General features: G+C 69.1%; 56 protein-coding genes (2 of these 56 cut by a window edge). 26 read left to right on the forward strand and 30 right to left on the reverse strand.

Going from position 1 to position 55,846, the window contains the following annotated elements:
• Positions 1–785, reverse strand: partial view of a phosphoribosylformylglycinamidine synthase gene (gene purL, locus AC1RAA_RS04730; protein ID WP_492726822.1) — the start only. Its footprint begins 3,184 nt before the window's first position; only the first 785 of its 3,969 coding nucleotides appear in the window; its start codon is at positions 783–785; its stop codon lies off the left edge, out of view.
• Positions 786–942: 157 nt separating this feature from the next.
• Between purL and map the strand changes: the two genes are divergently transcribed.
• Both map and AC1RAA_RS04740 read left to right on the forward strand, forming a co-directional pair.
• On the forward strand, positions 943–1,767 hold the full coding sequence (gene map / locus AC1RAA_RS04735) for a type I methionyl aminopeptidase (RefSeq protein WP_062471267.1): 825 nt from the start codon (positions 943–945) through the stop codon (positions 1,765–1,767).
• Positions 1,768–1,789: 22 nt separating this feature from the next.
• Positions 1,790–4,399: a [protein-PII] uridylyltransferase gene (locus AC1RAA_RS04740; RefSeq protein ID WP_159276945.1), complete on the forward strand. Its 2,610-nt coding sequence runs from the start codon at positions 1,790–1,792 to the stop codon at positions 4,397–4,399.
• 24 nt (positions 4,400–4,423) lie between these two features.
• Here AC1RAA_RS04740 and AC1RAA_RS04745 read toward each other — a convergent pair whose 3' ends face one another.
• Both AC1RAA_RS04745 and AC1RAA_RS04750 read right to left on the reverse strand, forming a co-directional pair.
• Complete coding sequence (locus AC1RAA_RS04745; protein ID WP_492726826.1) at positions 4,424–4,768, reverse strand: hypothetical protein; 345 nt, start codon at positions 4,766–4,768, stop codon at positions 4,424–4,426.
• A gap of 53 nt (positions 4,769–4,821) precedes the next feature.
• Positions 4,822–5,454: a response regulator gene (locus AC1RAA_RS04750; RefSeq protein WP_492726828.1), complete on the reverse strand. Its 633-nt coding sequence runs from the start codon at positions 5,452–5,454 to the stop codon at positions 4,822–4,824.
• Positions 5,455–5,652: 198 nt separating this feature from the next.
• Between AC1RAA_RS04750 and AC1RAA_RS04755 the strand changes: the two genes are divergently transcribed.
• The 3 genes from AC1RAA_RS04755 (at position 5,653) to AC1RAA_RS04765 (ending at position 8,105) form a co-directional block, all read left to right on the forward strand.
• On the forward strand, positions 5,653–5,895 hold the full coding sequence (locus tag AC1RAA_RS04755; protein WP_062471259.1) for a helix-turn-helix domain-containing protein: 243 nt from the start codon (positions 5,653–5,655) through the stop codon (positions 5,893–5,895).
• 124 nt (positions 5,896–6,019) lie between these two features.
• Positions 6,020–7,675 (forward strand): phosphoglucomutase (alpha-D-glucose-1,6-bisphosphate-dependent), encoded by a 1,656-nt coding sequence (pgm, locus tag AC1RAA_RS04760; RefSeq protein ID WP_492726830.1) that lies wholly within the window; start codon positions 6,020–6,022, stop codon positions 7,673–7,675.
• Between the two features lie 16 nt (positions 7,676–7,691).
• The gene (locus AC1RAA_RS04765; protein WP_492726837.1) at positions 7,692–8,105 is read left to right on the forward strand and encodes a PPC domain-containing DNA-binding protein; all 414 of its coding nucleotides are present in this window, start codon (positions 7,692–7,694) and stop codon (positions 8,103–8,105) included.
• Here AC1RAA_RS04765 and AC1RAA_RS04770 read toward each other — a convergent pair.
• From AC1RAA_RS04770 to AC1RAA_RS04780, 3 genes are read right to left on the reverse strand one after another with little or no spacing between them, the layout of a single operon-like run.
• On the reverse strand, positions 8,060–9,118 hold the full coding sequence (locus AC1RAA_RS04770) for an amino acid ABC transporter permease (protein ID WP_070060692.1): 1,059 nt from the start codon (positions 9,116–9,118) through the stop codon (positions 8,060–8,062). The two genes, AC1RAA_RS04765 and AC1RAA_RS04770, sit on opposite strands and share 46 nt — an antisense overlap.
• Positions 9,115–10,116 (reverse strand): amino acid ABC transporter permease, encoded by a 1,002-nt coding sequence (locus AC1RAA_RS04775; protein WP_070060693.1) that lies wholly within the window; start codon positions 10,114–10,116, stop codon positions 9,115–9,117. Before AC1RAA_RS04775 ends, AC1RAA_RS04770 begins: the two co-directional genes overlap by 4 nt.
• Positions 10,113–11,156, reverse strand: coding sequence for an amino acid ABC transporter substrate-binding protein (locus AC1RAA_RS04780; protein ID WP_492728329.1), 1,044 nt, complete (start codon positions 11,154–11,156; stop codon positions 10,113–10,115). The genes AC1RAA_RS04775 and AC1RAA_RS04780 overlap by 4 nt, the downstream gene beginning before the upstream one ends.
• A gap of 179 nt (positions 11,157–11,335) precedes the next feature.
• Here AC1RAA_RS04780 and AC1RAA_RS04785 point away from each other — a divergent pair, with 179 nt between their 5' ends.
• Positions 11,336–11,725, forward strand: a complete 390-nt coding sequence (locus tag AC1RAA_RS04785) for a DoxX family protein (RefSeq protein ID WP_062471245.1) — start codon at positions 11,336–11,338, stop codon at positions 11,723–11,725.
• Between the two features lie 20 nt (positions 11,726–11,745).
• On the opposite strand, the gene def is transcribed toward AC1RAA_RS04785, so the two are convergent.
• From def to smc, 5 genes are all read right to left on the reverse strand, one after another.
• Entirely contained in the window at positions 11,746–12,285 is a 540-nt protein-coding gene (def, locus tag AC1RAA_RS04790; protein ID WP_070060694.1) for a peptide deformylase, read from the reverse strand.
• Between the two features lie 32 nt (positions 12,286–12,317).
• Complete coding sequence (locus tag AC1RAA_RS04795; RefSeq protein WP_492726842.1) at positions 12,318–12,740, reverse strand: hypothetical protein; 423 nt, start codon at positions 12,738–12,740, stop codon at positions 12,318–12,320.
• Between the two features lie 119 nt (positions 12,741–12,859).
• Positions 12,860–14,956, reverse strand: a complete 2,097-nt coding sequence (gene ligA / locus AC1RAA_RS04800) for an NAD-dependent DNA ligase LigA (protein WP_447744237.1) — start codon at positions 14,954–14,956, stop codon at positions 12,860–12,862.
• 26 nt (positions 14,957–14,982) lie between these two features.
• A complete protein-coding gene (locus tag AC1RAA_RS04805; RefSeq protein ID WP_492726845.1) occupies positions 14,983–16,089 on the reverse strand; it encodes a cell division protein ZipA C-terminal FtsZ-binding domain-containing protein in 1,107 nt (368 codons plus the stop codon).
• Positions 16,090–16,102: 13 nt separating this feature from the next.
• Positions 16,103–19,618, reverse strand: coding sequence for a chromosome segregation protein SMC (gene smc, locus AC1RAA_RS04810; protein ID WP_492726847.1), 3,516 nt, complete (start codon positions 19,616–19,618; stop codon positions 16,103–16,105).
• A 113-nt stretch (positions 19,619–19,731) separates the two neighbouring features.
• Between smc and AC1RAA_RS04815 the strand changes: the two genes are divergently transcribed.
• The 4 genes from AC1RAA_RS04815 to AC1RAA_RS04830 all read left to right on the forward strand — a co-directional run bounded on the left by AC1RAA_RS04815 (position 19,732) and on the right by AC1RAA_RS04830 (position 22,945).
• Positions 19,732–20,502, forward strand: a complete 771-nt coding sequence (locus AC1RAA_RS04815) for a hypothetical protein (protein WP_369628924.1) — start codon at positions 19,732–19,734, stop codon at positions 20,500–20,502.
• Between the two features lie 55 nt (positions 20,503–20,557).
• Positions 20,558–20,878 (forward strand): helix-turn-helix domain-containing protein, encoded by a 321-nt coding sequence (locus AC1RAA_RS04820; protein ID WP_070060699.1) that lies wholly within the window; start codon positions 20,558–20,560, stop codon positions 20,876–20,878.
• Positions 20,875–22,173: a type II toxin-antitoxin system HipA family toxin gene (locus AC1RAA_RS04825; protein ID WP_492726850.1), complete on the forward strand. Its 1,299-nt coding sequence runs from the start codon at positions 20,875–20,877 to the stop codon at positions 22,171–22,173. Before AC1RAA_RS04820 ends, AC1RAA_RS04825 begins: the two co-directional genes overlap by 4 nt.
• 79 nt (positions 22,174–22,252) lie before the next feature.
• Positions 22,253–22,945, forward strand: a complete 693-nt coding sequence (locus AC1RAA_RS04830) for a P-loop NTPase family protein (protein WP_062471226.1) — start codon at positions 22,253–22,255, stop codon at positions 22,943–22,945.
• Between the two features lie 256 nt (positions 22,946–23,201).
• On the opposite strand, the gene fabG is transcribed toward AC1RAA_RS04830, so the two are convergent.
• Genes fabG through AC1RAA_RS04880 form a run of 10 tightly spaced genes read right to left on the reverse strand, consistent with a single transcriptional unit; the run spans position 23,202 to position 32,737 of the window.
• Complete coding sequence (gene fabG, locus AC1RAA_RS04835; protein ID WP_159271769.1) at positions 23,202–23,933, reverse strand: 3-oxoacyl-ACP reductase FabG; 732 nt, start codon at positions 23,931–23,933, stop codon at positions 23,202–23,204.
• A complete protein-coding gene (locus tag AC1RAA_RS04840; RefSeq protein ID WP_492726852.1) occupies positions 23,930–24,403 on the reverse strand; it encodes a hotdog family protein in 474 nt (157 codons plus the stop codon). Before AC1RAA_RS04840 ends, fabG begins: the two co-directional genes overlap by 4 nt.
• Positions 24,400–25,170 carry a class I SAM-dependent methyltransferase gene (locus AC1RAA_RS04845; protein WP_492726855.1) on the reverse strand — a complete coding sequence of 257 codons (771 nt, stop codon included), beginning with the start codon at positions 25,168–25,170 and terminating at the stop codon, positions 24,400–24,402. The genes AC1RAA_RS04840 and AC1RAA_RS04845 overlap by 4 nt, the downstream gene beginning before the upstream one ends.
• Positions 25,167–26,009, reverse strand: coding sequence for a polysaccharide deacetylase family protein (locus tag AC1RAA_RS04850; RefSeq protein ID WP_492726857.1), 843 nt, complete (start codon positions 26,007–26,009; stop codon positions 25,167–25,169). Before AC1RAA_RS04850 ends, AC1RAA_RS04845 begins: the two co-directional genes overlap by 4 nt.
• Before the next feature lie 20 nt (positions 26,010–26,029).
• Positions 26,030–28,435: an MMPL family transporter gene (locus AC1RAA_RS04855; RefSeq protein ID WP_492726859.1), complete on the reverse strand. Its 2,406-nt coding sequence runs from the start codon at positions 28,433–28,435 to the stop codon at positions 26,030–26,032.
• Positions 28,432–29,010, reverse strand: a complete 579-nt coding sequence (locus AC1RAA_RS04860; protein WP_492726861.1) for a LolA-related protein — start codon at positions 29,008–29,010, stop codon at positions 28,432–28,434. The genes AC1RAA_RS04855 and AC1RAA_RS04860 overlap by 4 nt, the downstream gene beginning before the upstream one ends.
• A gap of 28 nt (positions 29,011–29,038) precedes the next feature.
• Positions 29,039–30,049 (reverse strand): lysophospholipid acyltransferase family protein, encoded by a 1,011-nt coding sequence (locus AC1RAA_RS04865; protein WP_492726863.1) that lies wholly within the window; start codon positions 30,047–30,049, stop codon positions 29,039–29,041.
• Positions 30,046–31,761, reverse strand: a complete 1,716-nt coding sequence (locus AC1RAA_RS04870; protein ID WP_492726865.1) for an AMP-binding protein — start codon at positions 31,759–31,761, stop codon at positions 30,046–30,048. Before AC1RAA_RS04870 ends, AC1RAA_RS04865 begins: the two co-directional genes overlap by 4 nt.
• Before the next feature lie 16 nt (positions 31,762–31,777).
• Entirely contained in the window at positions 31,778–32,422 is a 645-nt protein-coding gene (locus AC1RAA_RS04875) for a COG4648 family protein (RefSeq protein WP_492677032.1), read from the reverse strand.
• A gap of 3 nt (positions 32,423–32,425) precedes the next feature.
• The gene (locus AC1RAA_RS04880; protein ID WP_062482694.1) at positions 32,426–32,737 is read right to left on the reverse strand and encodes a phosphopantetheine-binding protein; all 312 of its coding nucleotides are present in this window, start codon (positions 32,735–32,737) and stop codon (positions 32,426–32,428) included.
• 102 nt (positions 32,738–32,839) lie between these two features.
• Here AC1RAA_RS04880 and AC1RAA_RS04885 point away from each other — a divergent pair, with 102 nt between their 5' ends.
• Positions 32,840–34,351 (forward strand): helicase HerA-like C-terminal domain-containing protein, encoded by a 1,512-nt coding sequence (locus AC1RAA_RS04885; RefSeq protein ID WP_492726867.1) that lies wholly within the window; start codon positions 32,840–32,842, stop codon positions 34,349–34,351.
• A 15-nt stretch (positions 34,352–34,366) separates the two neighbouring features.
• On the opposite strand, the gene AC1RAA_RS04890 is transcribed toward AC1RAA_RS04885, so the two are convergent.
• Entirely contained in the window at positions 34,367–35,008 is a 642-nt protein-coding gene (locus AC1RAA_RS04890; RefSeq protein ID WP_492726869.1) for a DUF1109 domain-containing protein, read from the reverse strand.
• Entirely contained in the window at positions 35,005–35,589 is a 585-nt protein-coding gene (locus AC1RAA_RS04895; RefSeq protein ID WP_062477750.1) for a sigma-70 family RNA polymerase sigma factor, read from the reverse strand. Before AC1RAA_RS04895 ends, AC1RAA_RS04890 begins: the two co-directional genes overlap by 4 nt.
• 86 nt (positions 35,590–35,675) lie before the next feature.
• Between AC1RAA_RS04895 and AC1RAA_RS04900 the strand changes: the two genes are divergently transcribed.
• From AC1RAA_RS04900 to AC1RAA_RS04970, 15 genes are all read left to right on the forward strand, one after another.
• Entirely contained in the window at positions 35,676–36,095 is a 420-nt protein-coding gene (locus AC1RAA_RS04900; protein ID WP_159271760.1) for a hypothetical protein, read from the forward strand.
• Between the two features lie 14 nt (positions 36,096–36,109).
• Positions 36,110–36,577, forward strand: a complete 468-nt coding sequence (locus AC1RAA_RS04905; RefSeq protein ID WP_062477756.1) for a DUF6152 family protein — start codon at positions 36,110–36,112, stop codon at positions 36,575–36,577.
• Positions 36,578–36,659: 82 nt separating this feature from the next.
• Positions 36,660–37,985 (forward strand): GTP cyclohydrolase II, encoded by a 1,326-nt coding sequence (locus AC1RAA_RS04910; protein WP_159271758.1) that lies wholly within the window; start codon positions 36,660–36,662, stop codon positions 37,983–37,985.
• On the forward strand, positions 37,982–39,379 hold the full coding sequence (locus AC1RAA_RS04915; protein ID WP_492726872.1) for a URC4/urg3 family protein: 1,398 nt from the start codon (positions 37,982–37,984) through the stop codon (positions 39,377–39,379). The genes AC1RAA_RS04910 and AC1RAA_RS04915 overlap by 4 nt, the downstream gene beginning before the upstream one ends.
• Positions 39,380–39,429: 50 nt before the next feature.
• Positions 39,430–40,059, forward strand: coding sequence for a uracil phosphoribosyltransferase (upp, locus tag AC1RAA_RS04920; RefSeq protein WP_062477764.1), 630 nt, complete (start codon positions 39,430–39,432; stop codon positions 40,057–40,059).
• A 189-nt stretch (positions 40,060–40,248) separates the two neighbouring features.
• Entirely contained in the window at positions 40,249–41,250 is a 1,002-nt protein-coding gene (locus AC1RAA_RS04925; RefSeq protein WP_056582550.1) for a BMP family protein, read from the forward strand.
• 33 nt (positions 41,251–41,283) lie between these two features.
• Complete coding sequence (locus AC1RAA_RS04930; RefSeq protein ID WP_492726874.1) at positions 41,284–44,103, forward strand: polysaccharide deacetylase family protein; 2,820 nt, start codon at positions 41,284–41,286, stop codon at positions 44,101–44,103.
• Positions 44,103–45,074 carry a 5'-methylthioadenosine/S-adenosylhomocysteine nucleosidase gene (locus AC1RAA_RS04935; protein ID WP_492726876.1) on the forward strand — a complete coding sequence of 324 codons (972 nt, stop codon included), beginning with the start codon at positions 44,103–44,105 and terminating at the stop codon, positions 45,072–45,074. Before AC1RAA_RS04930 ends, AC1RAA_RS04935 begins: the two co-directional genes overlap by 1 nt.
• The gene (locus tag AC1RAA_RS04940; RefSeq protein WP_492726878.1) at positions 45,065–45,811 is read left to right on the forward strand and encodes an alpha/beta fold hydrolase; all 747 of its coding nucleotides are present in this window, start codon (positions 45,065–45,067) and stop codon (positions 45,809–45,811) included. The genes AC1RAA_RS04935 and AC1RAA_RS04940 overlap by 10 nt, the downstream gene beginning before the upstream one ends.
• Positions 45,808–47,397 carry an ABC transporter ATP-binding protein gene (locus AC1RAA_RS04945; protein WP_492726880.1) on the forward strand — a complete coding sequence of 530 codons (1,590 nt, stop codon included), beginning with the start codon at positions 45,808–45,810 and terminating at the stop codon, positions 47,395–47,397. Before AC1RAA_RS04940 ends, AC1RAA_RS04945 begins: the two co-directional genes overlap by 4 nt.
• Positions 47,397–48,461, forward strand: coding sequence for an ABC transporter permease (locus AC1RAA_RS04950; protein ID WP_492728331.1), 1,065 nt, complete (start codon positions 47,397–47,399; stop codon positions 48,459–48,461). The genes AC1RAA_RS04945 and AC1RAA_RS04950 overlap by 1 nt, the downstream gene beginning before the upstream one ends.
• Positions 48,458–49,381 (forward strand): ABC transporter permease, encoded by a 924-nt coding sequence (locus AC1RAA_RS04955; protein ID WP_492726882.1) that lies wholly within the window; start codon positions 48,458–48,460, stop codon positions 49,379–49,381. The genes AC1RAA_RS04950 and AC1RAA_RS04955 overlap by 4 nt, the downstream gene beginning before the upstream one ends.
• Position 49,382: 1 nt before the next feature.
• On the forward strand, positions 49,383–49,853 hold the full coding sequence (locus AC1RAA_RS04960; protein ID WP_492726884.1) for a hypothetical protein: 471 nt from the start codon (positions 49,383–49,385) through the stop codon (positions 49,851–49,853).
• A gap of 26 nt (positions 49,854–49,879) precedes the next feature.
• Complete coding sequence (locus AC1RAA_RS04965; protein WP_492726886.1) at positions 49,880–51,160, forward strand: amidohydrolase family protein; 1,281 nt, start codon at positions 49,880–49,882, stop codon at positions 51,158–51,160.
• A gap of 73 nt (positions 51,161–51,233) precedes the next feature.
• Entirely contained in the window at positions 51,234–51,743 is a 510-nt protein-coding gene (locus tag AC1RAA_RS04970; protein ID WP_492726888.1) for a DinB family protein, read from the forward strand.
• 1 nt (position 51,744) lies between these two features.
• On the opposite strand, the gene AC1RAA_RS04975 is transcribed toward AC1RAA_RS04970, so the two are convergent.
• The 7 genes from AC1RAA_RS04975 to AC1RAA_RS05005 all read right to left on the reverse strand — a co-directional run.
• Positions 51,745–52,236, reverse strand: a complete 492-nt coding sequence (locus AC1RAA_RS04975) for a RidA family protein (protein WP_062477794.1) — start codon at positions 52,234–52,236, stop codon at positions 51,745–51,747.
• 86 nt (positions 52,237–52,322) lie between these two features.
• Positions 52,323–52,643 (reverse strand): non-heme iron oxygenase ferredoxin subunit, encoded by a 321-nt coding sequence (locus tag AC1RAA_RS04980; protein WP_056580656.1) that lies wholly within the window; start codon positions 52,641–52,643, stop codon positions 52,323–52,325.
• Between the two features lie 16 nt (positions 52,644–52,659).
• Entirely contained in the window at positions 52,660–53,625 is a 966-nt protein-coding gene (locus AC1RAA_RS04985) for a Bug family tripartite tricarboxylate transporter substrate binding protein (RefSeq protein WP_492726890.1), read from the reverse strand.
• Positions 53,622–53,990, reverse strand: a complete 369-nt coding sequence (locus AC1RAA_RS04990) for a chorismate mutase (protein ID WP_062477800.1) — start codon at positions 53,988–53,990, stop codon at positions 53,622–53,624. The genes AC1RAA_RS04985 and AC1RAA_RS04990 overlap by 4 nt, the downstream gene beginning before the upstream one ends.
• A gap of 9 nt (positions 53,991–53,999) precedes the next feature.
• Positions 54,000–54,482 carry an aromatic-ring-hydroxylating dioxygenase subunit beta gene (locus AC1RAA_RS04995; protein ID WP_070060755.1) on the reverse strand — a complete coding sequence of 161 codons (483 nt, stop codon included), beginning with the start codon at positions 54,480–54,482 and terminating at the stop codon, positions 54,000–54,002.
• Positions 54,479–55,738, reverse strand: coding sequence for an aromatic ring-hydroxylating dioxygenase subunit alpha (locus AC1RAA_RS05000; RefSeq protein ID WP_487846898.1), 1,260 nt, complete (start codon positions 55,736–55,738; stop codon positions 54,479–54,481). Before AC1RAA_RS05000 ends, AC1RAA_RS04995 begins: the two co-directional genes overlap by 4 nt.
• A gap of 28 nt (positions 55,739–55,766) precedes the next feature.
• Positions 55,767–55,846, reverse strand: partial view of a 2Fe-2S iron-sulfur cluster-binding protein gene (locus AC1RAA_RS05005; RefSeq protein ID WP_492696345.1) — the end only. Its footprint extends 910 nt past the window's final position; 80 of the gene's 990 nt are visible here — the last part of the coding sequence; the start codon falls outside the window, past its right edge — the gene reads right to left on this strand; its stop codon occupies positions 55,767–55,769.

Consider the following 55,846-nt stretch of genomic DNA (forward strand, 5'->3'; position numbering starts at 1 on the left):
GCATAGGCGATCACCGTGTGCTGCGGGTTCTGCTTCTCGGTGTGGCGGATCATCGAGAACAGGCTCAGCGGCTGGGCCACGCCGTCGATGGTGAAGTTGGCGTTGAAGATCTTGTGGCGGCAGTGCTCGCTGTTGGCCTGCGCGAACATCATCAGCTCGACGTCGCTGGGGTTGCGGCCCAGGCGGGTGAAGGCTTCGACGAGGTAATCGATTTCGTCTTCCGCCAACGCCAGGCCGAAGCCGGTATTGGCTGCCACCAGGGCGTCGCGCCCGCCCGTTTGCACGTCGACCTGCGCCATCGGCTGGGCCGGCAGTTCGCTGAACAGGCTGGCCGCCTGCTCGACCGCGGCGAGCACCGATTCGGTCATGCGGTCATGCAGCGGGCCGGCCACGGCGGCCAGGGCGTCGCCCTCGAGCACGGGGGCCTTGCCGATCAGCGGCGTCTTCAGCTTCAGGTGGTACTGGGTGACGCGCTCCACGCGGCGCAGCGCCAGGCCGCAGTTGTGGGCGATGTCGGTGGCCTTGGAGGCCCAGGGCGACACGGTGCCCAGGCGGGGCGTGACGACCACCGAGGCGCTCGCCTTGGCCGCCGGGGCCTCGAAGGGCTCGCCGTAGGTCAGGAGCGCGGCAAAGCGCTCGCGGTCGGCGTCGCCCAGCGACGCATCGGTGACCACCAGGTGCACGAAACGGGCCGAAATGCCCTCGATGCGTGGCTCGATGGCCTGCAGCTTCGGCAGCAATTGCCGTGCACGGAAGTCGCTGAGTGCGCTGCCGCCCTCGAACATGGTTACGACAGGAAGGGCTTGAGGTGCGGGCTGCGTCACGGTCGATGGGGGGCCTCGGGGGCCGCGTTGGGAATCAAGGAATCTGGGCGGAGGCCGCTGACTGGGGTCATCCGCGTTAACCCGGAATTTTAGCTTGCCGAATGGGATAATTCGGGGCATGAGCATTACCTACAAAGACGCCGCAGGCATCGAAGCCATGCGGGTCGCCTGCCGCCTCGGGTCCGAGGTGCTGGACTACCTCACGCCCTTCATCAAGCCCGGCATCACGACCAACGACGTGGATCGGCTGGCCGCCGAGTACATGGTCAAGCAGGGCACCACCTCAGCCACGGTGGGCTACATGGGCGCCAGCAGCGTGCCGTTCCCGAAGTCGCTGTGCACCTCGGTGAACCACGTGGTGTGCCACGGCATCCCCAATGACAAGCCCCTGAAGAAGGGCGACATCATGAATGTCGACGTCACCGTCATCAAGGACGGCTGGTTCGGCGACAACAGCCGCATGTTCGTGATCGGCGACGCCTCCATCGCGGCCAAGCGCCTGTGCAACGTCACCTTCGAGGCCATGTGGCACGGCATCCTGCAGGTGCGCCCCGGCGCCCACCTGGGCGATGTGGGCCATGCGATCCAGAAATTCGCCGAGGGCCAGGGCTTCTCGATCGTGCGCGAGTTCTGCGGCCACGGCGTGGGCCAACGCTTCCACGAAGAGCCCCAGGTGCTGCATTACGGCCGCCCGGGCACCATGGAAGAGCTCAAGCCCGGCATGATCTTCACCATCGAGCCGATGATCAACGCCGGCAAGCGCGACGTGAAGGAAGACTTCAAGGGCGGCCAGTACGACGGCTGGACCATCGTCACGCGCGACCATTCGCTGTCGGCCCAGTGGGAGCACACGGTGCTGGTCACCGAGACCGGCTACGAGGTGCTGACGCTCTCCGAAGGCAGCCCGCCGCTGCCGGCCTTCGTCACCTCCACCAAAACCTGACGCGCCCCAGCGCGCCCCCGCCGTGATCGAAGCAGCCAAGATCGACGTGGCGACGCTGCGCGAAGCCTATCGCGCGAAAAAGCTCGCCCTTTTCGACACCCTGCGCTTCGCACGCGCGCCCACCCGCAGCGTCCACACGGTGCTGCGCCAGCTCTCGGCGCTGGCCGACCAGACGCTCACTGCGCTGTGGAACGAAGCCGGCTTCGGCGACGCCTTCGCGCTGGCCGCGGTGGGCGGCTACGGGCGCGGCGAGCTGTTTCCGTACTCCGACGTCGACGTGCTGCTGCTGCTGCCGCCCGAGGGCCAGGACAGCGGCGTCGAGCCGGCCCGCATCGAGGCCTTCATCGGCCAGTGCTGGGACGCCGGCCTCGAGATCGGCTCCAGCGTGCGCACGCTCGAGGAGTGCCTGGACGAGGCCGCCAAGGACATCACGGTCCAGACCTCGCTGCTCGAATCGCGCCTGATCACGGGCGACAAGAAGCTCTTTGCGGCCTTTCGCCGCCGCTTCACCCAGGCCATCGATCCGCAGGCCTTCTTCGTGGCCAAGTCGCAGGAAATGCGGCACCGCCACCAGAAGTTCGACAACACGCCCTACGCGCTCGAACCCAATTGCAAGGAATCGCCCGGCGGCCTGCGCGACCTGCAGACCATCCTGTGGATGAGCAAGGCCGCCGGCTTCGGCAGCCGCTGGGACGACCTGGCCAAGAACGGCCTGGCCACGCCCTTCGAGGCGCAGCAGATCAAACGCAACGAGGCCCTGCTCTCGCTCATTCGCGCCCGCCTGCACGTCATCGCCAACCGCCGCGAAGACCGGCTGGTGTTCGACCTGCAGACCGCCGTGGCCGCGAGCTTCGGCTACGAGAGCGAGTCGCAGCGCAAGTCGAGCGAGGCGCTGATGCGCCGCTACTACTGGGCGGCCAAGGCGGTGTCGCAGCTCAACCAGATCCTGCTGCTCAATATTTCCGAGCGGCTGCAGCCCATCGACGAGCAGCCCACGACGATCAACGAGCGTTTCTACGAACGCGCCGGCCTGATCGAGATTGCCAGCGACGACCTGTACGAGCGCGAGCCGCATGCGGTGCTCGAGACCTTCCTGCTGTACCAGAAGACGATCGGCGTGAAGGGCCTGTCGGCGCGCACGCTGCGTGCGCTGTACAACGCTCGCCATGTCATGGACAGCAAGTTCCGCAACGACCCGGTCAACCACGTGACCTTCATGCGGATCCTGCAACAGCCCTACGGCATCACGCATGCCTTCCGGCTCATGAACCAGACCTCGGTGCTGGGACGCTACCTGCGCGTCTTCCGCAGCATCGTGGGACAGATGCAGCACGACCTGTTCCACGTGTACACGGTGGACCAGCACATCCTGATGGTGCTGCGCAACGTGCGCCGCTTCTTCATCGCCGAGCATGCGCACGAGTACCCGGGCTGCTCGCAGCTTGCGGCCGGCTGGGACAAGCCCTGGATTCTCTACGTCGCCGCCCTCTTCCACGACATCGCCAAAGGCCGTGGCGGCGACCACTCCACGCTCGGCGCGCGCGACGTGCAGCGCTTCTGCAAGCAGCACGGCATCGCCCGCGAAGACGCCAAGCTCATCGAATTCCTCGTGGCCGAGCACCTGGTGATGAGCCAGGTCGCGCAGAAGCAGGACCTGGGCGACCCCGAGGTCATCGGGGCTTTTGCCAAGCGCGTGGGCAACGAGCGCTACCTCACGGCGCTGTACCTGCTGACGGTGGCCGACATCCGCGGCACCTCTCCGCGCGTGTGGAATGCCTGGAAGGGCAAGCTGCTCGAAGACCTGTACCGCTTCACCCTGCGCGCCCTGGGCGGACGCATGCCCGACCCGGACGCCGAGGTCGAGGCCCGCAAGCGCGAGGCCCTGGTGCTGCTGGCCCTGCACGCCCAGCGCTTCGAGGCGCACAAGGCGCTGTGGGACACGCTCGACGTCGGCTACTTCATGCGCCACGACGCCACCGAGATCGCCTGGCACGCCAAGCAGCTGTCGCGCTTCGTGCCGCCCAAGAACGTGCCCATCGACCCGAAGGCGCTGCCCATCGTGCGCGCGCACCTGTCGCCGGTGGGCGAAGGGCTGCAGGTCGTGGTCTACACGCCCGACCAGTCCGACCTGTTCGCGCGCATCTGCGGCTATTTCGACCAGGCCTCGTTCAGCATCCTGGACGCCAAGGTCCACACCACGAGCAACGGCTACGCGCTCGACACCTTCCAGGTGGTGACGACCTTCCAGCCCGACCATTACCGCGACCTGATCAGCATGGTCGAGACCGGCCTGGCGCAAACGCTCACCGAGGCCGGCGCGCTGCCCGCGCCGAGCATGGGGCGCGTGTCACGCCGGGTGCGCAGCTTTCCGATCAAGCCGCGCATCAGCCTCGTGCCCGACGACAAGGCGCAGCGCTGGCTGCTCAGCATCTCGGCCAGCGACCGCGCGGGCCTGTTGTATTCGGTGGCGCGCGTGCTCGCGCGGCATCACCTGAACCTGCAACTGGCCAAAGTGACGACCCTGGGCGAACGGGTGGAAGACACCTTCCTGATCAGTGGGCCGGAACTGCAAGGCCAGAAGACGCAGCTGGCCATCGAGACCGACCTGATGGAGGCGCTGGCCTCGCAGTGAGGCCGCTGAATCGGCGTGTGCGGCTCAGCCGCAGTACGCGCCGAGGATGCGACCCGTGGGATCGACCTGCGCATTGAGGCGCGTCGCGTCCTGGGCCGGATCGGCCGGTGCCGTGGCCGGCACGGTGCGGGCGGTTTTCGCGCCGGCGCGCTGGCGCATTTCTTCGAGCAACGGACGCGTCGCCTGCATGCCCAAAGCAAAGCGCACTTCCGGGGCCTGGCAACTTTCGGGCGGCGGCGCGAAGCTCGGCGGCGCCGGCACTTCGGAGGTGAGCGGCCGGTCCTTGGGCGGGGCCTCGCAGCCCGCGAGCACCGTAGCCAGGGCCGCAGCCGTCAGAAGAAACCCGTGCCGGCCAAACATCATGCGCATCTTGTCTTGCTCCTTGAAACCAGCCTGAAGCTTAGCCGCCCGCGGAGGCCCGCTCATGACCCCTTGCGCTGCAGCGGCGACAACAGCCCCAGGCGGATGCCCATGATCACGGCCTCGGTGCGATTGTGCACACCCAGCGCCTGGAACAAGGTGCCGATGTACTCCTTCACCGTGTGCTCGGACAGGCCGAGCTCGCGCGCGATCGACTTGGTCGGCAGCCCGCGCGCCAGGCCGTGCAGCGTGTCGGTCTGGCGCGGGCTGAGCGTCGGCCTGGCGGTGCTCTTCGGCCCCACGTGCAGGATTTCCTGCGGCAGGTAGACCTCCCCCGCCAGCACGGTCTCGAGGGCCTGCTTGAGGAAGTCGGCCGGCATGGTCTTGGGCACGAAGCTCATGGCGCCCGCCTCCAGGCAGCCGCGGATGATGTCGACGTCGGTCGAGGCCGACACCACCACGACCGCGATGTCGTGCGCCATGGCCCTCAGACGCACCAGCGCGTCCAGGCCGTACTCACCCTTGAGCTCGAGGTCCAGCAAGCAGAGGTCCAGGTCGGGATGGCGCAGCGCCAGAGCGCAGGCTTCGTCGACCGTGGCGGCCTCGAAGATCTCGATACTGCAACCCGTGTTCTCCAGCAGCATGCGCAGACCGGCGCGAAACAATGCGTGATCGTCCAGCAACATCACTTTCATGGCACACCCCCTTCGGCCTTTCTGGCCGATATGCACCCTCATTCTGACGCTGGCGCCCACGGGTGCAGCCGCCGCGCGTCGGAACTAGATCACCCTCCATGCAAAAAACTACCAGCCCCTGCGAAGGAGGGGTTGGGTGCCTGGCGCGTTTCGAGGAAATTCAGAGCCGACCGCTGTTGTCGCCAAAGGGGGCCGACCATGAACGCCAGTTTTCAAGACCGCCTGATCTCGCTCGTCGCCGGATCGCAGCCCCAATGGAAATCCGAACTCGCCCGACAGTGCGGCGTCAGCGCCCCCACCGTGATCCGCTGGCTCACCGATCGCCACAGCTGCGCCGGCACCCTGCACCTGCATGCGATCGCCGCGTACTTCGAGGTGCCCGCCCGGTGGCTCGCCACGGGCGACGGCCCGGAGCGGGTCCGCACGCGGCGCTCACATTGAAAGGGTTGTAAGCGGACTTCTGTGAACGGGCGCGCAGGCGGCAAGCCGCCCCCGCCCATGGCGTATGCTGAAAGGGCGCGCACGGCACCGCCGGCACGCTCCTCTTTCATCACCCGCTTTCGACATGAGCACCACTTCCCATCCCCTCGCGGGCCAGCCGGCCCCGTCTGATCTGCTGGTGGACGTGCCGCGCCTCGTCTCGGCCTACTACACCGGTCGCCCCGACCCAGCCGTGCCCAGCCAACGCGTGGCCTTCGGCACCTCGGGACATCGCGGCTCTTCGTTCGACGACGCCTTCAACGAATGGCACGTGCTGGCGATCAGCCAGGCCATCTGCGACTACCGCAAGCAGCAAGGCATCGACGGCCCGCTGTTCCTGGGTATCGACACGCACGCGCTGTCCACGCCCGCCTTCGCCAGCGCGGTCGAGGTGCTGGCGGCCAACGGCGTCGAGCTGATGCTGTCGAAGGACGACGAGTACACGCCCACGCCGGCCGTGTCCCACGCCATCCTGGTCTACAACCGCGGACGCACGAGCGGCCTGGCCGACGGCATCGTGATCACGCCTTCGCACAACCCGCCCGAAAGCGGCGGCTTCAAGTACAACCCGCCCAACGGCGGCCCCGCGGGCACCGACATCACCTCCGCCGTCGAAGCCGCCGCCAACAAGATGCTGGCGAACAAGCTCGAAGGCGTGAAGCGCATGCCGCTGGCGCAGGCGCTGAAGGCGTCCACCACGCACCGCCACGACTACCTGAACACCTATGTCGAAGACCTGGCCCAGGTGCTCGACATGGACGCGATCCGCGGCGGCACCATCGACCTGGGCGTCGACCCGCTGGGCGGTGCCGGCGTGCACTACTGGCCCGCCATTGCCGCGCGCTACAAGCTCCAGCGCCTGAACGTGCTGAGCCAGGCGGTCGACCCGACCTTCCGCTTCATGTCGCTCGACTGGGACGGCCGCATCCGCATGGACCCGTCGTCGCCCGACGCGATGCACGGGCTGGTCGCGCTGAAAGACCGCTTCGGCATCGCCTTCGCCTGCGACACCGACCACGACCGCCACGGCGTGGTCACGCGCAGCGCGGGCCTGATGCAGCCGAACAACTACCTCGCGGTGATGGTCGACTACCTCTTCACGCACCGCCCGCACTGGCCGGCGCAGGCGGCCGTCGGCAAGACGGTGGTCAGCAGCCGCATGATCGATCGCGTGGCGGCGCGGCTGGGCCGCCCGCTGTACGAAGTGCCGGTGGGCTTCAAGTGGTTCGTCGACGGGCTGGTCGACGGCTCGCTGGGCTTCGGCGGCGAGGAAAGCGCGGGCGCCACCTTCCTGCGCCACGACGGCAGCGCCTGGACCACCGACAAGGACGGCATCGTGCCCGCCCTGCTCTCGGCCGAGATCGCCGCACGCACGGGCCGCGACCCCGGCGAGCGCTTCAACGAGCTGACGCAGGCGCTGGGGCGCCCCGTGTCCGACCGGGTGGACGCGCCCGCCACGCCCGAGCAGAAAAAACGCCTGTCGGCCCTGTCGCCGCAGCAGATCACCTCGACCACGCTGGCCGGCGAGAAGATCGAGAACGTGCTGAGCCACGCCCCGGGCAACGGCGCGGCCATCGGCGGCGTGAAGGTCGTCACCGAGAACGGCTGGTTCGCCGCACGGCCTTCGGGCACGGAGAACATCTACAAGATCTACGGCGAGAGCTTCCTCGGCGACGACCACCTCGCCCGCATCCTCGGCGAGGCGCAGCAGGTGGTCGACAAGGCGCTGTCGGCGAGCTGACGCGAGGCGCACGCGCATGGACACGCTGGTGCTGCGGCTGCAACCGGGCGACGACCTGCGCGCGGCGCTCGACGCCGTGCTGAAGCAAGCCGGCATCGGCGACGCGGCCTTCGTGGTCTCGGGCATCGGCAGCCTGCGCGGCGCGAGCATCCGTTTCGCGGGTGCTGAGTCGGCGACGCGGATCGAAGGCGACCTTGAAATCCTCACGCTCGCCGGCACGCTGTCGCCCGACGGCTCGCACCTGCATCTCAGCGTGTCGGACGGCACCGGCCACGTGTCGGGCGGCCATGCCGCGCCGGGCTGCGTGGTGCGCACCACGGCCGAGATCCTCGTCGCGGTGCTGCCCGAATGGCGCTTCTCGCGCGAGCCCGATGCGCAGACCGGCTACGCCGAGCTGGTGCCCAGGCGCCGCTCCAGCCAGACGCTGTAGCGCGACAGCCCGAAGCACAGCAGCCAGTAGACGGCGGCCACGAACAGGTAGCCCTCGAGGTAGAACGGCCGCCAGACCGGATCGCCACCCAGCGCCAGCCCGAGCGCGCCGGTCAGCTCGAACAGGCCGACCACGGTGACCAGCGAGGTGTCCTTCAGCGTGCCGACCACGCTGTTGGTCAACGCCGGCACCACGAGCCGCAGCGCCTGCGGCAGCACGATGTCGCGCTGCACCGGCCAGCGACCGAAGCCCAGCGCCATCGCCACCTCGGTCTGCCCGCGCGGCACGGCCTGCAGGCCGCCGCGGATGATCTCCGCCAGATACGCCGCGACGAACAGCGTGAGGCCCATCAGCACGCGCACCAGCACGTCGGGCTGCCAGCCCGCGGGCCACAACAGCGGCAGCAGGAACGAGGCCATGAACAGCACCGAGATCAGCGGCACGCCGCGCACCAGCTCGATGTAGCTCGCGCTCAGCGTGCGCACCACGGGCCATTCGGAACGCCGCCCCATCGCGAGCAGCAGCGCCAGCGGAAAGGCCAGCGCCAGCCCCACCACCGCCAGCCCGATGGTGAGCGGCAGGCCGCCCCAGCGGCTGGTCGGCACCGGGCTCAGCCCCGCCACGCCGCCGTGCATCAACCCGACGAACAGCAGCAAGGCCACGCCCCACAACGGCGCCAGCCACCAGCGCCAGCTGCGCGGCCAGGCGCTGAGCACCGTCACCGCGGACAGCACAACGACGGCAACAGCCGGGCGCCATTGCTCTTCGTACGGGAAGCGCCCGAAGAGCATGGGCCGCCACTTCTCGGCCACCACGCCCCAGCAGGCGCCATGCTGCACCGCGCGGCACGCGTCGGCGTCGGGGCGGAACACGGCGTGCACCACACCCCACTCGAACGCGTGGAAGCCGGCCCAGGCCAGCAGGCCCAGCAGCAGCACCGTGGCCAGTGCGCGCAGCGGCGAACCCCACAGCTCGCTGCGCCACGCGATGGGGCCTTGCGCGACGTTTCTCATCGCCAGCCTCGCAGCGCAACGCGCGCGTTGTAGCGGTTCATGCCGAAGGAGATCACGAGCGACAACAGCAGGTACACCGCCATGATGATCGCGATGCACTCGAAGGCGCGGCCGTTGGAGCCGATGGTCGTGTTGGCCACCGACACCAGTTCCGGATAGCCCACGGCCACGGCGAGCGACGAGTTCTTGGTGAGGCTCAGCAGCTGGTTGGTGAGCGAGGGCACGATCACCCGCAGCGCCTGCGGCAGGATCACGATGCGCAACTGCTGCACCGACGACAGGCCCAGCGCCTGCCCCGCCAGCACCTGCCCCTGCGAGACCGAGAGGATGCCGGCGCGCACGATCTCGGCGACGAAGGCCGCCGAGTACAGCGACAGCCCGGCGACGATGGTCACGTACTCCGGGCTCAGCGCGGCGCCACCGCTCACGCCGAAGTCACCGCGCTCGGGCCATTCGAAATGCGTGGGCCACCCACCGCCCTCGCCCGCCACGGGCCAGGGCACGCTGAGCCCGCCCTTGCTGAGCCACACGCCCGGCAGCAAGTGCACGGGCTCGGTCGGATCGGGCAGCAGGTTGGCCATCGCGAACGCCAGCATCAGCAGCTGCACCAGCAGCGGCACGTTGCGCAGCAGTTCCACGTACGCGGTGCAGATGCCGCGCAGCAGCACGTGCGGCGCGAGCCGGCCGATGCCGATCAGCGTGCCGAGCACGACCGCGAAGATGGCCGCCGGCACGGCCGCGCGCACGGTGTTGATCAGGCCCGCGAGGAACGCGCGCCATGACGGCTGGCTGGCGTCGAAGTCGAGCCAGCCCTCGCTGATCGAAAAGCCCGCGGGCTCGGTGAGAAAGTCGAAGCCCGAACGCACGCCGCGTGCGCGCAGCACCTCAAGCGCATGGTTCACCACCCAGAAGGCGCCGGCCACGACGGCCAGCACCAACAGGGCCTGAACGAGCCAGGCCAGCCAGGCGCCGCGGCGCGAGGCGCCCTCCTGCCTCATCGCACCGGTGGTGCGTAGATCAGGCCGCCCTTGCTCCAGAGGTTGTTGGAGCCGCGCGGCAGCTTGAGCACCGACTTCGGTCCGACGTTGCGCTCGAACATCTCGCCGTAGTTGCCCACGGCCTTGATGGCGCGGTACGACCAGTCTTTGTCCAGGCCCAACAGCTTGCCGAGGTCTTCACCCGCGCCGAGCAAGCGCTGCTGCGCCGGGTCCTTGCTGCCGGCCTTGAGTTGGTCGGCATTGGCCTGCGTGACGCCGAACTCCTCCGCCTCGATGAGCGCGTTGGGCACCCACTTGGCGATGGCGAACCACTCGTCGTCGCCGCGGCGCACCAGCGGCGCCAGAGGCTCCTTGGAGATCAGCTCGGGCAGGATGAGGTAGTCGTCAGGGTTGGTCGCTTCCTTGTTGCGTAGGCCGGCCAGCGCCGAGGCGTCGGTGGTGAAGGCTTGGCAGCGGCCCGAGAAGAAGGCCTTGAACGAAGCTTCGAAGCTCTCGAACACAACAGTCTTCACCGGGATGTTCTGCGCGCGGAAGTAGTCCGACACGTTCTTCTCGTTGGTGGTGCCCGACTGCGTGCAGATGGTGGCGTTCTTCAGCTGCTTGGCGCTCGTCACCTTGAGCTTCTTGGGCACCAGGAAGCCCTGGCCGTCGTAGTAGGTGATGGTGGTGAAGTTGAAGCCCAGCGAGGCGTCGCGCGTGAGCGTCCAGGTGGTGTTGCGCGCGAGGATGTCGATCTCGCCGGCCTGCAGGGCCGAGAAACGCTGCTGCGAGTTCAGCGGCACGAAGTCGACCTTCTTGGGATCGCCCAGCACGGCCGCGGCGATGGCGCGGCAGGTGTCGACGTCCAGGCCCGACCAGTTGCCCTGCGTGTCGGGGGCCGAGAAACCGGCCACGCCGTTGGTCACGCCGCACTTGACGCTGCCGCGCTGCTTGACCGCGTCGAGCGTCTTGCCGGCGAAGGCCGGGGCCGCGGTGGCCAGCGCAAGAACGGAGGCAGCGGCGAGCAGTGCCGGGCGGAATCGGGTGCTTGTCTTCTTCATCATCATTGGTGTGTGCTCCTCAACAGTAGGCAAAAGGCAGTGTACGGGGCGATGCAGGCCGCCGACAAAGAACCCTGCGTTGGATACATATGTCGAACGGCTTCCCGGCGGCAGGCCGGTCTGCCTCGCAGTTTCACTACCATACGGCCCTTTCATCACTCCCGAACAGGAATCACACCATGGTCAAGTCCGACGACACCGGCAAGCTCATCCTGCGCGTTGCGCTGGGCATCCTCATCCTGCTGCATGGCATTGCCAAAGTCGGCAAGGGCGTCGACGGCATCGGCGGCATGCTCGCGTCGCACGGCGTGCCCGCGGTGCTGGCCTACCTGGTCTACGTGGGCGAGATCCTGGCCCCGGTGCTGCTGATCGTCGGCCTGTTCACGCGGCCCGCGGCGCTGGTCGTGGCCATCAACATGGTGGTGGCAATCTGGCTGGCCCACCGCAAGGACCTCGGCGCGCTGAACGGGCAAGGCGGTTGGGCGCTGGAACTGCAGGGCATGTTCCTGTTCGCGGCGATCTCGCTCGCGCTCACGGGTGGCGGGCGCTTCGGGCTCAACAACAAGTAAGCGAAGAGGCGACTGGCGAATCAGTCGTCGTCGGCCGCATCGAGGCCCGGGAACAGGACCTCGGTGTAGCCGAAGCGCGAGAAATCGCGCACCCGCATCGGGTACAGCTTGCCGAACAGGTGATCGACTTCGTGCTGCACCACGCGCGCATGGAAGCCGTCGGCGGTGCGGTCAATCGGGTCGCCGTACAGGTCGAAGCCCGTGTAGCGGATGTGGGCGAAGCGCGGCACCACGCCGCGCAGGCCGGGCACCGACAGGCAGCCTTCCCAGCCCTCTTCCTCTTCATCGCCCAGCGGCGTGATGACGGGGTTGAGCAGCACGGTGCGTGGCACTGGCGGTGCGTCGGGGTAGCGTGGATTGACGGTGTCGGTGCCGAAGATCACCAGCTGCAGGTCGACGCCGATCTGCGGCGCCGCGAGGCCGGCGCCATTGACCGCCTGCATGGTCTCGAACATGTCGCGCACCAGCAGGTGCAGTTCGTCGGTGTCGAAAGCGGCGACCGGCTGCGCGGTGCGCAGCAGCCGGGGGTCGCCCATCTTGAGGATTTCGCGGAAGGCCATCGCGCGATTATCGCGAGAGCCTCAGGCCACGATCACGGGATACCCCCCGGATTGTTCTTCGAGTCCGGCGACGTCCACAGCCGCGCAGGGCCGCGGGGCACCTGCTGGGGCTGCGCAGGCGTGATACCTGCGCCGGGCGGCACCACGGCAACGGGCGGGCGGCCACCGCCCCAACCCGGGCGGGTCGTCGGGTACGAGGGTCGCACGCCGGGGTACGGGTAAGCCGGCCGACGGCCGTCGTAATAAGGACGGCGGTCGTAGTACGGACGCCGCTCGTAGTAGCCGCCACCCTGGATGTAGACCGGCGCCGGCACCACCACGGGACCCGGGTCGGAGTAGTACGGTTCGGAATAGCCGCCGGAGTAGTACGGATCGCCAGGAACGGCCACGCAGCCGCTCAGCAGCGCGATGCCGCCGAGTGCGAGGCTGGTAGCGAGAACACGAATTTTTTGCATGAGGGACTCCTTGTCGGCCTTCTGTGATCGTTCAACGCCCGCTTGTAGACCCTGTTGACTGCGCTGGTGTGAAGTCGCGTAACGGCCGGTAAAGGCCTGGATCCCGGGCGCCGGGCGACTCAGGCGTCGGGTGCCGGCGGAACACCGCTGGCGAGGATCTCCAGCATACGCGCCTCGTCAATCACCGTGACGCCGAGGTCGCGCGCCTTGTCCAGCTTGCTGCCGGCCTCTTCCCCGGCCACGAGGTAGTGGGTCTTCTTGCTGACGGAGCCGGCCACCTTGGCGCCGGCTGCCTCCAATTTATCCTTCGCTTCGTCGCGGCCCAGCGTAGGAAGGGTGCCGGTGATCACGAAGGTCAGTCCCGCCAAAGGCTTGGGCGCGCGGGCCTCGGGCTCGAACTCTTCCCAGGTCAGGCCACAGGCGCGCAGCTGCTCGACCACCTCGCGGTTGTGCGGCTGGTCGAAGAAGGTGCGCAGGCTCTGCGCCACCACCGGGCCGACGTCGTTGACCTCGAGCAGCTGCTCCTCGGTCGCCTCCATGATGGCGTCGAGCTTGCCGAAATGCTTGGAGAGGTCCTTCGCCGTGCTCTCGCCGACATGGCGGATGCCCAGGCCGAACAAAAAGCGCGGCAGCGTGGTCTTCTTCGAGGCTTCTAGCGCATCGACAAGGTTCTTCGCCGACTTCTCCGCCATGCGGTCCAGGCCCGCCAGCGTGACGAAACCGAGCTTGTAGAGGTCGGGCAAGGTGCGGATCAGGTTGGCATCGACCAGCTGTTCGACCAGCTTGTCGCCCAGCCCGTCGACGTCGACCGCGCGACGTGCCGCGAAATGCAGGATGGCCTCCTTGCGCTGCGCCGCGCAGAACAGGCCGCCGGTGCAGCGGTAGTCGACCTCGCCCTCCTCCCGCACCGCCTCGGAATCGCACACGGGGCACTTGTGCGGCATGGTGAAGACCGCGCCGCGCTGGTCGTCCGGCTTGGCCAGGCTGTCGGGCGCCACGCCCACCACTTCGGGAATCACGTCGCCGGCGCGCCGCACGATCACCGTATCGCCCACGCGCACATCCTTGCGGCGGGCTTCGTCTTCGTTGTGCAACGTGGCGTTGGTCACGGTCACGCCGCCGACGAACACCGGCGCCAGCTTGGCGACCGGCGTGAGCTTGCCGGTGCGGCCCACCTGGATCTCGATGCCGACCACCTCGGTCAGCTGCTCCTGCGCCGGGTACTTGTGGGCCACGGCCCAGCGCGGTTCGCGCGAGACAAAGCCCAGCTGGCGCTGCAGCTCCAGGCTGTCGACCTTGTAGACCACGCCGTCGATGTCGTACGGCAGCGCATCGCGCTGGCGGCCGATGGTTTCGTGGAACGCTATCAGTTCAATAGCACCGGTCGCCCGCGCGGTCTGCGTGGCCACCGGAAAGCCCCAGGCGTGGAACTGCTGCAGCCAGTCGAACTGGGTCGCGATGTCGGGGCCGCCGTCGGTCGCGGGCGAAACCTCGCCCAGGCCGTAGGCAAAGAAGCTCAGCGGGCGCTCTGCCGCGATCGCCGGGTCGTGCTGGCGCACCGCGCCGGCCGCCGCGTTGCGCGGGTTGACGAACACCTTCTCGTTCTTCTGCCCGGCGGCGATCTTCTGGCGCTGGCGCTCGTTAAGAGCGTCGAAATCGGCACGCTTCATGTAGACCTCGCCACGCACCTCGACCACGGGCGGGGCCGCGCCCTTGAGCTTGAGCGGAATCTCGCGCACGGTGCGGATGTTCTGCGTGACGTCTTCGCCCACCTCGCCGTCGCCGCGCGTGGCGGCCTGCACCAGCACGCCGTGTTCGTAGCGCAGGCTCATGGCCAGCCCGTCGAACTTGAGTTCGCAGACGTAGCTGATCTGCGGCGCGTCTTCGGCCAGGCCCAACTCGCGGCGCACGCGTGCGTCGAAGGCGCTGGCGCCGGCGGGCGTGATGTCGGTCTCGGTGCGGATCGACAGCATCGGCACCCGGTGGCGCACCTTGGCCAGGCTGTCGAGCACCGTGCCGCCCACGCGCTGCGTCGGCGAATCGGGCGTGCGCAGTTCGGGAAACTCGGTCTCCAGCACCTGCAGGCGCTGGAACATCTTGTCGTACTCGGCGTCGGGCAGCTCGGGGGCGTCGAGCACGTAGTAGAGATGGGCGTGGCGATGCAGCTGCTCGCTCAGTGCGGCGGCTTCGCGTGCCGCTTCGTCGCGCGTTGTCATGGGGGGTCCCTCGGGAAAAAGACGGATCAGCTGAAGAGGCGACGCGCCAGCGGCGAACCCGCGGCGAGATCGCGTGCGTCGAGCGTGTCGTACAGCTGCTCGAGGTCGGTGCCGATCACGTCCATGGTTTCGTCGCGCAGCAACTGGCCGTCGCTGTCGGTCACCACGCCGTCCATCTCGCGGGCGAGCGTGGCAGCAGCTTCACGCATGCGGCGGAACGGCTCTTCGCCACGATCGACCTGCGGCACATCGAGGCTCAGGCTGAGCTCGCGAATGGCCGATTGCGCCGGATCGTCGGCCAGCGCGGCCTGGGTGTCGAACGAGAGCCCGAGGATCGGCGGCAGGCCGGCCTCGCTGGTCGGCAGCACCATGCGGCCCGGGATAATCCCAGCGACAAAGCCCAGCCGCGCAGCGTTCTGCTGCACGTAGCCCGGGCTCCAGGCCGCATGCAGCGCACGCAGCACAAAGCCCAGCTGCGCGTCGTGCGCGCTGGCGAACTGGTCGAGCTCGCGGGCACGCGCCACTTCGTCGAGCATTTCAGGAAATTCGGGCGCACCGTTCACCGCGTCGGCAAACGCCTGCGCCTTGACCACGAACTCGGAGTACTCGATCTCGTTGAGCGCCCCGGTGCGGTTGGCCAACTGCACGCCGACCTGGAACGCGCGGTAGCGCTGCCCGGGCGCCGGCGGCTCCCACTGGCTGGTGAGGTCGTTCAGGCCTTCAATGGCCACCGGCTTGCTGCCGGCGCGGCGCGTCGACGGCATGGACGCGAGCGCGGCATCGCCCGAGGCCAGGCCTTCGAGCGAAATGGGCGCGATCACGTCGATCAGCGGATCAAGCCCGCCACGGCGCTCGCCGGTGGGCACGGGCATGCCGCTGGGCGCGGGCAGGTCGGGATCGAACAGCGGCTCGTGGCGGTCGCTGCCGGCCACCTGGCTCGGGTCGGCATGGAGCATCGGCTCCACGCCGCCGTCGCTGCCGCCGGCCAGCGCGCGCTCGGCTTCGGCCAGGGCGACGTCGACCGCATCGGGCTGGCGCGGCGCGTTGCGGCGCGACATCAGAGTGTTGTAGGCCACGACGGCCGCGAGAACGAGGCCGCCGAGGATCGCCAGGGCGAGGGTGAGATTGCTCATGCGCGCGCCTGCCTTATGCCGCTTCGACCATCGAGACCGCCGACTCCATGTCGACCGCAACGATGCGCGACACGCCCTGCTCCTGCATGGTCACGCCGATCAGCTGTTCGGCCATTTCCATGGCGATCTTGTTGTGGCTGATGAAAAGGAACTGGGTTTCACGGCTCATGGCGGAGACGAGTTTGGCATAGCGTTCGGTGTTGGCGTCGTCCAGCGGCGCGTCCACTTCGTCCAGCAGGCAGAAAGGCGCCGGGTTCAGCTGGAAGATGGCGAACACGAGCGCAATGGCCGTGAGCGCCTTCTCGCCGCCCGAGAGCAGGTGGATGGTCTGGTTCTTCTTGCCGGGCGGCTGGGCCATGACCTGCACGCCGGAATCGAGGATTTCGTCGCCCGTCATCATCAGCTTGGCGTTGCCGCCGCCGAACAACTCCGGGAACATGCGGCTGAAGTGCTCGTTGACGATCTTGAAGGTGCCGCCGAGCAGGTCACGCGTTTCGGCGTCGATCTTGCGAATGGCGTCTTCGAGCGTGCCGATGGCTTCGTTCAGGTCGGCCGACTGGGCGTCGAGGAAGATCTTGCGCTCGCTCGCAATCGCGAGTTCGTCGAGCGCGGCGAGGTTGACGGCGCCGAGCGCGACCACCTCGCGGTTCAGGCGGTCGATTTCGCTTTGCAGGCCGGTCAGGCGCACCTTCTCGGTCTCGATCGATTGCGCGACCGCCTCGAGGTCGGCGCCGGCGTCGTCCAGCAGCTGTTGGTACTGCTCGACGCCCAGGCGCGCGGCCTGCTCCTTGAGCTGGAACTCGGTGATGCGCTGGCGCAGCGGATCGAGTTCGCGCTCCAGCTGCAGCCGGCGCTCGTCGCTGGCGCGCAGTTTGAGCGTGAGGTCGTCGTACTGGCTGCGGGCCGCGCCCAAGGCGGTCTCGCGCTCCAGCTTGAGCGACAGCGCGTCCTGCAGGCCGGCTTGCGCGGCGGCATCCGACAGGCGGCTGAGTTCGGCGCGGGCGCGCTCGTCTTCGTCGGTCAGCGAGACGGTCTGCTGCGAGGCGGTTTCGATGCTGCGGTTCAGTTCGCCGCGGCGCGCTTCGAGCGTGCGCTGCGAGAAGGTGGCTTCCTGCGCCTGTCGCTCGAGGCTGCGGTGCTGTTCGCGGCTGGCCGTGAGCGCGCGGCCGGCTTCGATCACACGCTCGTCGAGCTGCGCATGGCGCTCCTGGCTGTCGGCCAGCTGCATGTCGAGTTCTTCGAAGCGACCTTCGGCGGCGATGCGCTTTTCCTGCAGTTCTTCGAGCTGGGCATCGACCTCACCGAGGTCGGCGGCCAGTTGCTGGCTGCGCGCGCGGGTCTGTTCGGCGAGCTGCGTCATGCGCAGCGTTTCGACCTGCAGTTCATGGGCGCGCGACTGCGTTTCGGCGGCTTCGCGGCGCGCCGTGACGAGGCGCTGCGCGGCATCGCCGTAGGCCGCTTCGGCGCGGACCAGCGCGGTGCGCGCCTCTTCGTTGATGAGCGTCTGGGCCTTGAGCTGGCGCTCGAGGTTTTCCATTTCCTGCTGGCGGGCCAGGAGGCCGGCCTGCTCGGAATCGGGCGCGTAGAAGTTCACGCTGTGCGACGACACGGCGTGGCCGCTGCGCACGTAGATCACTTCGCCGGGCTGCAGCGTGGCGCGCTGGGCCAGCGCCTCTTCGAAACTCTCGGCCGTGTAGCAGCCGTGCAGCCAGTCGTTCAGTAGCGCCTGCTGGCCGGCGTCGTTCAGGCGCAGCAGGCTCGACAGCTTGGGCAGCGCACCCGCGCCCTGCGGCACGCCAGCGGCGGGCGGGCTGTAGAAGGCCAGCTTGGCAGGCGGCGCGTCGTTGCCGAAGGCACGCACCATGTCGAGCCGGCTGACTTCGAGCGCGCCCAGGCGCTCGCGCAGTGCGGATTCGAGCGCGTTCTCCCAACCCTGTTCGATGTGGATGCGGCTCCACAGGCCCTGCAGGCCGTCGAGGCCATGCTTGGCGAGCCAGGGGGCGAGCTTGCCGTCGGTCTTGACCTTCTCCTGCAGCGCACGCAGCGCTTCGAGGCGGGCCGAGAACTCGGCATGTCGGGCGCCCTCGGTGTTGACGGCCTGCTGCTTGGCACGGCGGTCTTCGTCGAGTTGCGGCACGGCCTCCTGCAGTTCCTGCAGGCGGGCGTCGGATTCGCTGGCGGTTTCCTGCGCCGCGGCCAGCTGCTCCTGCATTTCGGTCAGCCGGTCCTCGTCGGGCGCGGCCAGCGCGTTCTGGTCGGCGCGCAGGCGTTCGCTGCGCAGCGTGAGCTGGCGGCTCTGGTCTTCGATGTTGCGCTGGTCGGCGGCCAGCACCTGGATCTGCTGCTGCACCTGCGACACCGTCGCGCGCTGGGTGTTGGCTTCGTTCTGCGCACGCTGCACGGCCTCTTCGAGGTCAGGCAGGCGCGCGTCGTGCTCTTCGAGCTGCGCGGCCAGCAGGATGGCCTGCTCTTCGGCATCCACGCCGGCACCGGCCAGCGTCTCGATCTCGGCCTCGGCCTCTTCGCGGCGACGGCCCCATTGGCCCATCTGTTCGCGCAGTTGCACCAGGCGTTGCTCGACGCGCTGGCGGCCTTCGACCACGAAGCGGATCTCGCCTTCGAGCCGGCCGACTTCGGCGCTGGCTTCGTACAGCTTGCCTTGCGCCTGGTTCACCAGGTCGCCTGCGCCGTAGTGGGCCTGGCGCACGGTTTCGAGTTCGGACTCGATACGGCGCAGGTCGGCGGTGCGCGATTCGAGGTCGTTGATGGCCTTTTCGGAATCGGCCTTGATCTTGGCCTGGTCGGCATCGCTTTCGCCGCGCTTGAGGAACCACAGCTGGTGCTGCTTCTTCGTGGCGTCGCCCTGCAGCGCGTTGTAGCGCGCCGCCACCTCGGCCTGCTTCTCGAGCTTTTCGAGGTTGGCGTTGAGTTCGCGCAGGATGTCTTCGACGCGCGTGAGGTTCTCGCGCGTGTCGCCCAGGCGGTTCTCGGTTTCGCGGCGGCGCTCCTTGTACTTGGAGACACCGGCGGCTTCTTCGAGGAACAGGCGCAGTTCTTCGGGCTTGGATTCGATGATCCGGCTGATCGTGCCCTGGCCGATGATGGCGTAGGCGCGCGGGCCGAGGCCGGTGCCCAGGAACACGTCCTGCACGTCGCGGCGACGCACCGGCTGGTTGTTGATGTAGTAGCTGCTGGTGCCGTCGCGCGTGAGCACGCGGCGCACGGCGATTTCGGTGAACTGGTTCCACTGGCCGCCGGCGCGGTGGTCGGCGTTGTCGAACACCAGTTCGACGCTCGAGCGGCTGGCCTGCTTGCGGGTGGTCGTGCCGTTGAAGATCACGTCCTGCATCGACTCGCCGCGCAGTTCCGACGCACGCGACTCGCCGAGCACCCAGCGCACGGCATCCATGATGTTCGACTTGCCGCAGCCGTTCGGACCCACCACCCCGACCAGTTGGCCCGGCAGCAGGAAGTTGGTGGGTTCGGCGAACGACTTGAAGCCCGAGAGCTTGATGGAGTTAAGACGCACGACTTGTCGCCCTGCCTTGGCGTAGCGCCAAGGTATTGATTTGTAAGGAAAATTGCACGGGCCCGCAGCTTGAAGCGGGCCGCCGCCCCAGCCGTGGATGATAACGTCAGGGCATGAGCGATTCCCTGGCTTCTCCTCTCGCGGCGCGACGCACCTGCCTGCTGGCGGGCACCGCGGCCGCCCTGCTCGCGCCGCTGGCGCTGACGGGCTGTTCCTCCTTCCGTTCCACCGAGCGCGCCGAGCCCTACGGCAACCAGGAATGGCTGCAATCGGCCACCAACCGCATCGCCAACCTGTCGCTGCGCGACAACCTGCAATCGGTGCGCCGTGTGCAGACCACGCTGTACCGGCGCAACCCGCGCGAATGGCGCAAGTCGGCCGCCAGCATGGAAGAAGCCACGCAGCGCACCTGGGACGCGGTCCTGCAGGGCACGCCGCTGCCCGAGCTGCGCGGCGCCACCGGCATCGACGCCATCCGCCTGGCCTTCGAGACCGGTCCGCAGGCCTACCAGGGCGACCGCGTGGCGGCGCTGGTCGTCGGATGGGCCTCGATGCTCAAGCAGGCCAACGGCAACACCTGGGACCAGACCATGATCGACGGGGTCGATGCCGAGAACAGCTACCGCACGGCGCGCAACTTCGAGATTTCGCTCTGGCTCATCTCTTCCAAGACCGGCCCCGACGGCCAGCCGCTGCTGCTGGCCACCGAGATCAGCGAGCGCGGGCGCAACCTCGTGGCCGATCGCGAGCTGTCGAAGGTGGTGGCACGGCTCGACCTGCTGGCCGCGCAGGCCGACGAGAAGTACCGCCGGGCAGCCCTTGATTTCGGGCAGAACTGGGTGATGGGCGTGGTCATGCCGCTCTTCACGCTGATACCCAAGTAGGTTCTTCGCATCGGAAATATGTTTCCGAAATAGGCATTTGCGGTAATATCTTTCCGTGGACAAGCAGGAACTCATCACCGCCCTCACGGCGCGTCGCGGGGCCACCGGCCTCACGAACGCCGAGATCGCCCTGCGTTCGGGGCTCACCGAGCGCTCGGTGCGCAATGCCCTGAGCCTGAAGGGCAATCCGCAGCTGTCGTCGCTGCTCGCGCTGGTCGATGCGCTGGGGCTCGAATTGCAGCTCGCGCCCAAGGGCTTCGGTGAAGGCACGGCCGTCGATCCCGGCTACCGCCCCGTCGCCACGCGTGTCGGCCGGGCGCTGGCCGAAGCGCCTGCCGCGCCGCCCTACGTGCGGGGCCGCCGCTCACCGCCATGAACGTCAAGATCCTCGAGATTTCGCTCGGCGCGCACCGCCTCGGCAAGCTGTTCCAGTACGCCGACCTATGCCGCTTCGTGGCGGAGCCCGAGTTGATCGCCAACCCGCCGCCCGGCGTGCTCTCGCTGTCGATGGTCGCGAGCGACCCTGCGGCCCAGGCCGCGCTGTGGAGCGACGTGAAGAACCCGCTGTTCAACGCCCAAGGCGGCCAGTTGCCCGGCTTCTTCCAGAACCTGCTGCCCGAAGGCGTGCTGCGCAGCCACATCGCGCAGCTGCGCGGTTGCCGCGAGAACGATCACTTCGAATTGCTGGCGGCCTGCGGCGGCGACCTGCCCGGCGCCGTGGCCGCGCGCCCGGTGTCGGTGGACCGCGGCACGCTGCAGCGGCTCATCACGCAGGACCAGGACGCGCTCGAGATGTCGGTGGTCGAGTTGCCGATGCCGCAGGGCATCTCGGTCTCGGGCGTGCAGCCCAAGCTGGGCCTGCGCCGTCAGGGCGGCCGCTATGTGGCGCGCGTTCGGGCCGGCGCCAGCACGCGGGTGATCGCCAAGCTGCCGGTGGCCGGCCGGCCTCACATGCCGCAGCTCGAAATGCTTTCGCTGCAGATGGCCGGGGTGGCGGGCGTCGAGGTGTGCCACGCCGAACTTGCGCCGCTGTCGGCCATCGCGGCGGAGCACAGCTATGCGCTGCCGGACGAGCCCGAGTTCCTGGCCGTCACACGTTTCGACCGCGACGGCGCGCGCCGCATCCACTTCGAAGACTTCGCGCAGGTGCTCGCGGTCGACCCGATGCACAAGTACAGCGGGAGCTACCTCGACATGGCGCTCGCGATGCGCGCCTTTCCATCGTTGGGCGAAGACGCCGTGCTCGAACTGGTGCGCCGGCTCGTGGTCAACGACCTGCTGGGCAACCCGGATGCCCACCTGAAGAACTTCGGCGTGCTGTACCCCGATGGCGTCGCACCGCGCCTGGCGCCGGCCTACGACATCGTGGCCTATGCGGCGCTGCAGGGCGTCGAGGGCCACGCGTTGCCGCTGCTGCCGGCCCCAGTCGGTGCGACCCCAGCCCGTCGCACCGCGATGTTCACGCCCGCCAACGTGCGCGCGTTCTGCTTCTCGGCTGGCGTGCATGAGCCGCGCATGCGGCGCGTCGTCGCAGACACGGCCCGCCTCGCGCGCGACCAGTGGCCCGCGATGATCGACACGTCAGTGCTGCCGGCTCCATGGAAGAAACGGCTGCAGCAGCGCCTGCAGGCACATCCCTTGCTGCAGGGCATGAGCAAGCGGGGTCGCTAGCCACAGTGGCGTGACAGGCGACCCCTAGAATGAATCCGCCCTCCTCCACCCCTCAACCCATTCGAGGCAGCAACCACTCATGAGCTCCATCAACTTCATCGGCGGCGAAAAAGGCGGTGTCGGCAAATCGGTCACGGCACGCGTGCTGGCCCAGTACTTCATCGATCGCAGCCGACCTTTCACCGGCTTCGACACCGACCGTTCGCACAGCTCCTTCACCCGCTTCTACGAGGGCTTTGCCTCGCCCGTGGTGGTCGACAGTTTCGAAGGCCTGGACACGGTGGTGAACGGCTTCGAGACCAACCCGAAGCAGAGCGTGATCGTCGACCTCGCGGCGCAGACGCTGGCGCCGCTGTCGCGCTGGATCAAGGAATCCGACCTGTTCGACGTGTTCGAGGAGATCGACGTCACGGTCAACTTCTGGCACGTGCTGGACGACGGCAAGGACTCCACCGACCTGCTCGGCACGCTGATCGACACCTTCGGCAATCGGCCCAACTACATCGTGGTGCAGAACTACGGGCGCGGCAGCGACTTCGGGATGCTGCTGGCTTCGCAGTCGCTGTCGAAGGCCAATGCGAATGGGGCGCGCGTGATCGCCTTGCCGCGTTTGCACGAAGCCAGCATGCGCAAGATCGATGCGCAGAACACGAGTTTCTGGAAGGCGGTGAACGACCGCGAAGGGCCGCATGCGCTTGGATTGCTGGAACGGCAGCGCGTGAAGTCTTGGCTGGCTACGGCCTACGCTGCGTTCGATACGCTGCCTCTTTAGGCCTTTTGGGAGCGCCCGACAGGCGGCACGGCGCGGTCGGCCCCACTGTGCCGGCCGCTTCGCGGCTCCCCTGCGGTGCTCGCGTTTCGCGGGGTCTCGCAGAACTCGCCTTCGGCTCAAACAGCTGCGAGCCCTGATCCGCGAAACGCTGCGCTCCTCGGCGGCACAGAGGGGCCGCCCACACCGCACCACCTGCCGGGCTCCAGGGTGAAGTGGATGCCCTGCTCGCCGCAATGAAAAACGAAGCAGCAGGGCCTTAGATCATCCCGCCGTTGATCGAGATCACCTGACCCGTGATGTACGCGGCTTCATCGCTTGCCAGGAACGCTGCCAGCGCCGCCACTTCCTGCGGCGTTCCGGCGCGCTTCACGGGCACCATCTGGTTGATGAGCGCGGGATCGAACACCGCGTCGGCCATCGGCGAGGCGATGATCCCGGGCGCGATCGCGTTCACGGTCACGCCGCGCGACGCCACTTCGAGCGACAGTGCCTTGGTCGCGCTGTTCAGCGCGCCCTTGGCCGCGGCATAGTTCACCTGCCCCTTGTTCCCCGCGATGGCGGCGACGGACGAGATGTTCAGCACACGCCCCCAACGGGTGCGCATCATCGGCAGCAGCAGCGGCTGGGTCACGCGGAAGAAGCCGTTGAGCGACACGTCGATCACCTTGTGCCATTGCTCCGCGCGCATGCCGGGCAGCACAGCATCGTCGTGCACGCCCGCGTTGTTGACGAGGATCTGCACCGCGCCGCCTTCGAGGATGCGTGCGCAGCCGGCCGCGCAGGCCTCGTCGCTGCGCAGGTCGAACACATGGCATTCCGCCTTGCCGCCGGCGGCGGTGATCGACGCGGCCAGTTGCTCGATGGCCTCGGGCCGCGAGTTCGCATGCAGCAGCACGGTGGCGCCGTCGCGCGCAAAACGCTCCGCCATGGCCGCGCCGAGCGCGCCGCTGGCGCCGGTGATCAGTGTGCGTTTTCCTTCGAAACTCATGACGGTGTGCTTCCCATGTCCGCCAGCGGCGTGTTCAAGACCACCACGGCCCGGCCCTCGGCCAGCAGGCGGCCGTCGTCGGCCGCCACCGTGAATTCATACAAGACCTGTCGGTCGTCGCCGGACAGGCGCTTCGCGCGCACCTGCAACGCTCCGGCGATGTCGTCCAGCCGCGCCACCGCCAGCTTCACGTTGCGCGCACTGGCCAGGAAGCCGGCCGACGGTGTGCTGCCCTCGACGGCCAGCAGGCCGCCGTGCAGCGCCATGGCCTGCGCCGCGTACTCGATGGCGTTGGGCGCGAGCAGGCCGCTCTCGGTGCGCAGCGGGTTGTCCGCCTGGCTGTGCGTCGTGGTGCTGCAATGGATCGATTCGGCGTTCCAGCCTTCGAGGCGCTCCAGCAGGCACATGCTGCCGCTGTGCGGAATGCGCGCGGCGATGCCCGCGCGGTCGAGCGTCTGCGGTGCCGTCAAGCGGCAGTCTCCAGGTCGGCCACCAGCAGCACGTTGGCAAAGGGCGTGCCTTCGCTCATCGGCATGCTCTGCACGCGGAAACCCAAGCGCTGCAGCACGGCGATCCACTCGGCCAGCGGGCGGCCCCAGGTCGGCGAGACCTTGTGGCCGCGGATGCGCGTCACGGTGCGATCGACCCACTGGCTGATCGCGAAACCGCGCGTGCTCGACGCGTCGCCCACGCGCAGCAGCAGGCGCGCCTTCGGGTTGCCGCCACGGCGCAGCGCGTCGCGCACGCGGGTCAAGACGCCCTCCTGCGCGGCGAGGTCCACGTAGTGCAGCACGTCGAGGATCACGACCAGGTCGCAGTCGGGCAAGGCGGCCGAGCACATGTCGGCGCACACCAGCCGCGGCGTCGGCTTCAGATGGCCGACCGACGCCTCGGCGCGCGCCACGTCCTTCGGCATCAGTTCGATGCCCGTGTAGTCCGCGGCAGCGGGCGTGGCGGCCCAGGAGGCCGGCCAACGTCCCTGTTGCTGCATCGTGCTCATCGACGCCAGCAGGCTCACGAAGAGGCCCTGTCCGCAGCCGATGTCGACCACGCGTCGGTGCTGCGCGTCGATCAGCCCGCGTTCGAGCAGGCCGCGGAACACCGGGTCGCGCCCGAGCTTGCCGCGCGCGAACTGCCAGGCGAAGGTGCCGCCCTTCTTGTAGGGCACGGTCGCGGCTTCGTGCAGCTCGCGCCAGGCTTGGTCGGTGGTCATCGTCGATGGCATCACGGCGCTCATGCGGTCTTCAATCCTTCAGGCAGGGTCACGGCGCGCAATCCATCGGTGCGCAGGCGTTGGAGCAACAAGGGCAGGACTTCCAGCAAGACGGGTTGTCCTGCGGCGGTGCGCGCGGCATTGCCGTCGTGCAGCAGCAGGATGTCGCGTGCCTGCAGGTGGTGGGCGAGGCGCGCCATCACCTTGGCGGCGTCGCCTTCGCGGGTGTCGAAACCGCGCCGCGTCCAGCTCACGAGCGAGAGGCCGAGGCGGTGCAGCACGGGTTCGAGGAAAGGGTTGCGCAGGCCGGCGGGCGCGCGGAAACAGGTCGGGCGCTGGCCAGTCACGTCGGTCAGGATGTCCTGCGCGCGCGTGATCTCCGCCGCGAAGCCACGCGGGCCGAGGAAGGAGAAGTTGTGCCGATGCCGCGCCGTGTGGTTCTGGATGCTGTGGCCGCGCGCGACGATCGCGCGCGCCAGCGCAGGATGCGCCAGCACGCGCTCGGCGATACAGAAGAAGGTGGCGCGCTGGCCGTGGGCGTCCAGCAGGTCGAGCACGCGGGGCGTGACCTCGGGCTCGGGCCCGTCGTCGATGGTGATCGCCACCTCGCGACGCGCAGCGGCGGCTTCGGGCAGGCGCGTGACGTTCGGGCCGAGCAGGTTGCTGCGCGGCGTGAGGCCCGCACCGGTGATCAGCGCATGGTTCAGCGCCACCGCGCCGAGCGCCCAGGGCCACGCGCCCGGCACCAGCACGCCCGCGCCCAACGCGGCCACATGCACGGCCGCGCTGGCGCGCATGGCCGGCGGCCAGGGCCAGGATTCGGAGGCGGCAGAACGGGTGGAAGGGGCGGAAGGCGACGACATGGTGGGTCCGGATTTTCCCATCAGCGCGGTCGCTGTGGGCTTGGGCCCTTCCCGGGCGCCACGTTGCGCGCGAACGCGGCCGACAGCAGCAGCGCCAGCAAGGCGCCCGGCGCGACCACGCGGCCGATGGACGACAGCGCCGGAATGTCCGAGATCGCGATCAGCCCGAACGACACCACCGTCGTGAGGTTGGCCAGCATCAGCGAGGCCAGCGTGTCTTCGTCGGCGCGACCGGTCGTGCGCAGCTGGTCGAAGAAGAGCGCGTAGTTCGATCCCACGGCGACGATCAGCAGCAGCCCCACGAGGTGCAGGATGCCGAGCGCCGCCTGCGCCAGCGCCATGCCACCCAGCGTGAGCACCACCGCGAACAGCAGCGGCTGGCACACGGCCAGCAGCCGGCGCCACGAGCGCAGGTACACGCCCAGCAGCACCACCACCGCCAGCGCGCCGAGCAGCACCTGCACGAAGGCCTCGTGCAGGTAGCGCTGGTAGAGGCCGCCGAGCTCGCGGCCGACGTCCACCACCTGCACTTCGGGCAGACCGGCCAGCGCCTCCTCGAGGCGCCCCTGTTCGAAGCCCGGGCCGGGATGCAGCACGACCAGCGTGGACCAGCCACCACCCGGTCGCTCGTACATCAGCGTGTTGACCACGGAGCCCAGCGGGCCGCCCATGAGGTCGGCGCGCTGCACGGGCGCTTGCTTGCGCGCGGCCTCCACGTCGGCCACGAAGGGTCCGAGGCGCGATGCCGGCAGCGGCAGGCCCTTGGTCGCCTCGGCCAGGTTGGCACGCAGCGTGTCGGCGTCGGGCAGGCTGGCCTGGCGCGCCGTTTGCGCGGCCACGCTGGGCAGCACGCGGGTCACGGCTTCGTAGCCGCTGAGCTCGCCCTTGTCGACCAATGCATCGAGGCGCGCGGCCGCGGCCTCGGTGTGGCGCAGTGCGGCCTGTTCGTCGTCGCCGAAGGCCACCACGAGCACGCCGCCGTCGCTGGCGCCGATGTCCTTGCGCAGCATCTCGTCGAGCTGCTGGGCCGAGCGCGGCACGGGGCTCATCGCGCTCAGGTCGGCGCGCCACAGGTGGCCGCCCTGCCACAGCACCAGCGCGAGCGCCGCCAAGCCGAGCGCCGCCAGCGGCCAGCGCAGGCGCGGCAGGCCGCGCACCAGCAGGCCGGCCAGGCGCGCCATGTGCCGGCGCATGCCCATGCCGGTCGCGCCATCGGGTGCCAGCACGGGCAGCACGTAGCGCGTGGCGAGCGCGGCCGACACCAGTCCGGCGATCGAGAACACGCCCAGCTGCGCCAGCCCCGGAAAGCCCGAGAACACCAGCGCCGCAAAGCCGCACACGGAGGTCAGCAGGCCCAGCCGCACAGTAGGCCAATGCACCTCGCGCCAGCGCTGCCAGCCGGTGCCGGCCACGGCCGCGCCGCGCGCCTGGATCAGGTAGTAGATGGCGTAGTCGACCGTCTCGCCGATCAGCGTGCTGCCGAAGCCCAGCGTGAGCCCGTGCACCGAGCCGAACACGAGGCTGACCGACGCGGTGCCCACCACCACGCCCGTGGCCACCGGCAGGAAGGCAATGACCAGCGCGCGCGGCGAGGCAAAAGCCAGCAGCAACAGCACGCTCATCACGATGCCGCCCACCACCGCGAGGTGAATGGCTTCGGTCTTGATCTTTTCGCGGCTCATCACCGAGAACACGGGCGGTCCGCTCAACAACAGCTTCGGCGCGGCCTCGCCCATGCCGCGCGCGGCGGCTTCGTAGGCGGCCTGCACACGGGCGATGGCGACGGCCTGCGCATCGAGGTCGCCACCGGCCGCGCGCGTGGTGGCGATCATGAGCGCACGCGGCGCCTCGCGCGACATCCAGACGCCAGCCTCGCTGCGCGGTGCGCTGGCCGGCACCAGCTCCATCGCGATGCGCTGGGTCTCGCCCGTCGGATCGCTGTCGAGCAAGGGCTTGATCGCATTGCCGGCCGGCGTGCCGAGCATCGACAGCGTGTCGACGATGGCTTCGCGCAGCCCTTCGGCGGTGAACTGCCCCGGCATCACGCCGGACGAGAGCTGGTAGCGGTGCTGGAACACCCAGGTGCCGGCCTCGCTCCAGTCGCTCACGTCGCCGTTCTGCACCAGGTCGAAGAGCTGGCTCTCGCGCATCGCCTTGCCGACGGCGCGCGAGACGTCAGCGCGCTGCGCGACGCTGCCGCCCTCGAAACCCAGCATCAGCGTGCGCGAGGCGACGCCGCTTTGCAGCTGCTCGATCAGCACGCGCTGGCGCAGGTCCGGGCTCTTGGGGAGAAAGGCCGACAGGTCGGCGCCGATCTGGGTGCGCGCGATGACGACCGCGCCGAGGGCCACGACCAGCAACCACGCCAGCAGAACGACGATGCGGCGCGACCACCCCGGCGGGCCGCCCGCCTGCGCCAGGCTCACGGTGTCGCGCGCCCGGGGGCGCCGGCCGGCAGCACCGACGGCGGCGCGTTGGGCGAGATGTGCATGACCGAGCGGTCACCGCCCACGAACTCCATCTCCAGCCCCAGCACCTCGCTGTTGCGGCCGGTGATGCGCATGCTGCGCACCTGCGCGGCCAGCCGGCTGTCGTTGGGCGTGAGGTCGAGCGTCCACTTGCCGGCGGCGCCGGTCACGGTGCTCTTGAAGTAGCGCTGCAACGTGGCGCCGTCACCGCTCAGCGTGCCGCGCATGGCTTCGACCAGGCCCAGCAGCTCGGGCATGCTGTCCAGCGCCAGCGTGCGGTTGCGGTTGCCGCGCGACAGGGTCAGCGTGTTGCCGTCCACGGACATGGTCTCGATGCGCGGCGACAGCGTGCGGCGCACCAGCTTGTCGGGCGCCTCGAAGCTCAGCGTGCCGCTCGCGTCGAGCGGGCCTTCGAGGCCGTGCACGAAGCGCTGCTCGGTGAAGCGCGCCTCGCCGCTCTTCTGCCGGGCCAGCAGGCCCATCAGTTCGGGCAGGTCGAATGCCGCCCACGCCGGCGCGGCACAGAAAGCCACCGCCAGCACCACAACCCTGCAAAGCCGATCAAGCCGCATCTTCGAGCCAGAAATCATGAAAATTGAACCAGTTGTACGGGTAGGCGCGGCACAGCGCCTCGAGGCGGGCCACATAGGCTTCGACCGCGCTTCGGATGCGGCGTTCACGCTCCGCGGCATCGGCGAACGGCGTGCCGAAGTCGGCCAGCGGGTCGAACCGGACATCGTAGCGGGCACCGCCGCCGTACATGCCGGCCATGAAGAACACCTTGCGGCGCAGCAGCGCCGCCAGCCGGAACGGGCCGTCGTTGAAGACGGCCGGCTGCCCAAGGAAAGGCAGCACGATGTTGTTGCCGCGCTGGTTCGCCGGCTGCTCCTCGCTGCCCGGCAGCGTGCGGTCGGCCAGCATGCCGCCGAGGCCGCCGCCGTCGAGCCAGTCGCGCAGCGCGAGCATCGAATGCGGCCGGCCGAGCGCGATCACGTGGGGCCGCATCTCGGGCAGCGCGATGGCGTTCAGGATGGCGGTGATGCGCTGCGCGTTGTCCGGGTACATCAGCATCGCCAGCCGCATGCGGTTCTGGTGCTTCTGCTGCTTGCAGGCGCCGAGCACCTCGAAGCTGCCGATGTGGGCGCCGAGCAGGAAGGCGCCCCGCCCTTCGGCCGCCTCCGCCTCGATCGGGCCGTTGCCTTCGATCTTCAGCTTGAACAGGTCCATGCGCCCGCGCAGGAAGTACACGCGGTCGAGCACGGTGGAGGAAAACGCGTGCAGCAGGCGGTAGCCGTCGACCCAGCCCGCGCGCGGGCCGATGGCCCGGAACAGGTAGCGCTTGATGTGGCGGCGCGGCGCCGGCGCGAACAGCAGGAAGTACAGGCTGATCGGCGGCAGCAGCAGCCGCGTGACGTGCCGTCCGCACACCAGCGCCATCAGGCAGATGAAGCGCAGCGCCAGCATGTTGCTGCGCTCGGGCGCGCGCGCCCAGTCGCCCTGCTGGGGCGTCGGGCGGGCGGTCTGGCGCGCCGCTTCGTCCACGGCGCGCGTTTCGGCGTCGGTGTGCTTCATCCCGCCGACTCTGGCACAGCCGTCCAGCGGCCGGTGACAGCCACCACGCCGTCACAGCGCACGTCGAAACGCACGCCGCGGCCGGTTCCGGCCTCGGGATGCAGCTCGATGGACAGCGTGCTGCCAGGCCGCACGGGCGCCAGGAACTTGGCGGCCGCGAGCGTCGGGCTCGGGCCGAGCCGTGCCGACAGCGCCGGCACGCGTCGCACGACCTCCATGACCTCCGCCAGCAGCAACGCGCCGGGCACCAGCGGCTGGCCGGGGAAATGGCCGGCAAAGGCCGGGTGGTCGACCGGCACCGTGTGCGCCATCTGCACCGGCGTCTGGTCGTCGGCCAGCTGGGCCAGCGCAAATTCGCGCAGCGCCCGCACCGTGAGCTTGCCCGTGCCTTCGCGCGGGAAGGCCTTGACCTGCACCACGCGGCGCGGCACGAACACCGGCTCCAGCCGTTGCCGCAGTGCAGCAATGATGTCCGCCGCCGACAGCGTGGGCGCGACCACGAACGCCACCGGCCGCACCACGCCGTCGGCCACCTCGTCGGGCAGCCAGAAGGCGCCGTCGTCGACGCCGGCGATGCTGTTGAGGTGGTAGTTCAGGTGTGCGAGCGAACTGCGCCGGCCGGCGACGTGGATCAGGTCGTTGGCACGGCCGAACAGGCGAAAGCGCCGTGCGTCCAGCAATTCGAGCACGTCGGCCATCGGCGTCGGCTCGGGAATGAAGTCGCCGCTGAAGATGAAGCGCTCGGGTCCGTCACCCTCCCCCGGCTGCGCATGCACGCGGATCTCGCCGAAGGTTTCCCAGATTTCGCTCTCGGTGGTGCGGCGCGTGGCCACCTGGCCCGACTCGGTGCTGCCGTAGATTTCGAGCAGCACGCCACCCAGCGCCTGCTCGGCCTGCGCGGCCAGTTGCGGCGACAGCGGCGCGGTGGCCGACAAGATCAGGTCGACCGGCGGCAACTCGATGCCCGACAGCAGCAGCGTCTTCAGGTGGAACGGCGTGGTCACCAGCGCGCGCGGGCGCGGCACCGAGGCCAGCGCCTTCGCGACGTCGGCCGGAAAGAACGGCCGCCCGGTTTCAAAAGCGGCCCCACCGAGCATCGCGAGCAGCACCGACGACTCCAGGCCGTAGCTGTGCTGCACCGGTACGGTCGCCACCAGCGTGAGCCCTTCGAGCGTGGGCCGCTGCAGCACGCGGCACAGCCGCTCGACCGCCACTTCGACGTCGCCGACCAGCGTGCGCCAGGCCTTGGCATGCGGTTGCGGCACGCCGGTGGAACCCGACGTGAGCAGGCTGGCCGCATGCCGGCCGCCGTCGATGGCGGGCACCGGCGCCTCGCCGGCCGGGCCGGGCACGGCCTCGACCTGCAGGCGCCGCATGCCGGGCGTCTCGAGCTTGGCGTCGTCGGTCAGCGCGAACAGGTGGGCGCCGCCGGTTTCGGTCAGGCGCGCCAGCGTGTCCGGCCGCGCATCGGGCGGCAGCAGGCTGGCGTGGCCGCGCACCAGCGCAGCGCCCAGGCTCACGGCGAAGGCGTAGCGGTCGAGGCAGAGGTTGACGGCAGGACCTTCGGCGGGCAGTGCGGGCGCCAGGCGCGCGACGTCGGCCAGGAACTGGCGTGTGCTGACCGGCTGGCCGGCGCGCCAGGCCAGGGGCGCGTCGGGGTTGCGGTCCGCGAGCAGCGGCAGGAAGGAAGAAGAAGCGGTGTCGGGGGTCACGCGGGCTGCGCCTGTTTCATTGGCCGCCAGCGCCGTTGTCCACCGTCGAGGTGCCGTAGAACGCGCGCACCGCATCGACCAGGCGCGTGCGTTCGAATTCGGGATGCAGGCGGTAGCGCACGAGGTGCTCGCCCACGAAAAGCAGCGCCACGCTCAGCGGCGACAGCACGTTGGCCAGCAGCGACCAGGCCGAGAACGGCATCGTCAGGTAGACCACGATCGACGAGACGACCACCACGGCGAAATACACCGTCCACACCTGCGTCAGGCGCGTCGTGTACGACAGCATGTGCCCCTTCAGCGGGTGCACGCGTTGCGCGAACTGGGTGATCAGCGGCAGGCCCTTGCCACGCAGCGTCGAGCCGAACCAGCCGCACAAGGCGCCGTTGATGCCGATGTGCTGCAGCACGTACAGGCGGTTCGTGTCGCCCGCCTCACCGAGGAAGACGAGCGAGAAGCCGCCGATGCCCAGCGCCGCCGCAATGGCCAGGCCCCAGCGGCCGAACCAGCTGGCGGCGCAGCCCATGGCGGCGATCCACAGCGGGCCGAGCAACACCACCACAGCCCAGGGCTCGGTGGCGTGGAACAGCGTCATCCAGTGGGAGAGGCCGGCATACGTGACCCCTACCAGCAGCAGGAGGACGAGTCGCCATCGGGACATGGATCAGGTGGCGCTGCGGTGCTCGGCGACGTGGGTCGCGAGCGTACGCAGCGACTGGAAGATCTGCTGGTTGCGCTCGTCGTCCGAGCGCAGCTGGAAACCGTAGCGGCGCGAGACTTCGAGCGCGACTTCGAGGATGTCGATGGAGTCGAGGCCCAGACCTTCGCCGTACAGCGGGTCGGTGGGAACGATCTCTTCAGGTGCGACCTCGAGATTGAGCGCGTTCACGAGCAACACGGCCAGCTCTTTTTCGATCGGCGACTGTTCGGATGCATCGCCAGTGGCGGGAATGGGGGGCTGAGCAGTCGATGACAAAAAAACCTCCTGAACTTTTTTCCTGAACGACCGTGCGGGGTCGTGAATTATAGGAGTGGCGGTTGATTAGACTGCGCGCTTCGATACGACCCGGAGCGCCCCATGGCCGACCCCCTTCTGATCGCACGCCACGACACCATCGAGTGCACCCTCCTGCCCGGCCTGGCCAACCGCCACGGCCTGATCACCGGCGCCACCGGAACCGGCAAGACCGTCTCGCTCCAGACCATCGCCGAACAACTGTCGAACATCGGCGTGCCGGTGTTCATGGCCGACGTCAAGGGCGACCTGACCGGCATCAGCCAGAAAGGCAGCGTCGGCGAAAAAATGGCCGCCACGCTCAAGGAACGCGGCATCGACGTGCCCGAGCCCGCCGCCTGCCCCGTCACGCTGTGGGACGTGTTCGGCGAACAGGGCCACCCGGTGCGCGCCACCGTGTCCGACATGGGCCCGCTGCTGCTGGGCCGCATGCTCGACGTGAACGAAACCCAGGCCGGCGTGCTGAACCTGGTGTTCAAGATCGCCGACGACAGCGGCATGCTGCTGCTCGACCTGAAAGACCTGCGCGCCATGCTGCAGTACGTGGGCGAGAACGCGAGCCAGTTCACCACCGAGTACGGCAACATCAGCGCCGCCAGCGTGGGGGCGATCCAGCGCGGCCTGCTGCAGATCGAGACCCAGGGCGGCGACAAGTTCTTCGGCGAGCCGATGCTCAACATCACCGACTTCATGCAGACGGTGGGCGGCAAGGGGGTGGTGAACATCCTGGCGGCCGACAAGCTCATGAACTCGCCGCGCCTGTACGCCACCTTCCTGCTGTGGATGCTGTCGGAGCTGTTCGAGCAGCTGCCCGAAATCGGCGACCCCGAGAAGCCGAAGCTGGCCTTCTTCTTCGACGAGGCCCACCTGCTGTTCAACGAGGCGCCCAAGGCGCTGGTGGAACGCATCGAACTCGTGGTGCGGCTGGTGCGCTCCAAGGGTGTCGGCGTGTATTTCGTCACGCAAAACCCGCTGGACATTCCCGATTCGGTGCTGGCCCAACTCGGCAACCGGGTGCAGCACGCGCTGCGCGCCTTCACGCCGCGCGACCAGAAGGCCGTGAAGGCCGCCGCCAGCACCATGCGCCAGAAGCCCGGCCTGGACATCGAGACCGCCATCACCGAACTCGCCGTGGGCGAGGCGCTGGTGAGCTTCCTGGACGCCAAAGGGCGCCCCAGCATCACCGAGCGCGTGTACGTGCTGCCGCCGGGCAGCCAGCTCGGCCCGATCACGCCCGAGCAGCGCAAGGCGCTGATCGCGGGCTCGCTGGTGGCGGGCGTGTACGAGAAGACGGTCGACCGTGAATCGGCCTACGAAAAGCTCAAGGGCCGCGCCGAGAGCGCGCCCGATGCGCCAGCCGCCGGCGCCAAGGGCGGAGCCACCGCGGAAGAATCGTCCGGCATGGGCGGCATGCTCAACGACATGCTCTTCGGCAGCACCGGCCCGCGCGGCGGCAAGCGCGACGGCCTCGTGCAGACCATGGCCAAGTCGGCGGTGCGCACCATGGGCACGTCGGTGGGCAAGGAGATCCTGCGCGGCGTGCTGGGCGGGATCTTCGGCAGCAAGAAGCGCTAAGAGAAAACGGCCGCGCTACCAGCGCAGCAGGCGCGGCCCCAGCACCGCGCCCAGCAGCACCGGCACCGCGATCCCGCTCACGTACCAGACCGCGAGGAACGGCGCGGTCAGCTCCATGCAGTGCAGCGCGTAGACCGACGCGCCCACGCCGCCGGCCAGCGCGCCGGCCGCGGCCCCGGCCAATGCGGGCCGTGTCGGGGCCAGCCCGCGCAGCGCCATGAAGGTGGCCGCGAACACCGGCAGCGCCATGAAGCCGATGCTCAGGGCGCAGATGCGCCACGACTGGCCCATCAGCAAGGGCATGCGCTCCTCGATCGGCACCGAGAACCAGACGAACGCCGCCAGCCCCCAGATCCCCAACACCGGCAGCACCCCGCCCCACCACGCGTGGCGCACCCGCACGCCGGGCCGGGCCAGCCGCTGTACCGTCACGAAGGCCGCCGCCGCGATGCACAGCGGAAACAGCACCTTGACCCAGAACATCGGCCAGAACATCGCCTGCACCAGGTCGGGTCGCAACCCGTACTCGCCGAACAGGATCACGAACGACAGCGGCAGCGCGGCCAGCACCGCCAGCCCGATGCGCCCGCTGGCGCTGCGCCGCGGCACCGCCACCTCGCCGGCGGCCAGAAGGTTCACGAGGTCGTCGGTCTTCATGGCGCGGCGCCTCCCCCGAACTTCGCGGCCAGGGCCTTCAGGCCCCGGTGGATGCCGACCTTCACCGCCGACTCCGACATGCCCGTGAGGCTGGCCGTCTCGGCCACCGAGAGGCCTTCGATCTTCACGTGCACGATGGGCAGGCGCTGGCGTTCGGGCAGGGTCTGCAGCAATCCGCCGAGGTCGCGCTTCGCATCGCTGGCCTCGGTGGCCGACGCCGCGAACACGGCCAGGTCGTCGTCCAGCGGGTCATGCAGGTCTTCGCGGACCGACTTGGCGCGCAGCAGATCGATCATCTTGTAGCGCGCAATGGCATGCACCCAGGCCGTCAGCGGCTGGTCGCTCTGGTAGGTATGGCGCTGGTTGTGCATGGCGAGCAGGCATTCCTGGACGAGGTCTTCCACTTCATCGGGCCAGCCGAACAGGCGCTTGCCCAGAAAAGCACGCAGGTGCGCGCTCAGTTTCTGCAGGAACTCGCGGTACGCGCCGGCGTCGCCGTCGAGGCCGCGAAGGAACAGGCGGCGCAAGGCCGCTTCCGCGTCGCTCGGTGTCGTCCTGCTGCCTACGGTGTTTCGTGCCATCGGGCCGGCCGGTTACAGCCTGGTGAAAAAAGATTGCAAGGGATTGTGCCGCGCCCCCACGGCGGGGCTTGCGCTAAGCTGCCCCGATGCTGGCCGGACTCGTCTCGCACCCCTGGGCCTACCCGGCGCTGGAGGCGGCGCACATCGTGGGCATCGCGCTGCTGTTCGGCGGCCTGCTGGTGTTCGAGCTGCGCGCCCTCGGCCTGGCCCGCGAGCTGCCGGCGCCGCTGCTGGCGCGCCTCACGCTGCGCCCCGCCCTGCTGGGCTTCGGCCTGTGCGCGCTGACCGGCCTGACCATGTTCGCCAGCCAGCCGGGCGAGTTGCTGAGCAACACGGCCTTTCGCGTCAAGCTGCTGCTGATCCTGCTGGCCGGCCTCAACGCCGCCTGGTTCCACCTGCGCGGCGACATCGGCGGGCAGAGCGGGTTCGCCAGGTTTCAATGCCTCCTGTCTTTGGGGTTTTGGCTCGCTGTCATCATCTGCGGGCGCTGGATTGCCTATGTCTGACCAAGGAGAACGCGATGCTGCATCGACGCATGTTCGTGACCGGTTCGATCGCACTGGCCCTGCCCGCCTGGGCCCACCACGGCTGGAGCAGTTTTGACCAGGAGCGCCCGCTGTACCTGGAAGGCCGCGCCACCAAGGTGAGCTGGCGCAATCCGCACGGCGAGCTGGAGATCGAGCTGCCCGAGAACCTCTCGCTGCCGCCCGACCTGAAGCAGCGGCCCCTGCCCAAGCAAAGCGCCACGGTCGACGGCGCGGCGCTGCTGGCCAAGGCGCAGTTGCCGACGCGGCGCGACCGCCAATGGCAGATCGAGCTGGCCCCGCTCACGCGGCTGCAGGCCTGGGGCGTCGAAGAGATCAAGCCGGGCACGCCGGTGGCCGTGCTGGGCTTCACCTTCACCGGCGAGAAAGGCGACGCGGTGCTGCGCGCCGAGTACCTGTTCGTGCACGGCAAGACCTACGGCCTGCGCTCCTCGCCTGCATGAATGCCAGTGCGGCCGGACCGCGCGGGCCCTCGCTTGCCAGCCGCACAAGTGCTCGGTACATTGCATTTTTTGAGGGCCTCAAATGTCTGCAGACAGTACCGCGCTCCCTTCCGCCTTGCCGACCGCGACCGGTGCCAGCCCGGCGCAGAGCCCTCCGCTCCACCCCTCGTCCTCGACCGGCCACATCCGCCTGACCTCGCACGCCGGCGGCTTCGGCGCCCTGCCCATCCACTGGGGCGCGGCCACCGCCACCGAGCGCGGCCCCGTGGTCGGCACCACCACCAAGCGCGCGCACCGCAACGTCATCGGCACGCACAGCGGCTCGTACAGCGTGTACCGCGCGCTCGCCGTGGCGGCCGGCGCCCTGAAGCGCGAACACAAGGCCGACCTCACCAATACCGCACCCACCGACGTCATCGGCCCGTATCCGCAGTGGAGCGAGCCCGGGCGCATCGTCTCGCTCGACCCCTGGGGCGCGCTGGTGGCCGACGTGTTTTCCACCGAACTCGCGGCCGGCTACGACATCCGCCCGACCATCGCGATCACCAAGGCGCATGTGATCCTGCCCGAGGTGATCGAGGCGCTGCAAAGCGGGCGCCTGAAGGCCGACGGCCATTTCCTCACCACGGGCGGCGCCGCGATGGTGACCAAGGCGGCCATCGAGCCCGTGTGGTACCTGCCCGAGGTGGCACGCCGCTTCGGCTGCTCCGAGACCGACCTGCGCCGCACGCTCTTCGAAGAGACTGGCGGCATGTACCCCGAGCTGGTCACGCGCTCCGACCTCGAGGTGTTCCTGCCACCCATCGGCGGGCAGACGCTGTACATCTTCGGCAACCCGCGCGACCTGGCCAACCCGGAGGTGGAGCTCACCGCGCGCATCCACGACGAGTGCAACGGCTCCGACGTGTTCGGCTCCGACATCTGCACCTGTCGCCCCTACCTCACGCACGCGATTGAAGAGTGCATCCAGGGCGCGCAACGCGGCGGCGTGGGGCTCATCGCCTACTCGCGCAAGGAAGGCCGCGCGCTCGGCGAAGTGACCAAGTTCCTGGTCTACAACGCCCGCAAGCGCCAGGTCGGCGGCGACACGGCCGACCAGTATTTCGCGCGCACCGAGTGCGTGGCCGGCGTGCAGGACATGCGCTTCCAGGAGCTGATGCCCGACGTCTTCCACTGGCTGGGCATCAAGAAGATCCACCGCCTCGTCTCGATGAGCAACATGAAGTTCGACGCCATCACCGGCTCGGGCATCGAGATCGGCGAACGCGTGAACATTCCCGACGAACTGATCCCGGCCGACGCCCGCGTCGAGATGGACGCCAAGATGGCGGCCGGCTACTTCACCCCCGGCCCGGTGCCGGACGCAGAGGAACTGAAAAAGGCCAAGGGCCGGGGATTGAGCGAATGAGCCGAAGCACCGACATCGACCTGCCCGCCGACGGTTCCGGCAGCCTGCGCCCCGGCGGCGCGGGCAATGTCGACCCGTCGATCGAATTCACTCCCGACACCGGCCACCCGGCCGGCGCCGCCAGCCTGCTGCGCACCACCACCGCCATCCGCCAGCGCGCGGGCGCCCTGCTGGCGCGCGCGCGCCGCGGCGAGTCGCAGTGGTTCCGCATCGGCAGCGACGACGCGCTCGAAGACGCGGCGCGCACCGTGGCCGAGGTCACGCGCGAGCGCTACCCCTGGGACACCATCCCGTACCACAGCCGCTGGCGCCACTTCGAGGCCGGTGGCGTCGACCGCCGCCTGCAGCTCGACGCGCTGCTCGGCAAGGGCATCGACGCCCGCCAGCGCGCCCGCGCCCACATCGACCTGACGCTGGTGAGCGTGCTGCTCGACGCCGGCGCCGGCCCGACCTGGCACTACACCGAACCGGCCACCGGCCTGCGCTTCACGCGCTCCGAAGGCCTGGGCGTGGCGTGCTTCCATGCGTTCACCAGCGGGCTCTTTTCGTCCGACCCGAACCACCCGCTGCAGGCCGACGCGGCCGGCCTGCGCGGCCTCGTGACCGAGCGCCTGGGCGACGCCTTCCAGGTGAGCGAAGTCAATCCGCTGGTCGGCCTGTCCGGGCGCGCGGTGCTGCTGCGCCGCCTCGGCGAGGCCATGAGCGAGCAGCCCGAAACCTTCGGCGACGACGGCCGGCCCGCCGGCCTTTTCGACGCGCTCGTGGCCCCGCTGGGCGCGGCCTCGCCGCCCACGGCCGAGATCACGGCGCACCAGATTTTGTCGCTGCTGCTCGACACCCTCTCGCACATCTGGCCCTCGGCCAACGCCATCGACAGCCTGGCGGCCGACGGCAGCGACAACGTCGGCGGCTCCGGCGACCCGGCCTTCGCGCTGGGCGACTGCTGGCGCCACAGCGCCGTCGCCGGCCCCGGGCTCACCAACGGCTGGATGCCGTTCCACAAGCTGTCGCAGTGGCTCACATATTCGCTGCTCGAGCCCTTCGAATGGGCCGGTGTGAAGGTGCGCCACCTCGACGCGCTCACCGCCCTGCCCGAGTACCGCAACGGCGGCCTGCTGATCGACAGCGGCGTGATCGTGCCGCGCGAGCCGGCCTTTCTCACCCGCCGCTGGAAGGCCGGCGACGAGTTCATCGTCGAATGGCGCGCCCTCACCGTGGCGCTGCTCGACGAAATCGCCCCGCGCGTGCGCAAGGTGCTCGACCGCACCGAGGAAGAGCTGCCCCTGGCCTGCGTGCTCGAAGGCGGCACCTGGGCTGCGGGCCGGGCGCTGGCACAGCGCTTGCGAAACGGTGCGCCACCGCTGCAGATCGAGAGCGACGGCACCGTCTTCTAGTCTTTTAGACTCTCCTGTTTTCCGCAACGGCACACCAAAAGAAGACTCCAATGAGCAACGTCCACCTCGTCGACCACCCCCTCGTCCAGCACAAGCTCACGCTGATGCGCCGCAAGGACGCCTCCACCAACAGCTTCCGCCGGCTCTTGAACGAAATCAGCATGCTGATGGCCTACGAGGTCACGCGCGACATGCCGATGCAGGACATCGAGGTCGAGACCCCGCTGGAGACCATGCAGGCCAAGGTCATCGACGGCAAGAAGGTGGTGCTGGTGTCGATCCTGCGGGCCGGCACGGGCATCCTGGACGGCATGCTCACGGTGGTGCCGGGCGCGCGCGTCGGCCACATCGGCCTGTACCGCGACCCCAAGACGCTCACGGCCGTCGAGTACTACTTCAAGATGCCCGGCGAGATGGAAAACCGCGACGTGATCGTGGTCGACCCCATGCTGGCCACCGGCAACTCGGCCGTGGCCGCGGTCGAGCGGTTGAAGGAACTCAACCCCAAGTCGATCAAGTTCGTCTGCCTGCTGACCTGCCCCGAAGGCGTGAAGACGATGCAGACCGCGCACCCCGACGTGCCGATCTACACCGCCGCCATCGACCGCGAGCTGGACAGCCACGGCTACATCCTGCCGGGCCTGGGCGACGCCGGCGATCGCATCTTCGGCACTAAATAGGCTCGCCCCCAGGCTTCGCGCACTTCGTGTCGCTACGCCAACCCCCTACCGGGGGCAACACCTGAGGCCTGGCTAAGCCAGTTCCTCGGTGTTTGCTGGAAGGGAGCCCGCCGCTAGGGCGGGCTCTGTTCGGTTTGGTGGGCATGGGGATTGCAGGGTGGTTCTTTTATTTCAATCGAGGAGAAGACCGTGACAGCACGCCGTCAATTGATCGTTCGTTCCATCGCCGTTGCCGCAGCGCTTGCGGCGGGCGCCCCGGGCCTTGCGCTCGCGCAGGCCAAGCTCAAGGTGGCTGCCGTGTACACGGTGCCTTTCGAGCAGCAATGGGTGGGTCGCATCCACAAGGCGCTGAAGGCGGCCGAGGCGCGGGGGGAGATCGAATACAAGGCGACCGAGAACGTGAGCAATGCGGACTACGAGCGCGTGATGCGCGAGTACGCCACGGGCGGCAACCAGCTGATCCTGGGCGAGGTGTTCGGGGTGGAAGCGGCGGCGCGCAAGGTCGCGAAAGACTTCCCCAAGGTGGCGTTCCTCATGGGCTCGTCGCTGAAGCCGCAGGCGCCGAACTTCTCGGTGTTCGACAACTACATCCAGGAGCCGGCCTACCTCAGCGGCATGGTCGCGGGCGGGATGACCAAGAGCAACCGCATCGGCATGGTCGGCGGCTTCCCGATTCCCGAGGTGAACCGGCTCATGAACGCGTTCATGGCGGGCGCGAAGGAAACGAATCCGAAGGTGGAGTTCAGCGTGAGCTTCATCAACAGCTGGTTCGATCCGCCGAAGGCCAAGGAAGCGGCCTTCGCGATGATCGACAAGGGCGCCGACATCATGTACGCCGAGCGCTTCGGCGTGTCGGACGCGGCCAAGGAAAAGGGCAAGCTCGCCATCGGCAACGTGATCGACACGCAGGCCCAGTACCCCGACACGGTGGTGGCCTCGGCGCTGTGGAACTTCGAGCCCTCGGCCGACCGCGCCATCAAGCTGGTGAAGGAAGGCAAGTTCGCCGCCGAGGACTACGGCGTGTACTCGCACATGAAGCACAAGGGCTCCGAGCTCGCGCCGCTGGGCACCTTCGAGAAGAAGGTGCCGGCCGACGTCGTGGCGAAGGTGAAGGCGAAGCAGGCCGACATCCTGGCCGGCAAGTTCACCGTGAAGGTGGACGACGCCCAGCCGAAGTCCACCGCCAAGTAACAAGCAGACAGACAAGCGAGCAGACCCGAACCCATGAAGCGTGCGCGATGGCAGACCGCAATCCATGGCGTGGCCATCGCGGCGTTGGCCGCCGGGCTCGCCGCCTGTCAACCTGAGCCGGCGGCCACGGCCACCGCCCCGGCGGCCGAGGTGCCCGCATCGGCCGCCTCGGCACCCGCTGCCGTTGCGCCGCCGGTGGTCGCGGCGCCGGTCGGCATTCCGGCCGCATTGCAGGCGCGCGCCGATGCCCTGCTCGCCGCGCACCGCCAGATGATCGTGCTGATGACCGGCGAACGTGCGCTCGAGGCGGCCGAGAAGCGCGCCGTCAGCGCCGTCGGGCAGCAGCTGTTCCACGAGATGCAGGAGCGCCAGCAGGCGCTGATCGCCCAGGCCGCGGACATGACGGACCCGGCCGCGGTGGCGGGCCTGAACGCGCTGCTGGACCGCATCGAGAGCGAGCCCAGCTGGTTCGATGCCGACCGGCTGGCGTTCAAGGAATTCCTGTCGGAGCTGAGCACGCGCTACAGCCAGGCGCAGTCGCTGTCCGGGCTCAAGCTCGGCCGCCGCGCCAGCGAAGACCTGGCCGTGCTCGCCGAGATCGAGCAGGCCTACGACCGCGAGCTGAAAGACGTGTTCGGCCGCTTCGCGCAGCGCGGCATCGAGCCCAAGCGCGAGAAGTGGGCCGACTACGTGGCCAAGCTGCAGGGCCTGTACTCGCGCGAGCAAATCCTGAAAGACTTCGGCGCCATCGTCCCCTACACGCAGCCACCGGGCGGCGCCAAGGAAAAGGACAGCGCGGACGCACGCGAGATCTTCGGCACCTCGCTGCCCGCCAAGACCGTGGTGCTGACTTTCGACGACGGCCCGCACGCCAAACACACCGACGAGATCCTGGAGATATTGAAGCGCTACGACGCGCCCGCCATCTTTTTCCAGCTCGGGCGCAACCTGGGCAAGCTCGACGCGCAGGGCAAGGCCCAGCTCAGCGCCACCGGCGCGGCGGCCAAGCGCGTGCTGGCCGCCGGCCACGTGCTGGCCAACCACAGCTTCAGCCACGGCATGATGGCCAAGATGACCGACGACGCGGTGCGCGTCGAAGCCAGCGAGACCGAAGCGTTGCTCGACGCCACCGGCCGGCCGCAGTCCACTCTCTTTCGCTTTCCCTACGGAGCACGCAACGAGGCCAAGCTGAGCACGGTCGAGGCACTCAAGCTGCGCTCCATGATGTGGACCGTCGACTCCATGGACTGGGCCGACCCCGTGCCCAAGTCGATCGCCGACCGCGTGCTGGCCGAGGTCGACAAGGCCAAGCGCGGCGTCATCCTGTTCCACGACATCCAGGGCCGCACCGTGCAGGCCCTGCCCACCGTGCTCGACCAGCTGGTGGCCGACGGCTACCGTTTCGCCACCTGGCGCGACGGCAAGTTCGTCGTCAGCGCATCGAAAAAGACCGCGCCTGACGACGGCGTGGCCGCCACCTCGGGCGACACGCTCTACCGCGAGAGCCACGCGCTGGTGATCGGCATCGACAAGTACGCCAAATGGCCCGGCCTGCACCACGCGGTGCCCGACGCCAAGGCGATGGAGCAGCTGCTCGTGACACGCTTCGGCTTCAAGTCCGAGAACGTCACGGCGCTGTACGACGACCAGGCCACGCGCGCCAACATCCTGCGTGCGCTGAACGAAAAGCTGACCGACGGCAAGCGCGTGAAGCGCGACGACCGCGTGCTGGTGTTCTTTGCCGGCCACGGCAGCACCCGCAAGCTCGCGAGCGGGCGCGATGTCGGCTACATCGTGCCGGTCGACGCCACGCTGGACAACCTGCCGTCCGACGCCATCTCGATGCCGCAGTTGCAGGAGGTGGCCGAGGCGCTGTCGGCCAAGCACGTGCTGTTTCTCGTGGACGCCTGCTACTCGGGCCTGGGCCTCACGCGTGGCGGCGCGGCGCAGGGCAACAGGAACTTCCTGACCGACAACGCGCGCCGCATCGGCCGCCAGATGCTCACCGCCGGCGGCGCCGACCAGCAGGTGGCCGACGATGGCCCCGGCGGCCACTCGGTCTTCACCTGGACGATGCTGCAGGCGCTGTCGGGCAAGGCCGACCTGAACGGCGACAACGTCATCACCGGCACCGAACTCGCGGCCTACGTGGCGCCGGCGGTCTCGGCCATCGCGCGGCAGACGCCGGCCTTCGGCAGCCTGCCGGGCTCGGAGGGCGGCGAGTTCGTGTTCGCGCTGCCCGTCGAGCGCGAAGGCCTCAGCGGCGACAGCCTGCAGCTCGACGCCGCCGCCAGCCAGGTCAACAAGCGCATCGACCAGGCCAACGAGCAGGCCGTGCATGTGGCGACCACACCCAAGGCGGCCAAGACCGGCCCGACCGCCGTCGAGGTGGTGGTGAAGAACCTCGAAGGCGCCGACACCAAGCTGACCATGCCGGCCGCCGCGCCGCTCACGCCGCGCGTGGCCGCCCAGCGCGCCAACGACCGCGGCCTGCAGCTGTACCGCGAGCGCCGCTACGACGAGGCCGAGGCCGCCTTCACCGAGGCGCTGAAGCTGCAGCCGCGCTTTGCACTCGCGGCCAACAACCTGGGCTTCGTGTACTTCAAGCGCGGCAAGCCGGTCGAGGCCGCGCGCTGGTTCGAGCAGGCCATCGACATGGACGGCAGCCGCGCCCTCGCCTATCTGAACCTGGGCGACGCCTATCTGCAGGCCGGCAACGACGCCAAGGCGCTCGCCGCCTACACCACCTTCGTCGGCCTGGCACCGAAGCACGCGCGCGTCGCCGCGCTGCAGGCCTGGATCGCCACGCCCGACGCCGCACACCGCCCCTCACTCCCGCCCACCAACTCCTGATGACCATGACGAACACTTCCTCGCTTCTCCAGCGCCTGCGCGGCCCGGTCCTGGCCGCCGCGCTCGGCCTCGTGCTGACGGGCTGCGTCGGCGTCTACAAGTCGGACGTCGTCAGCATCAACAGCAGCACGCGGCTGGACGACACGCCGCGCCTGGCCGTGATCTCGGCCTTCGAGCCCGAGCTCAAGCTGCTGCTCACGCGCCTGCAGGGTCCCCGCAAACACAGCGTGAACGGCGTCGAGTTCACCACCGGCACGCTCGAAGGCAAGCCCGTGGTGCTGTTTCTCTCGGGCATCAGCATGACGAACGCGACCATGAACACGCAGCTCGTGCTCAACCGCTTTCGCATCACCGGCATCGTGTTCAGCGGCATCGCGGGCGGCGTGAATCCGTCGCTGCACGTGGGCGACGTGACGGTGCCGGCCCAGTGGGGCCAGTACCTCGAAGTGCTCATGGCGCGCGAGACCGCGCCCGGCACGTACAGCGCGCCGCCCTTCATCACCGACGCCACGCTGCCCAACTTCGGCATGAACTTCCCGCGCCCGGTCGAGGTGCGCTCGGCCGCCAAGCCGGGCATCGAGCGCAAGTTCTGGTTCGCGGCCGATCCGAAGATGCTCGAAGTGGCGCGCAGCATCCGCAACGTCGAGCTGGCGAACTGCGGCGCCGGCAAGTGCCTGCCGCGCAAGCCGCAGCTGGTGGTGGGCGGCAACGGCGTGTCGGGCCAGGCCTTCATGGACAACAAGGCCTACCGCGAATACACCTACAAGACCTTCCAGGCCAACGTGCTCGACATGGAAACCGCCGCCGTGGGCATGGTCGCCTACAGCAACGGCGTGCCCTACATCGCCTTCCGCTCGCTCAGCGACCTCGCGGGCGGCGGCGACGGCGAGAACGAGATGGGCACCTTCATGAGCATCGCGGCCGACAACTCGGCCAAGGTCATGCTGGCCTTCCTGGCCGCGTGGAAGTGACGGTGGCGCCCGGGCGCCTGCCTCGTCTTGTGTTGCTGCCGGGCATGGACGGCACCGGCGATCTCTTCGCGCCGCTGGCGCAGGCCCTGGGGCCGCAGGCCGCCATCGACGTCGTGCGCTACCCGGGCCGCCAGGTGCTGGGCTACGACGAACTCGAAGCGCTGGTGCGCGCGCAACTGCCGACGCAGCACCCTTTCGTGCTGCTCGGCGAATCGTTTTCCGGGCCGCTGGCCATTTCCCTCGCAGCCTCGCGACCGCCGGGGCTGCGCGGCCTCATCCTGTGCTGCAGCTTCGCGCGCCGGCCCGCACCCGGCCTGGCGTTGATGCGCGCGGGCCTGCTCGACCTGTCGATGCGCCTGCTGCATTCGAAGTTCATGCGCGCGCCGATGCGGCACCTGCTGCTGGGCGGCTCGGCGTCGCCGCACCTGTCGGACATGCTCCAGGCTTCGCTGAAGCAGGTGTCGGTCGCGGTCATGACCCACCGCATGAAGGAAGTGCAGCGCGTCGACGTGCGCGACAAGCTGCCGTTGGTGCGTGTGCCGGCGATGTACCTGCAGGCGCTGCAGGACCGCGTGGTGCCGCGCCGCGCGGTGGCCGCCATTCAGCGCGGGTTGTCGGCGTTGCACCTGGTGCAGCTCGACGGCCCCCACGGCCTGCTGCAGGCCTCGCCCGCCGCCTCCGCCCGGGCCATCGAGAATTTCTGCCGCGACCTGTCGTCGCCACCTGTCTGCCCATGAACCCCACCGTGCTCCGCCTCCAGGGCATCACCAAGCGCTTCGGCCCGCTCGTGGCCAACGACGCCATCTCCCTCGAACTGCAGGCCGGCGAAGTGCTCGCGCTGCTGGGCGAGAACGGCGCCGGCAAGTCGACGCTGATGTCGATCCTGTTCGGCCACTATGTCGCCGACGAAGGCCGCATCGAAGTCTTCGGCTCGCCCCTGCCGCCCGGCAACCCCAAGGCTGCGCTGGCCGCCGGGGTGGGCATGGTGCACCAGCACTTCACGCTGGCCGACAACCTCAGCGTGCTCGACAACGTGACGATGGGCACCGAGCCGCTGTGGCGCCCGGTCTCACGCCGTGCGGCGGCCCGTGCGCGGCTGCTCGAGGTGGCGCAGCGCTTCGGCCTGCCGGTGCAGCCCGACGCGACCATCGGCAGCCTCTCGGTCGGCGAGCGCCAGCGCGTGGAAATCCTCAAGGCGCTGTACCGCGGCGCGCGCATCCTGATCCTCGACGAACCGACGGCCGTGCTCACGCCGCAGGAGAGCGAGGCGCTGTTCGCCACGCTCGCGCAGATGGTGGCGCAGGGCCTGTCGGTGATCTTCATCAGCCACAAGCTCGGCGAGGTGCTGCGCGTGTCGCACCGCATCGCGGTGCTGCGCGGCGGCAAGCTGGTCGCCGAGGCGCGCACGGCCGACACCACGCAGGCGCAGCTCGCGCTGTGGATGGTCGGCCATGCGGTCGAGGCGCCGCAGCGCCGGCCCGCCAAGTCGGTGGGCGACGCGGTCTGCGTGCTCGACCACGTGAGCACCGCATCGGTGAAAGACGGCGGGCAGGACCGCCTGCGCGAGGTGTCGCTCACGCTGCGCGCGGGCGAAATCACCGCCATCGCCGGCGTCTCGGGCAACGGCCAGGTAGCGCTGGCCGAGCTGCTGAGCGGCACGCGCCGCGCCGTCTCCGGCAGCGCGCAGTTCATGGGCCGCGCGCTGCCGCCCTCGCCCGCCCGCCTGGTGCAGCGCGGCGTGGCGCGAATCCCCGAAGACCGGCACGCGGTCGGCGTGGTCGGCGACCTGCCGGTATGGGAGAACGCCGTGTCCGAGCGGCTGCGCAGCCCCGTCTTTTCACGCTGGTCGTTCATCGTCCGGCGCGCCGCGGCGCGGCTGCACGCCCGGCGCATCGAGAAAGCCTTCGACGTGCGCGGCGCCGGCCTGATGTCGCCGGCCCGTTCGCTCTCGGGCGGCAACATGCAGAAACTGATCCTGGGGCGGGCGCTGCTGGCGCCCGAGCAAGTGGAACAAGACACCGACAACAAGAAGTACCCGAACCGCGCACCGCGCCTCATCGTCGCGCACCAGCCGACCTGGGGCCTGGACATCGGCGCGGTCGCCTACGTGCAGCAGCAACTCATCGCCGCGCGCGACGCCGGCGCGGCGGTGCTCGTCATTTCCGACGACCTCGACGAAGTGCTCGCGCTCGGCGATCGCGTGGCCGTGATGCACGGCGGCCACCTCGGCGAAGCGCGCCCGGCCGCGGCCTGGACGCGCGAGGCCATCGGCCTGGCGATGGCCGGCGCCACGGCGCCGCAACGCCCGGGAGCCGCCGCATGATGCGCCTCGAACGACGCCACGAAAGCTCGCGCGCCGCGCTGGTGCTGGCCCCCATCGGCGCGGTCGTGTTCACGCTGCTGGTGAGCGCGCTGCTCGTACGCTGGGCCGGCGCGCCGGTCGGGCGCACTTACGCGCTGCTGCTGCAGGGCGGCTTCGGCTCGGTGTTCGCATGGAGCGAGACGCTGACGCGGGCCATTCCACTCATCCTCACCGGCCTGGCCGCCACGGTCGCGTTCAAGGCGCGGCTCTTCAACATCGGCGCCGAGGGGCAGCTGTTCGCGGGCGCGCTGGCCGCCGTGGCCGCGGGCGGCATGCACGGCGGCACGGGCTTCGAACTCTCGCCCTGGGTGCTGTTCCCGCTGATGATGCTGGCCGCTGCGGTGGCCGGCGCGTTGATGCTGCTGGGCCCGGCGCTCATGAAGAACAAGCTCGGCGTCGACGAAGTGGTCACCACGCTGCTCATCAACTTCATCGTGCTGCTGGGCGTGTCGGCGTTGCTCGACGGGCCGATGAAAGACCCGACGGCGATGGGCTGGCCGCAGAGCGTGTCGCTGCAATCCGACCTCGAGCTGGGCAAGCTCATCGCCCAGACGCGCGTGCACACCGGCCTGCTGTGGGCCGTATCGCTTGCGGTGATCGTGTGGGCGATCTTCAAGTACACGGTGCTGGGCTTCGACATCCGTGCGGTGGGCGCCAATGCGCGCGCCGCCGCCTTCGCCGGCGTGCCGGTCACGCGCACCGTGGTGATGGTGGCGCTGCTCTCGGGCGCGCTGGCCGGACTGGCCGGCGCCATCGAGGTGGCGGGCCGCACGAGCTACGTCACGCTCGACATGTCGCCGGGCTATGGCTACACCGGCATCGTGATCGCGATGCTGGCCGGGCTGCACCCGCTGGGCGTGATCGCCGCCGGCGTGTTCGTGGCCGGCGTGCTGGTCGGCGCCGACACCATGAGCCGCGCCGTGGGCGTGCCGACCTACATCGCCGACGTGATCGTCGCGGCCTCGCTGATCGCGGTGCTGGTGGCCACGCTGCTCACGCAGTACCGCGTGCGGGTGACGAAATGACCGACCTGCTCGACATTCTTTCCAACCCCGCCTTCTGGGTCGCGGTGCTGCGCATCGCCACGCCGCTCATCCTGGGCACGCTGGGCGTGCTGCTGTGCGAGCGCGCGGGCGTGCTCAACCTGGGCATCGAGGGGATCATGGTCGCGGGCGCCTTCACCGGCTGGCTCGCGGTGTATGCCGGTGCGCCGCTGTGGGTCGGTGTCGGCGTGGCCGCGCTCACGGGCATGGTGTTCGGATTGCTGCATGCCTTCCTGACCGTCGGGCTCGCGCTGTCGCAGCACGTCTCGGGGCTGGGCATCACGCTGCTGGCCACGGCGCTGAGCTACTTCGGCTACCGCGTGAGCTTTCCGAAGGTGAACACGCCGCCGACCATCACGCCCTTCGCGCCGATGGACTGGCTGCCCGTGCCCATCCTCGGCGCGCAGACCGCGCTCACGCTGTTCGCGCTGCTGCTGGTGCCGGCGGTGGCCTGGGTGCTGTACCGCACGCCGCTGGGCCTGGCGCTGCGCATGGTCGGCGAGAACCCGCAGGCGGCCGAGAGCCAGGGCGTGTCGGTCGCGGCCACGCGCACCGGCGCCATCGTGGCGGGCTCGGCGCTGATGGGCGTGGCCGGCGCGTTCCTCACGCTGTCGGCCTTCAACGCCTTCTTCTTCAACATGGTGAACGGGCGCGGCTGGATCTGCGTGGCGCTGGTGGTGTTCGCCTCGTGGCGGCCCGGCAAGGCCCTGCTCGGCGCGTTGCTGTTCGCGTTCTTCGACGCGCTGCAGCTGCGGCTGCAACAATCGGGCGATGCCGTGCTGCCTTACCAGCTGTACCTGATGCTGCCCTACCTGCTGTCGATCCTGGCGCTGGTGCTGGTCGCGCGCAAGGCCAGCTACCCGCAGGCGCTGATGAAACCCTACCGCAAGGGAGAACGCTGACATGCCGATGACGCGGCCCCGCCTTTGTCGCCTGCTGGCCACCGCGCTGCTCGCCCTGGCCGGCAGCGGCGCTCATGCATTGGGTGCCGACTACGGCCCCGAGCGCTTCGCCACCCACGACGCCGTCACCTGGGTGCAGACCTGCGGCACCTGGGGGCCCGACCACCACGGCACCTACCGCGTGATCCACGCCGAAGCCTTCGCCCAGTCGTTCCTCTACGTACAGTGGATGGCGCGCGGCGAGGCCGACCGCAGCTACAGCCTGTACGCCGTGCACACGACCGCCATCGCCGAGCTCGACAACGACCACGCGGAAATCTCCCTGAGCGAACTCACCTGCCGCGCCACGCCGCGCGGCATCGTGGTGACGGCCAAGGCCGACTCGGGCCACGACGACAAGCTGCGCCGCGTGACCATCGAGGTCGGGCCGGCCGCAGGGCAATACCGCTTCCGCGCGCAGCGCACGCGCTGAGCGCCCTTAAAAAAAACACCCCACCGATGCTCGACCTCCTCATCACCCACGCCACCCTCCCCGACGGCCGCACCGGCATGTCGGTTGCCGTGCAGGACGGCCGCATCGCCGAAGTCACGCCCGGCCTGGCCGCGCCCGCGCATGAAACGCTCGACGCCCAGGGTCTGCTGCTCGCGCCGCACTTCGTCGACCCGCACTTCCACATGGACGCCACGCTGAGCTACGGCCAGCCGCGCGTCAACCAGAGCGGCACGCTGCTCGAAGGCATCGCGCTGTGGGGCGAACTCAAGCCGCTGCTCACGGCCGATGCGCTCATCGAACGCGCGCTCGCGTACTGCGACTGGGCCGTGGCCAAGGGCCTGCTGGCGATCCGCTCGCACGTGGACACGAGCGACCCCAGCCTGCTCGCGGTCGATGCGCTGCTCGAGGTGAAGCGCCAGGTGGCGCCCTACATCGACCTGCAGCTGGTGGCCTTTCCGCAGGATGGCGTGCTGCGCTCGCCGGGCGGCGTCGACAACCTCACGCGCGCGCTCGACAAGGGCGTGGACGTGGTCGGCGGCATTCCGCATTTCGAGCGCACCATGGCCGACGGCGCGGCCAGCGTGAAGCTGCTGTGCGAGCTGGCGGCCGAGCGCGGCAAGCTGGTCGACATGCACTGCGACGAGTCGGACGACCCGCTCTCGCGCCACATCGAGACCCTGGCCGCCGAAACGCTGCGCCTGGGCCTGCAGGGCCGCGTGACGGGCTCGCACTGCACCTCGATGCACTCGATGGACAACTACTACGTGAGCAAGCTGCTGCCGCTCATCGCCGAGAGCGGCGTGAGCGTGGTGTCGAACCCGCTCATCAACATCACGCTGCAAGGCCGCCACGACAGCTACCCCAAGCGCCGCGGCATGACGCGCGTGCCCGAGCTGCTGGCCGCCGGCGTGAACGTCGCCTTCGGTCACGACTGCGTGATGGACCCGTGGTACGGCATGGGCTCGGGCGACATGCTCGAGGTGGCCCACATGGGCCTGCACGTGGCGCAGATGACCGGCCAGGCCGGCATCCACCAGTGCTTCGAGGCCGTGACCACGCGCGCGGCGCGCGTGATGCACCTGGACGGCTACGGCCTGGAAGCCGGCTGCGACGCCAGCTTCGTGCTGCTGCAGGCGCGCGACCCGGTCGAGGCCATCCGCCTGCGCGCGACGCGGCTCAAGGTGTTCCGCAAGGGCCGGCTGCTGGCCGAGACGCCCGCGGCCACCGCCGCGCTGCACCTGCCGGGACGCGGCGACCGCACGCGCTGGATGCTCGGCGAACACTGATCCGGCTGCGGCTGGACAGGCGCCGCGCCTGCCGCGAACATCCGGGTTCCCCGATGACAAGGACACACCCGACATGAGCGCCCCACCCCTGCTGCGCACGCTGTTCCAGTACCACGCGTGGGCCAACGACGAGCTGCTGGACCGCATGGCCAGCCTCGACCCCGTGCAGCACGCCGACGCCCGGCATGCCGCGATCCGCGTGGTCAACCATGCGCATGTGGTGAACCGGATCTTCGCGGGTCACCTCACGGGCGCGCCGCACGGCTTCACCGACGACAACACGCCCGAAACGCCCACGCTGGCCGAGTTGCGCGCGGCCGTGGCCGAGTCCGACCGCTGGTACCTCGCCTACCTGGACACGCTCACGCCGGCGCTGCTGGCCGAGGCGCTGCCCTTCGTGTTCACCGACGGCGACAAGGGCCGGATGACGCGCGAAGAGATGCTGGCGCACGTCGTGACGCACAACGGCTACCACCGGGGCGAAGCCGGCCGGCTGCTGGCGCAATGCGCGGTGCGCCCGCCGCGCGACACGCTGGCGGTGCACCTGCACCGCAGCGAACCCGCGCGCCGCGAGCGCTCCTAGGTCAGGCCGCGTGGGTGGTCGCGACGGTCATCTCGACCTCGACCGTCGCGTTCTTCGGCAGCGCATAGACGCCGACCGCCGTGCGCACATGCACGCCGGCCTCGCCGAACACGCGGTGCAGCAGGTCGGACGCGGCATCGGCCACCTCGCTTTGCTGCGTGAAGTCGGCCGTGCACTGCACGAACACGCCCACGCGCAGCACCTTCTCGACTGCATCGAGCGAGCCGAGTGCGCGGCGCAGCAGCGCGAGGCTGCGCAGCGCGCAGATCTGGGCGCCTTCGCGCGCGGTGTCGAGCGACACGGCATCGCCCACGCGGCCGGTGACGACCACCGTGGTGCCCACGCGCGGCACCTGGCCGCTGAGGTAGACGGTGCGGCCATCGCGCACCAGCGGCACGTAGTGGCCACCGGCCAGGATCTCGCCGTCGAAGCGGTGGCCCAGTTCGGCGGCAATCAGGTCGGCGATCTGGTCGCGGCTGTGTGGTTCTGTCATCGGATGTCCAGGAAAACGGGCCTCGATTGTCGCTAACCGGTCTGGCGCGAACAGAGACAGATCAGCCCCTCCGCAGGCAGAACAGTTCAGCCTTCGAACGCCAGGAACACCCGCCCGCCCTCGATCTTCACCGGGTAGGTGCGCAGGTCTTCGGTGAGCGGCGCGCACATGGCCTTGCCGCTGCGCACGTCGAAGCGGCCCTGGTGCAGCGGGCATTCGATCTCGTGGCCTTCGAGGAAACCGTCGCACAGCCGCGCATGGCCGTGCGTGCAGATGTTGTCGGTGGCGTGGATGCCATCGTCGGTGCCGTACAGCGCGATGTCGCGCCCCTGCACCTCGATGCCGACCACGTCGTCGGCGGGAACGTCGTCGACCGCCGCGGCGTCGACCCAGGTCATCGTGCTCATCGTGTGCTCCCTTTTCTCAATCGGGCTTGAGGCCGGCGCGATCGATCACCGGCTTCCAGCGGCGCAGTTCCTCGTCCATGAACTTCGACAGGCCTTCGGGCGTGCTGCCCACGGGGTCGAAGTACGCGGTCTGCAGGCGCTTGACTGTTTCGGGGTCTTTCAGCGCGGCAGCAATCTCGCGGCTCATGCGCTGCACCACGTCGTTCGGCGTGCCCTTGGGCGCCATGTAGGCGAACCACGGCACGGCCTGGATGTCGGGCAGGCCTGACTCACGCAACGTCGGCAGGTCGGGCAGCAATGCCGAACGCTCGGCCGAAGTGACGGCCAGCGCCTTCAGGCGGCCGGCCTTGGCCTGCGGCATCACCGTGACCGGCGGCAGGCAGGCGTACTGCACGTCGCCCTGCACGATCGCGGTCACGGCCTGACCCGACGACGCGTACGGAATGTGCACCGCGAACGACTGCGTCTTGGCCTTGATGAGCTCCACGCCCAGGTGCGAGATCGAGCCGTTGCCGGTCGAGGCGAAGTTGAACTTGCCGGGGTTCTTCTTCATCGCCGCCAGCCAGCCCTTGACCGAATCGACGCCCATCGAATTCGAGACCGCGCAGACGTTCGGCGTGGTCGCGGCCAGCGACACCGGCACGAGGTCCTTGAACGGGTCGTACGGCAGGTTCTTGTAGAGGATGGTGTTGTAGACCAGCGGCGCGTTCACCGACAGCAGGAAGGTGTAGCCGTCGGGCTGTGCCTTCGAGACGGAATCGGTGCCGCTGTTGCCGCCCGCGCCGGGCTTGTTCTCGACGATCAGCGGCTGGCCGATGCGCGCCGCGAGCTTGTCGTTGACGATGCGCGCCAGGATGTCGGGCGACGAGCCCGCCGCGAACGGCACCACGATGCGCACGGGGCGCTGCGGCCATTCCTGCGCATGGGCGGCCGCGGCCAGGGCCACGGCGGTGAAGGCGACGAAGAGGCGTGCGCGCGTCATGGCTGCACCTCCACATCGACCATGCCCCGGTGGTCCTGCTGCTCGCGCGCGATGAAGCCCGCGATGAGCGCGCGGTAGGCGGCCTCGACCACCTCGGGGTAGGCGCCCTCCTTCTCGGCGAGCGCCTTCACCTTGTCGATCACTTCCTGCTGGCGCTGCGGCGCCGACACCTGGAAGGCGTCGCGCTTGAAGCGCGCGGCGTCTTTCACGTAGCGGCCGCGCTCGGCCAGCAGCGCGACGATCTGGCGATCGAGCCGGTCGATGTTCTCGCGCACTTCAGCGAGGTTGGCACACAGCGGCACGTAGGCCGGGTCGGTGAAGCGGCGCAACGGGGCACCGTGGGTCTCTGGTTCTTTTTCTGGCATGGCTCGGTTTCAGATGGGGTAAATGATGGAGTTCGGGATCATTTCGCTGTCGAACACGCACAGGCGCGACGCGAATTTCAAGCCTTCGGGCGTGGGCACGACCTTGTCGATGTAGCGCCCCACATTGAACACGGTCGACGGCCCGTCGAGCTTGGTGCGGAACACCGCGTAGTTGGCCTCGCTGTGGATGGTGCCGTCGTCGTCGACGCGGTGCACCAGCGGCAGGCCCACCACGTGGCGCTGGTAGTACGGGTCGTGGAACAGCGTCTCCTTGATGCCGTAGACGCGGTCTTCGAGCATGCCCCGGCTTTCGAACGAGAGCGTGGCCAGCGGCAGGCCGCGCTCGTGGTTCTCGCGCGGCTGCAGGCGGTAGCTGCACTGCTCGGTGAAGAACGCGGGCCACAGATCCCAGTCGCCCGAATCGACCGCGTGCGCATACGCCGCATACAGGCGCGACAGGTCGAGGTAGGTGGACGTATCGAGCGTGCTCATGCGGCCTCCATCACTTCACGCCAGTAGCGGTACATGCCGCGGATCAGCGTCTCCGTCACCATGTGGTCGGTGTTCTCCACCTCGCGCCCGCCGAGCTCGGCCAGCGTGCGGTGGTAGGGCTTCTGCTCGAAGCCTTCCTGCGAGAACTCGATCACCTCGCCGTCGTCGGCCGACACGAAGCCCGCCGGCCCGAACAGGTTGGCCTGGCGCAGGCGGCGCTGCGTCATTTCGGGCGTGTCGTCCTCGAAGCCGAAGTGCGTCCACACGAAATCGAAGGCGTCATGGCCCACGGGCTGGATGTGGCGCGTCGACACGCTGTTGACCTGCTGCTGCAGGATGAGGCTGGGGAACAGCGTCATCATCACCGCCGTCGGCCCGCCCCACCAGGGCTCGGGCACGATGTCCAGAAAGCGCGGGTCTTTGAGCTGCATGCTTTCCTTGAAGCTCGACACCTGCGTCACCTGCGCGGCCTTGCCGGCGCTGCCGCGCGTGGAGATCATCGCGGCGTGGCGGCCGCGCGCGTCCATCTTCAACTCCGACTTGTTGTCGGCGCGCCAGAGCCCGAAGGTCACGAACCAGGTGTGCAGCAGGCCCGGGTGGTACGGGTCCTTGATGTTCTCCTGCATGAGCTTCCAGTTGCCCGGAATGCGCTGGCGGCTGTAGCCCAGGATGGTGAGCTTGCGGCCGTCGAACAGGCGGTCGAAGTAGTGAAGGATGTCGGGGCCGAGAAAGTCCTCGAACGATTCGATGTCGTGGTCGAACGACGCGAACACCACGCCGCCGCGCGACGCAACCTTGAGCTTGTTCAGGCCGTGGTCTTCGGTCTTGAAATCGGCCGGCATGCCACCGTGCACCTTGCCGTCCTGCTTCACACCGCGGCGGAACGGCACTCCCTGCAGGTCGCCCTTGAGCGTGTAGTTCCACTGGTGGTAGGGGCAGACGAACTCCTTCTTGTTGCCGTGGCGCTCTCGGCAGAACTGCATGCCGCGGTGGGCACAGACGTTCTCGAACACATGGATGGCGCCTTCTTCGTCGCGCGACAGGATGACCGAGCGCTCGCCGATGGCGGTGCGCTTGAAATCGCCCGGGTTCGGGATCTCGGCTTCGAGGCCGACGTAGCACCAGTGCTTGTCGTAGAAGAAGCGCTGCAGCTCCTTCTTGTGCAGCGCCTCGTCGGTGTAGGCCATGAAGGGAATGCGGCTGGTCTTCTCGCTCTCCCAGTGCAGCTCGATGGGGAAGACGGCTGGCGTGGTCATCGGGTCTCCTTTTCTCTTGTTCGGTTCTTCAGGTGCCTTGCAGGTAGAAGGCATCGGCATGCGTCTGCTCGGGCGCCAGGCCGTGCGCCTGCACCAGCCGGCTCGCGG

This window comes from Variovorax sp. GW823-FHT04F07 (assembly GCF_058795995.1).

Coding starts and splice junctions, on each gene's coding strand:
- map (WP_062471267.1), top strand. CDS start 943: ATGAGCATTACCTACAAAGACGCCGCAGGCATCGAAGCCATGCGGGTC.
- AC1RAA_RS04745 (WP_492726826.1), bottom strand. CDS start 4,768: ATGCGCATGATGTTTGGCCGGCACGGGTTTCTTCTGACGGCTGCGGCC.
- AC1RAA_RS04750 (WP_492726828.1), bottom strand. CDS start 5,454: ATGAAAGTGATGTTGCTGGACGATCACGCATTGTTTCGCGCCGGTCTG.
- AC1RAA_RS04755 (WP_062471259.1), top strand. CDS start 5,653: ATGAACGCCAGTTTTCAAGACCGCCTGATCTCGCTCGTCGCCGGATCG.
- pgm (WP_492726830.1), top strand. CDS start 6,020: ATGAGCACCACTTCCCATCCCCTCGCGGGCCAGCCGGCCCCGTCTGAT.
- AC1RAA_RS04765 (WP_492726837.1), top strand. CDS start 7,692: ATGGACACGCTGGTGCTGCGGCTGCAACCGGGCGACGACCTGCGCGCG.
- AC1RAA_RS04770 (WP_070060692.1), bottom strand. CDS start 9,118: ATGAGAAACGTCGCGCAAGGCCCCATCGCGTGGCGCAGCGAGCTGTGG.
- AC1RAA_RS04775 (WP_070060693.1), bottom strand. CDS start 10,116: ATGAGGCAGGAGGGCGCCTCGCGCCGCGGCGCCTGGCTGGCCTGGCTC.
- AC1RAA_RS04780 (WP_492728329.1), bottom strand. CDS start 11,156: ATGAAGAAGACAAGCACCCGATTCCGCCCGGCACTGCTCGCCGCTGCC.
- AC1RAA_RS04785 (WP_062471245.1), top strand. CDS start 11,336: ATGGTCAAGTCCGACGACACCGGCAAGCTCATCCTGCGCGTTGCGCTG.
- def (WP_070060694.1), bottom strand. CDS start 12,285: ATGGCCTTCCGCGAAATCCTCAAGATGGGCGACCCCCGGCTGCTGCGC.
- AC1RAA_RS04795 (WP_492726842.1), bottom strand. CDS start 12,740: ATGCAAAAAATTCGTGTTCTCGCTACCAGCCTCGCACTCGGCGGCATC.
- ligA (WP_447744237.1), bottom strand. CDS start 14,956: ATGACAACGCGCGACGAAGCGGCACGCGAAGCCGCCGCACTGAGCGAG.
- AC1RAA_RS04805 (WP_492726845.1), bottom strand. CDS start 16,089: ATGAGCAATCTCACCCTCGCCCTGGCGATCCTCGGCGGCCTCGTTCTC.
- AC1RAA_RS04815 (WP_369628924.1), top strand. CDS start 19,732: ATGAGCGATTCCCTGGCTTCTCCTCTCGCGGCGCGACGCACCTGCCTG.
- AC1RAA_RS04825 (WP_492726850.1), top strand. CDS start 20,875: ATGAACGTCAAGATCCTCGAGATTTCGCTCGGCGCGCACCGCCTCGGC.
- AC1RAA_RS04830 (WP_062471226.1), top strand. CDS start 22,253: ATGAGCTCCATCAACTTCATCGGCGGCGAAAAAGGCGGTGTCGGCAAA.
- fabG (WP_159271769.1), bottom strand. CDS start 23,933: ATGAGTTTCGAAGGAAAACGCACACTGATCACCGGCGCCAGCGGCGCG.
- AC1RAA_RS04845 (WP_492726855.1), bottom strand. CDS start 25,170: ATGAGCGCCGTGATGCCATCGACGATGACCACCGACCAAGCCTGGCGC.
- AC1RAA_RS04850 (WP_492726857.1), bottom strand. CDS start 26,009: ATGTCGTCGCCTTCCGCCCCTTCCACCCGTTCTGCCGCCTCCGAATCC.
- AC1RAA_RS04865 (WP_492726863.1), bottom strand. CDS start 30,049: ATGAAGCACACCGACGCCGAAACGCGCGCCGTGGACGAAGCGGCGCGC.
- AC1RAA_RS04875 (WP_492677032.1), bottom strand. CDS start 32,422: ATGTCCCGATGGCGACTCGTCCTCCTGCTGCTGGTAGGGGTCACGTAT.
- AC1RAA_RS04885 (WP_492726867.1), top strand. CDS start 32,840: ATGGCCGACCCCCTTCTGATCGCACGCCACGACACCATCGAGTGCACC.
- AC1RAA_RS04890 (WP_492726869.1), bottom strand. CDS start 35,008: ATGAAGACCGACGACCTCGTGAACCTTCTGGCCGCCGGCGAGGTGGCG.
- AC1RAA_RS04895 (WP_062477750.1), bottom strand. CDS start 35,589: ATGGCACGAAACACCGTAGGCAGCAGGACGACACCGAGCGACGCGGAA.
- AC1RAA_RS04900 (WP_159271760.1), top strand. CDS start 35,676: ATGCTGGCCGGACTCGTCTCGCACCCCTGGGCCTACCCGGCGCTGGAG.
- AC1RAA_RS04905 (WP_062477756.1), top strand. CDS start 36,110: ATGCTGCATCGACGCATGTTCGTGACCGGTTCGATCGCACTGGCCCTG.
- AC1RAA_RS04910 (WP_159271758.1), top strand. CDS start 36,660: ATGTCTGCAGACAGTACCGCGCTCCCTTCCGCCTTGCCGACCGCGACC.
- AC1RAA_RS04915 (WP_492726872.1), top strand. CDS start 37,982: ATGAGCCGAAGCACCGACATCGACCTGCCCGCCGACGGTTCCGGCAGC.
- upp (WP_062477764.1), top strand. CDS start 39,430: ATGAGCAACGTCCACCTCGTCGACCACCCCCTCGTCCAGCACAAGCTC.
- AC1RAA_RS04930 (WP_492726874.1), top strand. CDS start 41,284: ATGAAGCGTGCGCGATGGCAGACCGCAATCCATGGCGTGGCCATCGCG.
- AC1RAA_RS04935 (WP_492726876.1), top strand. CDS start 44,103: ATGACCATGACGAACACTTCCTCGCTTCTCCAGCGCCTGCGCGGCCCG.
- AC1RAA_RS04945 (WP_492726880.1), top strand. CDS start 45,808: ATGAACCCCACCGTGCTCCGCCTCCAGGGCATCACCAAGCGCTTCGGC.
- AC1RAA_RS04950 (WP_492728331.1), top strand. CDS start 47,397: ATGCGCCTCGAACGACGCCACGAAAGCTCGCGCGCCGCGCTGGTGCTG.
- AC1RAA_RS04955 (WP_492726882.1), top strand. CDS start 48,458: ATGACCGACCTGCTCGACATTCTTTCCAACCCCGCCTTCTGGGTCGCG.
- AC1RAA_RS04960 (WP_492726884.1), top strand. CDS start 49,383: ATGCCGATGACGCGGCCCCGCCTTTGTCGCCTGCTGGCCACCGCGCTG.
- AC1RAA_RS04965 (WP_492726886.1), top strand. CDS start 49,880: ATGCTCGACCTCCTCATCACCCACGCCACCCTCCCCGACGGCCGCACC.
- AC1RAA_RS04970 (WP_492726888.1), top strand. CDS start 51,234: ATGAGCGCCCCACCCCTGCTGCGCACGCTGTTCCAGTACCACGCGTGG.
- AC1RAA_RS04975 (WP_062477794.1), bottom strand. CDS start 52,236: ATGACAGAACCACACAGCCGCGACCAGATCGCCGACCTGATTGCCGCC.
- AC1RAA_RS04980 (WP_056580656.1), bottom strand. CDS start 52,643: ATGAGCACGATGACCTGGGTCGACGCCGCGGCGGTCGACGACGTTCCC.
- AC1RAA_RS04985 (WP_492726890.1), bottom strand. CDS start 53,625: ATGACGCGCGCACGCCTCTTCGTCGCCTTCACCGCCGTGGCCCTGGCC.
- AC1RAA_RS04990 (WP_062477800.1), bottom strand. CDS start 53,990: ATGCCAGAAAAAGAACCAGAGACCCACGGTGCCCCGTTGCGCCGCTTC.
- AC1RAA_RS04995 (WP_070060755.1), bottom strand. CDS start 54,482: ATGAGCACGCTCGATACGTCCACCTACCTCGACCTGTCGCGCCTGTAT.
- AC1RAA_RS05000 (WP_487846898.1), bottom strand. CDS start 55,738: ATGACCACGCCAGCCGTCTTCCCCATCGAGCTGCACTGGGAGAGCGAG.